Source organism: Alkalihalobacillus trypoxylicola (assembly GCF_001590785.1).
In the GTDB taxonomy this organism is placed as follows: Bacteria; Bacillota; Bacilli; order Bacillales; family Bacillaceae_D; genus Alkalihalobacillus; species Alkalihalobacillus trypoxylicola.
The window spans coordinates 1-57,671 of record NZ_LTAO01000005.1 but is presented as its reverse complement, the minus strand read 5'-3'; the positions used below and the strand labels follow the sequence as shown (position 1 = coordinate 57,671).

The window sequence follows — 57,671 nt, the reverse complement described above, 5'->3', positions numbered from 1 at the left end:
AGCCCTTCTCTTAACAAGTTAATACCTATTAATACATCAAATGTACCTAATCTCAACTGTCTAATAATTTCGATTCTCTCTAACGTCTTTACCTCAGAGTGCAAATACCTAACTTTAATCCCTATTTCTTTCAGATAATCCGTTAAATCCTCCGACATTTTTTTCGTCAATGTAGTAACGAGAACTCGTTCATTTTTTTCTACTCTTTGATGAATTTCAGCAATTAGGTCATCTATTTGACCTTGAATAGGTCGTACTTCGATTTTTGGATCTAAAAGTCCTGTAGGACGAATAATTTGTTCAACCATCGTTGGTGTATGCTCCAGCTCATAAGGACCTGGCGTTGCTGATACATAAACTACCTGTCTCATCTTCTTCTCAAACTCTTCAAATTTTAGTGGACGGTTATCTAATGCTGATGGCAATCGAAATCCATGATTAACAAGGACCTCTTTTCGTGCACGGTCACCATTATACATTCCACGTACTTGCGGGACAGATACATGCGATTCATCCATGATTAATAGAAAGTCTTCAGGGAAGAAATCTAGAAGAGTATATGGAGTGACCCCCGCCTCTCTTAATGTTAAATGTCTAGAGTAATTTTCTATTCCTGAGCAGAATCCCATTTCTGCCATCATTTCTAAATCATATCTTGTTCTTTGCTCAAGTCGTTGAGCTTCTAATAATTTTCCATTCTCATGAAGCTCTTTGAGCTGCTGTTCTAATTCTACTTCTATATTTTTAATGGCCAGTTTCATTTTTTCTTCTCTCGTCACAAAGTGAGAGGCAGGGAAAATGGCTACATGATTTCGCTCGCCTTTAATCTCTCCTGTTAGAGCGTCTACCTCGGTAATTCGGTCAATTTCATCACCAAAAAATTCTATCCTTATACATTGTTCATCCCTTGAGGCCGGAAAAATCTCAACAACATCGCCTCTTACACGGAAGGTACCACGCACAAAATTCATATCGTTTCGATTATATTGAATATCAACTAAATCTCGCAGCAGTTGATTTCTTTCCAGCTCCTGTCCTGTTCTTAATGAAACCATCATCTCTCGATACTCTTCCGGTGAACCTAAACCATATATACAAGAAACACTCGCAATAATGATTACGTCTTTTCTCTCTAACAAAGCACTTGTTGCAGCATGTCGAAGCTTATCTATTTCATCATTAATGCTAGCATCCTTCTCAATATAAGTGTCAGATGACGGTACATATGCCTCTGGCTGGTAGTAATCATAATAGCTAACGAAATATTCAACAGCGTTATTTGGAAAAAAGTCTTTAAATTCACTATATAATTGTCCAGCTAACGTTTTATTATGAGCCATAACTAATGTAGGCTTATTAATTTGTTGAATAACATTCGACATAGTAAAGGTTTTCCCTGTACCAGTTGCACCTAATAAGGTTAAATGTTTTTCTCCATTTTCAATTCCGTTTACAAGCTGTTTTATCGCCTCTGGTTGATCACCACTTGGCTGATATTGAGAAACTAGCTCAAACTTTTTATCCAAGGGAACTCCTCCTTTTACGAACAAACGATCTATTCCTATAGTATAGCATATATTATAAAAAATAAAACTAATTATCGAACGTATGTTTTATAATTATTTATTAATATACTTCCTTTTTTCATCATTCCCCTTTTCACTAACCACAAACAAAATAAATAGAAATTGAGAGTTCTAAAAAAGAGAAAAAAGAGTCGATATCGACTCTTTTACATACCCGGCTTTTTTTTCAAGATCTTGCTTGAAAAAAATAATCCTATCATATACGAAATAATTGATAATACTATTAAATACCATGCCATTTCTAATACATTTACAGCAAAAATTAAAATCATCCATGTTACTATCGAGCTTCCAATTATACTAAAGGTTACTCTCGTTACTATTAACATGGCTAAAAATGGGATGATGCTTACAAGAAAAAACTCCATAAAATGCCCCTTTTAATAATAGGAAAATCTATAAATAATTAAATAACTGAATCCTGTAAATCTTGTTCCGTCTTTACTAATAATACACCAAGTTGATGATGCTCTCCAACATAAAGTGCTCCTTGAGCAAATCGGACTTCATGAGCATAATCTTTCACTTCTAGCTTACAAAATGCAGAATTTAATTGAAGTGCTTCATAAAATTCATGCTCATTATGAACAGCTTGTCCATTAACCTTGGTTATCGTTTCTCCTATTTTTATGCTCATTTTCTCTGCTGGACTTCCAGGAAGAATACCTAATACCGTACAGCCTTGATCTTTTGCTGTAAAAAATGGTGCAGACTGCTTTTCTTTTGATCGAGTAATGAAGCTAATTGCTTCACGAGCAAGAATCGCTAATATAGCAATGCCTAATGAAATAATAGGAAAGAAATAAGCAGTAACAGTTAAACCAACCATTAATACCGAAAATAGTAGTAGCGAGCGGTTCAATCTTTTTATAGCCTTTGCAGGTATATTTGATTTAAATAAATGGTGAAAGCCTATTAAAAAAGGTACCAGTACTGGCTGTAATTGCGTTTCACCAAGTGATATAACTGGCCAAAAATCAAATGTAGGAATGATTCCATTTGGAATAAATAATACAACAGGAATAACCCAAAGACGCTTGACTTCATGCTGTCCAACCCATTTACCTCTTTTACTTCTCTGTAGGTTAGGAGATGTAAATTTGTGACCACTTCTCATAACCAGAATGGTTTCCACTAATAATAAAGTGGCTAAAAGAATAACCATTGTTATAAGGGGTATATCAGAAACATAGTTATATAAATCCGTTAAGCTGCTATATCCTCCTACCAGTGGTTCTAGTGATAGAATAATTATCATAATCCCTAAAGCATATACGGGAGAGATCCATCTAATTTGTGTCGTAATGGCTAATATAAAATATACAGCAAATAACAATATTAGAAATGGTAAAGAAACAACTATTCCAAGAGCTGCCGTAATAATTGAGAATACTAAACCAATAATTAAAGATTGCCAAAAAGGAACAATAATGTCAGCTCTTCGCGCAAAAACTCTTGTATTAAAAGCATTTCTTTCTTTATTAACTCTTTGATTAGCTAAAATAAAGATAATCAATAACCCCAAATAAAATAAAGGATTCATAAAAAAGCTTCCAATTGTTATTCCAACTGTTATGAGTATATCAATTAACATGTTCTCTACCCTCCAAGTCTCTTCTATCATTAAACATACCACAAAGCAGAGATGAATACAGCAGGAAATGAGACTTAATTATAAACTCGAGTTTATTCGATTTATTTCTACACTTCGTTTACTTTTATTTCCCGAAAAATAATGAAATCAATCGCAATAACTACTACTATATAAAAACAAACGTTTTTGCTCGACACCATTTTGACTAATCACCTACGTACAAACATTTAATGACCAGCTATGAAAAAGATTATTTTAAAAACGAGTGGTACAATACTTATAAATGAATGACTTCACTCATCATAAGCGCTTGGCTGTTCGCTCCTCCAAGACACTCAGCGGTCATGGCTCCGAACGAACTTTTTTATAAGAGGATTTCGGCATAGCCACTTCCTGCCATAGAAGTGTCCGTTTCTTGTGTTCGCTAGATTTCATAGAGTATCTACAAATTCAACAGGACCCTCCTTCTTTTAATAAGAAGGAGGGTCCTGTTTGCTATCCAATACAAAACATTTCAAGTTTCGCTTCATGAGCTTTATTTGATTATTTTTGCTCTACGACTAATTCAATCGCTTTTTTAAGTTGCTCATCATTTTCTCGGTCACGGACTTTTTCAATAATTTCTGTTTGTAAAACTCCCGCTGTATCTTCATCAATTTCTCCAGTTACCGATAAGCTTTGATCAGACTGGAATTGCTCGACAGCAGCTTTTGTTTCTTCATCGAAATAGCCGTCCTCTCTTTCTAAATCATACCCTAATCCTATTAACATGACTTGAGCACTTCTAATTTGTTCGTTCATCATTTCTAATTTAAGAGGCTCTTCAGCTAAGACTGGTGTGACATAAAAGTATTCAGGCTGTTTAACTTCAACTGTCGGGTCTACACCTTCAGTGTGAATGTTATTACCTGCTGATGTTAACCAACGATATAAGGAAAGCTTTAACTGACTTCCATCACCCATTGGAATGGTTTGTTGAACCGTCCCTTTCCCAAAGGTTGTTAAACCGACCACATCATAGCCACCTGCCTCAATTAAAGCGGCAGATAAAATTTCTGAAGCCGAAGCACTCGCTCCATCCGTAATTCCTACTATCGGATAAGACTTCGTTTCATTTAATGAAGAAATATGACGTTCCTTTTCGCCGTCTCTATTTTCAATTTGGACAATTGGTTCGCCACCTGGAATAATCATGCTACCAATATCCTCAACAGATTTTAAATAACCACCTGGATTTCCACGTACATCAATGACTAAACCGTCCATCTCTTTAGCTTCTAATTCTTTTAATGCTTCTTCAAATCGCTCAGCTGTATCAACAGAGAATGAAGAAATTACAATGTAGCCAATTTTGGAACCATCTTGTTCAATTAATTCACTCGTTAATGTCTCAATTGGAATTTCATCACGAACGACATCAAAATCAATTAAATCACTTACACCTGGTCTTTCAATCGTAAGTCGAACTGTAGTTCCTTTTTCACCGCGAATTTGCAGAACAGCTTCATTTAACGTTAAATCTTCAATTTCTTCTCCATCGATCTTGATAATTTGATCATTTGGCTGAAGCCCTACTTTTTCGGCAGGAGAATCTCTAATTGGAGCAACAATAGTCACTCTTCCATTTTGCATGCTTACTTCAGCACCTATTCCCTCAAAATGAGAGTCTAAAGATTCTTCAAATTGATGAGCCATTTCTTGATCCATATAATCTGAGTATGGGTCCTCTAATGTTTCTAGCATCCCTTTTATGGCGCCTTCAATTAATTCATCCTGCTCTACTTCATCAATATATTGATCTTCTATAATCTTTAGTGCCATTGTAAATTTTTCAACTAATTCTTGTTCAGATAAATTTTCCTGACTTTCTGTGATTATGCTATTTCCATTATTGGCTGTACTCGCCACTTCTTCTGCTGGATTTAAATCAAATGTGTTGATTGCAAAGAAACCAACAAAACCTAAAGTAACAATCACACCTAAAAGAATGTATAACGAACGCTTGTTGCTCACATGACCACTCCTAGTTTAATTTAAACATTCTTTACTTCCATAAAGTAAATATTTTAACTTGTCCACATAGTAAACTGTATTTGACTCCATTTTATCATATGTCAACTCTAACGATAATATGTTCTTTGTATTTTCCACCATTTTAGACATTACAAAAGCAGAAGTCAAAGTGATAGGAAATCATTTTAAAAGTTTGTAATATAAAAAGGCATTTCATCAAAATATCTTTCATATTCAACTTATTTTCTATATATTGAAAATCCCCACGTCGATTGCCGTGAGGATTCATTTTTTATCATATATCACTAATTTTATGGAATATAATTAATAGGGTTAACAGAGTTGGTTTTATTGTTATTCCATCCACCCACATGAACTTCAAAATGTAGATGAGGTCCTGTCGATCTTCCCGTATTACCCATTAATCCAATCGTTTGTCCACGAGAAACCTTATCTCCAACACTTACATCCATTCTATCTAAATGAGCATACAAGGTCGAGATTTGTTGTCCATCGACAATGTGACTAATAATAATATAGTTTCCATAGCTATCAGACCATGTTGCGGTAATAACCTGTCCCGCATCTGCTGCAAAAATTGGGTCATAGCCTGTACCACTTCGTCTAAAGTCAATACCATGGTGCATACTTCCACCAAACTCATTATTCGGTCCAAAAGAACCACGATAGCCATAATGAGAAGAGATAGCTCCTTGAGCTGGTCTTACAAAAATAGCATTAGAGGCTGGAGCTTGCACTGACGTTGACTGACTAGGGGTGTTATTACTTCCACCTGATTGACTAGCAGAGCTGTTATTAGATGATGAACCAGAAGTTTGGACTTTCGTTTCACTTTCCTTTGCTTTTTGAGCTGCTTCTGCTTTTCTTGCTTCTTCAGCTTTACGAGCTTCCTCTGCTTTTCGGGCTTCTTCTGCTAATCGCGCCTGTTCTGCTTCATATTCAGCTAGCTGCTGTTTAAGTGCAGCTTCTTGAGCTTTTAATATTTGTTCCTCTTCTTCTTTTTCTAGAATATAATTATGTACATGGTCATGTTCTTCTTCTACTTGTGCTAATAATTCGTCTTTTACTGCTCTTTGACTATCAAGCTCTGCCTTCAAACTCTCAAATTCTTCTAAATGCCCTTGCAAGGTTACTAGATTTTCTTCTACCTTTGCCTTAGAATCTTCAAGAGCTAGTTGGTCAGCCATATGAGCTTCTAAGATATTGTGGTCTTGCTGAGCTATAACTGTAAAAGCCGTTAATCGATCTAATAAGTCACCAAAATCTCTAGCTTCCAAAATAACTTCTAAGTAATTAACGTCTCCAGATTGATACATGGAAACCGCTCTACTTTTTAGTAATTCATCTCGCTCTGCAATACGCTCTTCTAAAATTTTTATTTCTTCTCTTAATGTATTAATCTCATCTTCAACTTCAGCAATTTCAGCTTCTTTCGTTTTTATTTTCTCACTTGTTTCACTGAGGCTCTCATCGATTTGATTAATTTCCACATTAAGTCCAACCATTTCAATTTCTAAATGCTCTAATTCTTCTTCTTTACCTTTTACATCATCCTGCATGTCCGTTCTTTGCGACTCAACATCTGAAATCTTTTGCTTTAATTCTTCATTAGCATAAGCTGTCGTTTGCGACGCCGCTAATGCGGAGACAGCTACTACCGTAGCAGCCGTCATATACATAAGCTTTCTTTTCATTCAACCGTTCCTCCCTTTGGATTTGCCTGTTTTGGTTGTTTTACCGAGTCCGCTCGACTTAAACTCTTAAAAATTTTCTAACTGACATTACACTTCCCCATACACCTACTAACGCGCCAATTCCTAAAAGTAACAAACCTATTTGCCATACAAATGGGAATACCGGTAATAGGGAGAAGAAATTGTTCTCAAAACGATCCCCGTAATTCGAAATAAAATAGTGATAACCGAACCCTATCGCTGTAACAGGTATTAAAGAACCAATAATCCCTAGGAAAAGTCCTTCAACAAAGAATGGCCATCTTATAAATCCATTTGTTGCTCCAACTAATTTCATTATTTTAATTTCTCGTTTTCTAGCTACTATTGTTAGTTTAATTGTATTTGAAATTAAGAACATAGCCGTAAACATCATTCCAATTACCAAGACGACTCCCACTACTCTTGCCAAATTGGTAACAGCAAAAAGTCTTTCTACAAAATCCTGACCATATCTTATCTGGTCAATATAATTAAATTCGCTAATTTCATTGGCAACTTGCTCTGTTAATTGAGGATTTGAGGCTTGTACAACAAAAACGTCATTTAAAGGGTTTTCCTCTCTTATAGATTCAAACACCTCTCCTCTATCTTCTAAGCTATCAATTAACTGATTTAATCCTTGATCTTTGTCAACAAAAGTAACAGAATTCACATTTGGCAGACCTTCGATTTCCTCTCTCAGCACTTCCTGCTGATCATCATCGGCCGTCAAATCAATATAAACTCTAATTTCTACATCATCTTCAACTGCAGTAGCCAAATGATTAATGTTAAGAATGAGTAATAGGAATACTCCTACTACAAACAACATAATCGTAACGGCACTAATAGAAGCAAACGTCATCCAGCCATTACGACCAAGGTTTTTCGTTCCTTCTTTAAAATGCCGACCTAGGGTTCTAAGTTTCATATCCGTAATTCCCCCTGACTTCATCACGAACAATTCGGCCAGATTCAATCGCAATTACACGCTTTTTAATAGTGTTTACAATATCTTTATTATGTGTGGCCATTAAGATTGTCGTTCCTCTATGATTAATTTCATCAAGTACGTCCATTATTTCCCAAGCTGTCTCTGGGTCTAGATTCCCTGTAGGCTCATCGGCAATAAGCACTTCAGGCTGGTTAACAATCGCTCTTGCAATCGCGACCCTTTGTTGCTCTCCACCTGATAGCTCTGATGGAAAAGCTCTCGCCTTGTTCTTTAATTGCACAATATCTAAAACATCCATAACTTTTCTTTTAATAACATCTCGTTCTTCTTCAATAACTTCTAGTGCATAAGCAATGTTTTCATAAACATTTAATTGCTGCAAAAGTCTGAAGTCTTGGAAAACTACACCAATTCTTCTTCTTAAAAACGGGACATGTCTCTCCTTGATTTTTGCAATATTTGTGTTATCGACAAAAATCTCACCTTTTGAAGGCTTTTCTTCTCTATATATTAATTTTATAAAAGTCGATTTCCCAGCTCCACTAGGCCCAACTATATATACAAATTCACCTTTATCCACTTGGAAATTAATCCCATTAATTGCTTTTACATTATTTGGATATGCTTTCCATACATCTTTCATTTCAATCATGGTCATTTTATCACTTCCTTGCGCTCTCTTTTTTGCAAGACAATCTCAAACGACTGTGAACGCCTTGTTGTAGTTGGATTTATTCTATGTATAAACATGAAAAAATTGTAGAAATCACAACCTTTTTGAGTTCATTTGTCACATTGCTTTTTCATTATAACATTAAATAAAAACTCATGAGTTAGGATTTTTATTACAATTTCATTTCAAACTAGACATTGCAAACGCGTTCATCGTTATTATTGTAAATAGTGACCGTTTACAAAAAATGTAGAATCTTGTCGAATTAACTGTCCTCTATAAGCAAAGCAAATCCTCAAAGGTTATACAAAAATTCAGTCTATTCATATAGGATGTCTTTAAAATGTAATAATCAGGAGAAAATACTCATATGTAGGTATTTACACCTATTAAAGAGAGGTTTTTATTGTCACCCAAGAACGGGAAGCAACTATTGAGGATTTCTCTGCTTGGAGTTATTTTATTGACTATTCGAAGCTTTCCTATTTGACCGTTTTCGTGGTGAATAGATTGCTCCCTTTTGACCGTTCTTCTGATGCTGCTGCTTTTCCTTCCAATAGAGCTCACCTTTTTGACCGTTCTTCTGATGCGGCTCTCTTTTCGGGTGAATAGATTGCTTCCTTTTGACCGTTCTTCTGATACGGCTCTCTTTTCGGGTGAATAGCGCTTCTCCTTTTGACCGTTCTTCTGACGCAGCTCTCTTTTTGGGTGAATAGATTGCTTCCTTTTGACCGTTCTTCTGACGCGGCTCTCCTTTCGGGTGAATAGCGCTTCTCCTTTTGACCGTTCTTCTGATGAGGCTTACTTTTCGGGTGAATAGCGCTTCTCCTTTTGACCGTTTTCTTGGTACGGTTCTCTTTTCCTTCCAATAGAGTTCTTCCTTTTGACCGTTCTTCTGATGCTGCTGCTTTTCCTTCCAATAGAGCTCACCTTTTTGACCCTTCTTCTGACTTTGCTTACTTTTCCTTCCAATTGACCTTCTCCTTTTGACCTTTCTGATGGATTTGCGCTCTTTCCCTTCCAATAGAACTCTTCCTTTTAGACTCCGGTTAACGCACCTCCTGCATTTCAGCCAAACTGATTTTAATGAGCAAAGAGGCTTTCCTTTCTTCTATCTAAAATTAAAAAAAGGCTGTCATCCTCAAGTCATTTTTATGACTAGTTGGGACAGCCTTTTCATATTTATTGCTCAGAAATCCATAATGCTAAGTTTTCAGCCTCATCATCTGGAATATTAGGAAAAGCGGGCATTCCTCCTTTACCCTCTTTAATAATGGTATAAATTTCATCACTAGATAAACCATTATTTGTAAGGGCTGGACCTGCTCCACCTGCTAAATCACCACCATGACAGCCAATACAGCTTTGCTCATAAGAAGCTTCTGCTGCCGTTACATCAACTGTTCCTGATGCTTCTTCACCAGCATCATTTTCTTCTTCAGCTGGTGTTTCGTCTACAGGAGCTTCATCTACTGGATCTTCCCCAGGACCTGAATCTCCACCACCACAGGCTGTAAGAGAAACTAATAAGCCTAATGCTAATAAGTATTTTTTCATCTGTTTTCCCTCCTTTCCTGTTAAAAATCTTACATCATTAGTATAGCCTAAATTACTCAAGAGTTACTTCCTTTAAAACCTTCACCAAGAACTTCTGTTGCATTAGTAACCACAACAAAAGCCTTTGGATCAATGGATTTCACTATTTGTTTCAATTTTGTGACTTCACCCTGATTCACGACGCACATAAGGACATCTCTCTTCTCATTCGTATATCCTCCGTAGCCGTTTAGCTTTGTCACACCTCTATCGACTTCAAGTAAAATTCCATCTTTCACTTGGTCTTGATGCTCTGAGATAATTAAAGCTACCTTTGCATATCCTACCCCCATTTGGACAATATCAATCGTTTTTCCTGTAACAAATAAAGATATTAATGCATAAAGGGCTAATTCTAGTCCAAAAGTAAAAGCAGAAGCGATGACAATTAAGCCATCCATTATAAAAACAGCCGCTCCAATACTAATTCCGGTATATTTCTGAACGATTTGTGCGGCTAAATCAGTTCCTCCAGTACTAGCATTTGCTCTAAATACTATTCCTAAACCTAGCCCAACACCAATACCACCAAAAATTGCTCCTAATAGTGGATCTGCTACTCCCGAAGACCATCCACTTGTGATTAGAACGACAAATGGTAAAAATAAGGTACCAACTAATGTTTTAATTCCGTATTTTAATCCACCTAACAATAAAATCCCCATAATAAATAGTGGGATATTTAACGACCATTGTGTAAAAGCTGGCTCAAACCCAAAAACATGCTTTATTATAGTACTAAAACCACTTACTCCGCCTGACGCTATTTTGTTCGGAAGCAAAAATAAATTAAATGATATGGCTACAATTGCTGAACCGGTTAAAATATGAGCATATGTATATATAAAATCCCATTTTTTCCCTCTAATACGATGATTTCTATGTTTATTTCTCACTTATTATACCCCCTTGTCCAATTGTTGCTACTTTCTAGTATGCTTAAATCTATACAATCCTTGCGTAGTATAGCACTCGAATATAAATGCTGTAAATAAGAGCCCATTAACGTAGTAAAGGGACTAAGTATGGATGAATGAATGTTGAGACAGCTTATTTGGAGCATGACCATTTTCCATAACAAAAAACTCCTCTTTTCTGCGAGATGCAGGAAAAAGGAGTTTTAAATGAGTTCTTATACTTTAATCGTTGAACGAAGATAGGCATCAATAAAGCCATCTAAATCTCCATCCATCACACCATTTGTATTACCTATTTCAAAATTAGTGCGGTGATCTTTTACTAAGCTATACGGATGAAATACATAGGAACGGATTTGGCTTCCCCAACCAATTTCCTTCTGTTCCCCTCTTATTTCATCAAGTTGTTTTTGCTGTTCCTCTAATTTTAGTTGATAAAGTTTGGCTTTCATCATTTTCATCGCTTGTTCACGGTTTTTAATTTGAGATCTTTCGCTTTGACATGTAACAACTGTATTAGTTGGCAAATGTGTAATCCTTACAGCTGAATCTGTTGTATTAATATGCTGACCTCCAGCACCACTTGCTCGGTACGTATCAATTTTTAAATCCTCAGGTGAGATATCAATTTCAACATTGTCATCTAATTCGGGCATAATTTCACAGGATACAAAGGAAGTATGACGACGTCCAGAAGAATCAAAAGGAGAAATTCTTACCAGTCGATGAACTCCTTTTTCCGCTTTTAAATAACCATAAGCATTATGTCCTTTTATGAGAAGCGTTACACTTTTCACCCCAGCCTCATCACCAGGTAAATAATCCATCGTTTCAACCTTAAACCCTTTTGCTTCAGCCCAGCGGGTATACATTCTTAACAACATGGAAGCCCAATCTTGTGACTCAGTTCCTCCTGCTCCAGGATGTAGCTCTAAAATTGCATTATTTTTATCATATGGTTCGCTTAAAAGGAGCTGTAATTCAAATTCGTTCATGGCTTCTACTAGCTCTTTCACTCCTGAAAATAACTCTTCTGCTAATTCTTGATCATCTTCCTCTTTAACAAGCTCATAGGAAACCTCTAAATCCTCAAAGCTATCCTTTAACTTCAAAAACGTGTTAACTTGATCCTTTAGCGCATTAGATTCGTTAATAACTGTTTGAGCTTTTTCTTGATCATTCCAAAAATCAGGGTCTGTCATAAGTTCGTCTAGCTCAGCCATTCTCTCTTGCTTAACTTCTAAGTCAAAGAGACCCCCTAAAATCATTTAATCTTTTTGAAATCATTCCTAATTCTTGTTTTACCTCTACTAATTCCATTCCTTCACCTCATTAAATAATGTTCCCCTCAACAAATAGGTGAGGGGAATCTTAAATCGTTGTTTTTAACTTTTATGATTTATTCGTTTCCGCCATGACAGTTTTTGTATTTTTTTCCACTACCACAAGGACAGGGGTCATTACGACCAACCGTTACACTTTTTCGAACTGGTCGACGTTTTTTTTGTTCTTTTCCGTCTGTTTGCTGTACAGCTTTACCTTCTGCAACTTTTTGTCGCTCTAGATTTTGCTGAACTTGAGCTTTCATAATATACATGGCTACTTCTTCCTCTATAGAAGCAATCATTTGCTCAAACATTTCGAAGCCCTCAAAGCGATATTCTCTTAGCGGATCATTTTGCCCATATGCTCGCAAATGAATTCCTTGACGTAATTGATCCATTTGATCAATATGATTCATCCACTTTCGGTCAACAGTACGAAGCATAATCACTTTTTCAAATTCACGCATGTGCTCTGGCGTAAATTGTTCTTCTTTTTCATTATAATTTTCAATGACTTTATCGTAAATAAGCTCGGCAATTTCCTCAGAGTCTAAGCCCTTAATTTCCTTCTCCGTTAAGTCATCTTCTTTTAATAAGTTAGCTGTCATATAATTAACAATCGCTTGTAAGTCCCAATCCTCTGGCACTTCACTTTCAGGAGTTTGCAGCCTTACATTCGTCTCGACGACCGATTTAATCATGCTTTCTACAATTTTCCTTAAGTTTTCAGATTCAAGAACCTCATCACGTTGTTTATAAATAATCTCACGCTGCTCACGCATAACATCATCATATTGCAATATTTGCTTACGAGCATCAAAGTTATTTCCTTCTACTCTTTTTTGAGCCGTTTCCACTGCTTTCGAAACCATCTTACTTTCTATCGGTTGGTCTTCATCCATACCAAGTCTTTCCATCATAGAGCGCATATTATCCGATCCGAAACGACGCATGAGTTCATCTTCCATGGATAAATAAAATTGAGATGAACCTGGATCTCCTTGTCGACCAGAACGACCTCTTAGCTGGTTGTCTATTCGTCTACTTTCATGTCTTTCTGTACCAAGTACATGTAAGCCACCTAAGTCTAGGATACCGTCCCCTAATTTAATATCCGTTCCACGGCCCGCCATATTAGTAGCGATCGTTACGGAGCCTTTATGGCCTGCTTTCTCAATAATCTCTGCCTCGCGTTCATGATTTTTTGCATTTAATACATGGTGAGGTATTTTTCGTTTATTCAAAAGCTTTGATACTAATTCTGAGGTTTCTACACTTACGGTACCGACTAAAACGGGTTGACCCTTTTTATAAAGCTCGTCAATCTCATTAACAACAGCTTTAAATTTAGATTCCATTGTTTTGTAAATTAAATCAGCCTTATCGTCTCTTGCGATTGGTTTATTTGTTGGAATGACCATAACATCCATTCCATAAATATTGCGAAATTCTTCTTCTTCTGTTTTAGCTGTCCCAGTCATACCAGCTAGTTTTCCATACATTCTAAAATAGTTTTGGAAGGTAATCGAAGCAAGGGTCATGCTTTCTCTTTGAATTTCCATTCCTTCTTTCGCTTCAATGGCTTGATGTAATCCATCACTATAACGACGACCTTTCATCAAACGACCAGTAAATTGGTCAACGATGACAACTTCTCCCTCTTCGACAACATAGTCGGCATCACGATGCATGACCACATGAGCTTTTAATGCTTGTGAAAGGTGATGATTTAATTGAACATGCTTTTGATCATAAAGGTTTTCAATTCCGAAAGCACGCTCCGCTTTGTTTACCCCTTCTTCTGTCAATTGAACATTTTTTGTTTTCTCATCATACGTATAATCTTCTTCATTTTTTAAAACTCTTACAAAGGAATTGGCTTGTTGATAGAGCTGTGTCGAGCGTTCAACGGAGCCTGAAATGATAAGAGGTGTACGTGCTTCATCAATCAGAATAGAATCCACTTCATCAATTAAAGCAAAATATAGTGGTCTTTGGACTTTTTGCTCTTTATAAAGAACCATGTTATCTCGTAAATAATCAAATCCTAGCTCATTGTTCGTGCTATAAGTAATATCTGCTTGATAAGCCTTTTGTTTTTCTTCTTTTGATAGTCCATTCTCATTAAGACCTACCGTTAAGCCTAAAAAATCAAAGACTCTTCCGTAATTCTCCATATCACGGCTAGCTAAGTAATTATTAACCGTTACAATGTGTACTCCCTTACCTGCAAGAGCATTTAAGTAGACAGCAAGTGTACCCACTAAAGTTTTACCTTCACCCGTTTTCATTTCGGCTATATTTCCTTGATGAAGAGCTATGGCACCTAGTACTTGAACACGGTAAGGATACTCTCCTACTACTCTTCCCGCCGCTTCACGAGCAACCGCAAAAGCCTCAGGCAATAGCTTGTCTAGCTTTTCACCTTGCTGATATCGATTTTTAAAGCTCTCTGTTTGGGCTTTTAACTGTTCATCGCTTAGTTTTTTTATATCTTCTGCGAGCGCATCGATTTCATCTGCTATTTTTTCATTCTTTTTTAATTGACGCTGACTCGGATCACCAATCACTTTTTTTAACAAACCTATCATGAAATTCTTCCTCTCTTCTATTCAGCTTGTTCACACATATTCATTTTTCATTTATACACAGAATCTTAACTGATAAATATCGAATCCTCATTTTTTGAAAGTAATGAAGTGACTTACATGCATGATTTTATTAATTCTTCTGTTGCTTAATTTTAACAGGTTAAGCGCGTGCTTACAAGCAGACTCATACCAAGGAGGGTTATCGTTTATTTAAGTTCATGAAAGATTCATTCTTGTTCATTCCATTATAAAAAAACTATCTAGAAATGCTCCAATTGAATACCTTCATTATTCAAAAGAGGGTGAGATCATATGAATGAATGAGGAACTCCACACATGTTAGATGTTCGTCTGTTCGCTCTTCAATACACCGCATCAGGTGTGGTGCTGCCGAATGAACTTTTTTAAAAGCGGCTTTTGACATAACCACTTCCTCACAATGAATTCCCTGTGCCTTCCGTTCGCTAGATTTCGCCCTTTCTAAAAATAATTCAACAGAATCCACTTTCTTTACAAGAAGGAGGGTTCATTGTTAGTTAATGTGTTTTTCATCCTTACACATCATTTCAAGTTTCGCTATATGAGATGATTTAAAAACAGGGTATGTGCCAGCCTTATTCCAAAAAAAGTGATGGAGCTGCAATCAGCTCTCATCACTTTCGGCTTTTAATCATCTAAAAAACAATCTATTTATTAAGCCTCTGGCTCAATTAAACCATAGCGGCCATCTTTTCTCTTATAGACAACGTTTGTTCCACCACTAACGGCGTTTGAGAAAACAAAGAAGTTATGACCTAGCATATCCATCTGTAAAATCGCTTCCTCTGCGTCCATTGGCTTTAGATTAAAACGTTTTGTACGAACAACCTCTAACTCATCTTCCTGTGTTAAATCCTCTTCTTCTAAAGGTTCTAGCTCATTTTTAAACATATATTTCAAACTGCCTTCTTGGCGAAACTTACGATTTACTTTTGTTTTATGCTTGCGAATTTGACGCTCTAATTTTTCAATCACTACATCAATCGCTGCATACATATCGGTATGAACTTCTTCTCCTCTTAATAATAACTGTGGGAGAGGAATAGTAATTTCAATAATATGCTGACTGTTAAGAACTGTCATTTTCACATTCACATCTGCCACTGGAGTTGTATCAAAATACCGCTCTAACTTTCCTACTTTTTTCTCAACATATTCTCTTAAAGCTGGAGTTACTTCGATGTTTTCACCACGAATATTATATTGCATTTAAGAACTCCTCCTTTTCTAATTACCTTACTTCTACATACCCTAACAAAAAACCTTTTAAAACGTAAAATTTTCACTACGTTTTAAGCAACCACCTTATTTTATCCTTAAAAAGGTTATTAAGTTGGTATACTTTTATTATAATAGATTTTGTTGAAATAATCCAAAAATTAGATGCAAGAGACGAAGAAATGTCATAGAAAACTGAATTTTTTGTTACAACATAACTGACTACGTTTATTTTTTGGCTTTTAACATGTTCAATTGTTTTATACTACCTCTAAAAAAACGGAGCCAAAGCTGATAGTTTCTGTACAGCTGCTGTGCTTCTGTTATTGAAACCTCTTTAAACCGAAGAGTATCATTTGAGCGTGCCTGAGCTAGCTTAAATAAATCAACGGTAATAGCAGTAGCTAATCTAGGGTATCCACCAGTTGTTTGTCTATCAGCCATTAATACAATAGGATCCCCAGAAGCTGGAACTTGAATGGTTCCAAACATGATGGCATCAGATAAAATATCCTCCTTCCCTTTTTTTAACTCAATAGAATTTCCAATGAGGCGAAGCCCCATTCTATTAGACTGATTAGAAACTTTATAAACGGAGTTAAAAAAAGTTCGATAACTTTCTTTCTTAAAGCACCCAAAGTCAGGACCAACTATTACCCTAATTTCATATTGATCTTTATATTGAGGAATAATGCTTTTGGAGAATGCCGTTAAATGGCTTTTATTGGAGCTAAAATCTTCCCTACTTTGAAGAATATCACCCTCTTTAATCGCTCTGCCTTGAATACCACCTATTGCTGCTGCTAAGTATGTAGAATAACTTCCTAATATAAACTCAGCTTCAAAGCCTCCCTGAATGGCTAAGTATGCTCTCATACCTGATGAAGCTGCTCTAAAAGTTAACCGTTGTCCTTTTTTTATGTGGATACTTTTCCATAACTCAACCGCTTTTCCATCCAGCCGAGCATCTAAATCAGCTCCGGTTATACTAATAACCCCATCTACTAATGCCACGAGTGTTGGGCCGACTATACTTATTTCTAACACTGCTTCGTTCTCATCATTATTTACTAATATATTAGCGATTTCTGCTGCATAAGGATCCATCACTCCAGATACACTAATACCAGATTTCATATAATGATATCTACCTTTGTCTTGTATCGTTGTTAGTAATCCAGCTCTTTCTACATAAAAAGTGTCAAGTACCATGATGCTCGCCTACTTTTCTCACGTCGATTCCTTGCGATACTAACTGACTCCTGAGTTTTTTCAAAAATATAAATGCCTTATCTTCATCTCCATGTACACAAATCGTATCAACCTTTAAAGGTATTTTCTTTCCTGATACAGTAGGCATTTCTCCATTGGAGATGAGCTCCTTAATTCTTTTAGAAGCCATTTCAACATCGGTAATGACTGCATTTTTCTGCTCTCTTGGAGTCAACATTCCATTATTTTGATAGGTACGATCAGCAAACACCTCATGCGCTACACATAACCCGTGCTCTTCACCTATTTTGCTTAAAACACTTCCTGATAAACCAAATAATATTAAAGAATGATCTACTGCTTTGATGGCCTGGACAATCGCTTCTGCGACGGATGGATTAACGGATGCTAGGTTGTAGAGCGCTCCATGAGGCTTCACATGCTCTAATGATGTACCATATGCTTTACACATGCTAGATATCGCACCAATCTGGTATACGAGCATATCGAAAATTTCCTCAGATTTCATTGGAATAAACCTTCTCCCAAAGCCTTGTAAATCGGGATATCCTGGATGTGCTCCTATTGATACTTGATGCTTTTTAGCCATTTTTATTGTTTTTGCCATGACAGAATGGTCACCAGCATGGTATCCACAAGCTATGTTTACAGAGGACACGAGCGGAATGATTTCTTCATCTCTTCCGATTTTATAAGGGCCATATCCTTCACCTAAGTCACAATTTAAATCAATAAACATCAGCATCTCCTACCCATCTTATACAATAATCAGACCAGTTTCTTCTATATAATATACAATCAAGTTTTTTTGAACTTTTTTATGATTTATACATGATATAAACCATTAATCAATTATAATGGTTTTGCTTTCAATTTCTTCCAAGCTAATACTTTGAATATTCAACTGATATTCATCTTGTTCTACTAAAGCCTTTAACTTCTTATATTCTTCTAGGTCAATAGGTTGAAATTTTAAAAACATCCCAGCTTGTAGAATAACTGGTGGTTCCTTTTCTTTATTAAAAAGAGAAACAGGAGTTCGACCAATGATTCTCCAGCCTCCAGGAGATGAAACCGGATAAATGCCGGTTTGCTTCCCTCCTATTCCTACAGAACCTGCCTCTACATGAGTTCTCGGATTTGATAACCTAGGAGTGTAAAGCTCAGGTATTAAGCCACCTAAATAAGGAAACCCTGGAGCAAAGCCAATCATAAAAATCGGATAAATTTGTTTACTATGCCAATCTATTACTTCCTTCTGTGTAATAGCATGATAATCTGCGACATCTTGTAAATCTGGACCAAAATTTTCACCATAGCATACAGGTATTTCTACATAAGGTGGTCTTTCTAATTGAGATATTTCAATTTCTTTTAATGTTTCATTCAATGCTTTTTTAACTTCACTATAACACCTTTTAATTGGATTATATACGATGGTTAGTGCGGTATAACTAGGTAAAGAATGTTCAATAAAATCAAAATTCGCCTCCTCTAACATTTTACTGGCGACTTGAATTTTTTGCTGAGTACGTAAGGAAACCTCTTCACCAAAACCAATTCGAATTGCTCTTTCTCCAAGAGGTTCAATATCGAGTAGACCCATTTACTTTCCACCTCATCTATTCAATTTTAATCTTTTATCTTTTTATTACCCTATTCTTTGCTAAATAGAACCCATTTCACCTTTTCGATCTTTTAATAAAAACCGAGCTATTAGGTTTTTGATTTTTCACTTTAGGTAGATGCTTTCCCACAAGGGGTTGTCTTCAGCTCACTCTGACTACGCAGAGCTTCGTCAGAGTGGATCTTCAAACGGTGCTCATCCTTTAGGAGTCACTACCTACCGTTTCAATCAACCTGTTGATTCAATTACACTCAGGACATTTTTATAATCATTGTTCGGTTTCAATCATTTATAAAGCAATCATTAAATTGACTCAATATTCAAATTAATTTAATTATAGTATGAGTAAGAACGAACGTACACCCATCTTTTAGACTCGTTTTTCATGTCTGATTTATTCTTTTTTTACTATAAAATGTAAAAACCCGCCTCTGTTAAGAGACGGGTTGAATGGTTAATAGCTATGATTCATTTCCTACCCAGGAATGTGAATTAAAGCTTAACTACGTTTGCAGCTTGAGGTCCGCGAGCACCTTCAACGATTTCAAATTCTACGTCTTGACCTTCATCTAAAGATTTGAAACCTTCTGAGTTGATTGCTGAGAAGTGTACGAATACGTCATCTCCATCTTCACGCTCGATGAAACCAAAACCTTTTTCTGCATTAAACCATTTTACTTTTCCTTGCATGCTTTCACATTCCCTTCGTAAAAAAAATTGCTGTGGATAATTTCCACAGTTTTACTATATCAGCGCCTGTAGTGATTGTCAAACGCTATTACAGCAGATTATTTGTCTTTGTATGTAGGTTTTTAGCGAATTTAATCAAAAATTGACAACGCTTTCTTTATTTTCGAAAAAACAGTTCTAAAGTTCTAATTTTTTCAATAAAACGAAAATAAGTTTTCTTATCTGAATGATTAGATTTAAATCGTATTTTTTTCTAAATGATAACCTTATCAATTAATAAATCCACTTCATTACAAGTATATATCATTTTTATGTAAAATCCATTTTCCCTTTTTTTGAAAATTAAAGAAAACCCTTCAGTTCTTTATCATAAATGTAAACTCATTCTTTTGGCTTATTTTTGTAAAATTCTACTTTTTCGAATAATATGATTCAAGGTTTTACACTGTTCAATCCTTCCAACTTCTAGTAAAATAGTCAACGGTTCATAAAATTATATATAACTAGGGAGAAGGAGTGGAATTTAATGACTAAACATAAATGGTTAGGCTTGTTTATGGCTGGAGCACTTATTTTAAGTGCGTGTAATGAAGGAACGGATGCTGAACCTGCTGATGATGCGGTTGGTGGAAACGATAACGAATCTGAAGAAGTAGAAGAGGTTTCTGCAGAAGAAGGAACGAATGAATTAGATGTTACAGAGATTTTAACTCGTTCAACAGAAGCGATGAATGAAGTGAATAGCTTCTCATCTGAAATGACGATTGATCAAGTGATGGATTTAGGTCAAGATATTCCTGACCTTGAGACTAGTGAAATCACTACTAGTATTGAAATGAAAATGGATGTTATCCTAGAACCATTTGGTATGTATCAGTTAATTGATATGGATATGGGCATTCCTGAACTAGGCGGACCTATGCAAATGGAATCTTACTTCACAGAGGATGGTATGTACGTCTATGAGCCAACAATGGATATGTGGGCTAAATATCCAGCATCGATGACAGAAGAGATTTTAGCTCTTTCTGAAATGGATGTATCTCCAGAGGAGCAAGTAGAATTATTACAAAGCTTTAGTGATGATGTTTCTGTAGAAGAAGATGGAGATGTTTATGTATTAACGGTTAGTGGTAGTGACGATAACTTAATGGAGCTTATTGAGTCTATGATGTCGATGACCGATGCAGGTGAGATGGCTGACATGCAAATGATGATGGAAATGATGGATATTTCAGAAATCGATTATGTTTTAACGATTAATAAAGAAACTTACTACCAAGAGTCTATCGATATGAATATGACGATGACGATGGAAGCTGAGGGAGAAACAGCAACGATCACTCAGAAAATGGTCGGTACATTCTATGGTTATAACGAATTAGATTCAATTGAAATTCCTGAAGATGTAATAGAAAATGCACACGAGCTTACAGAAGAAGATTTAGGAATGCCCGTGGAATAATGATTTAGAAATAGAGAAATGGTGCCCTTTATTAATAAAGAGCACCATTTTCTTATGAATATCGGGAAAATCTTCTATCATCTTAATCACTAAATTTTTGCTGTTATTCTCTCTTATCAAAGAAAATGCCATCAGGTGTTCTCGCGCTATATGGATTTTCATATTTACGTGCGTTTTTCTTTTTATGAACAACCTGCCCAATATCAAGCTGAATCGTCGATTTAATCTCTTGCATACGCGATTCTATTTTTTTATTAAGAACGACTAATTGCTCTGCCTCATTTCTTTCCTCTTCCTTTAGCTGATAGCCTTCAAGGGAAAGAAGGAGATTTTGTCGTTCATTTAATTTTTGCTCGATCATTAATAAATAAGCAGCTCTTTGCTCATCTTCTTTAGGTAAAGGATTTTCTAAATCTTTATAAAAGCTTTGTGCTTGCTTCAATAATGTATGAACAATCGACATTAAGCTTGACCACCTACACCGTGACGTTGCTTTCGATCAAGTAAAATGACTTCCTTCCATGTGTTACGAAATTCTGTCATAATCTCTTCTGCTTCTTTTAATGCCGTTAATTCATTTTTCACATTAGCATCGATTAATCGATTTAGAGCAAAATCATACATTCTCATCATATTAGTGCCAACCTCTGAATCTGTTTTCAAAGTGACCATTAATTCTCGAATAATATTTTGAGCTTTTGTAATATATACATTTCTTTCTTCCACTTGCTCAGCACTCATTGCTTGCTCTGCCTGCTTGATAAACTTTAAGCAACCATTATACAACATCAATGTTAGCTCACCAGGGCTAGCCGTCTTTAATGCGTTTTGTTTATACGTTGCTTGCATTTGTGCTGTTGACATACGCCACATCCTCTTCTAACAGTTTGTCCTTCTATTATAACGCGTTTTCATATGAAAAGGGGACTATTTACCCAAAAAATTGAAGATATTTCTTTACTGACTAAACAATTGAGCATAGATAAAATCAGCTTGAGAATTCATTTGTTGGATGGCCTTTTCCATTGCATTAAATTGTGCCCAATAACGAGATTCTCTCTGTTCTAATCTTCTCTCAAAAGTAGAAATTCTATCATTAATGTCATTAAGACTACGCCCTAGTGTAAATTGGTGGTTACTATTTTTACCTTTCATTCCACCTGCTCGCTCTGCAACCTGAGTAATCGCTACATCTAATGAATCACGAAGCCTTCTCGCTATTCCCTGCTCAGCATGAGTATCACCATCTGCATTAAACATTTCATATACGCCCTCAGGGTCCTCCTCAAGTGCAGCACGTAATTGCTCTTCGTTTACAACTAATTTACCTCTCTCCATGTAATCAGGGGATGTTGTAATTCCTATTTGAGACAATTGACTAAAGGCACCACCTAATCCTCCAATCGGAGAATACATATCATTTCGCATTCGATCCATTTGAGTTCTTAAAGTGGCGTCGTTTTTCAACAATCCTGAACGAGCAAGCTCTTCCCATTTCTCCAATTCTCGATCAGATAAGGCCTCTTTTTCTTCATCTGTTAGTGGATGATAATCACGATGTCGATCCTCTTTAAGTAGACCATTCACATGCTCGAGTAATTCATTATACTCATTCACAAAAGCCATAATCGTATCAAAGGCTTCATCTGTATTAGCAGAGGATGATAAAGTCACTTCATCTGTAAAAGTTTCTTTTAATGTAACCGTCATTCCAGAAAGTGTAAAGGAGTTACTCGTTCTTTCTGTCTGTAAACCATTTACAGTAAATTGAGCATTTACTCCACCTTTTTCTTTACTATTGTCCATTTTTAGCACATTAGTAAAAAAACCACCTTCAAAGCTCATTTCTCTACTGTTATTCTCTTCATCTTGAGGAAAGTCTGTATTAAAACGACCCGTTTCAGATCTGGTAAAACTCACTTGACTAGTATGCTCATCAAAGAAGGCATTAACTCCAAGATTTGAACTATTAATCGTATTCAATACCTGATTCATCGATTGATTAGATGTAAAAATAAAACTACCTGATTTTACGCCACTTTCAGTATGTGTACTCATATTTGAAGTCAAATATTGTTGCTGATAGTTAACAGATACATTTTTTTGTTCAGAGTTAAAACGAATTAAACCCGTTTCTGCGTTCACATAAACGTTGTTATCATTTAACTCACTAAGGTCCGTAACAATATTAAATGCCTGTCCGTCCACTTCTATCGATAAACTCGATAAATCCAAACCACCTTTTCTTAATTGGAAGGCTGTTCTAGCTTCGTCATCTTCACCGGTTAAAAAGGTATCCGTTTCATTTTCAGTTATATAAGTCACTTGTGCCGTTCTTGCACTTTCAACTCCTGGTTTAAAATGGATTACTCCATCTTTTACCAACACTTCATTATCAGCTAGGGTTTGGTTTTCATCTGTAACAACACGATAATTTTTATTGCCAACCTTCACAACCATATCTTCAGGATTCTTTATATTATCTTTATTTATTTCGATTTTGTTATCTGATATCGTAAAATTTTGAGTATGAACGACACCTTTTTCCCATTGTTCTTCCATTCCAAGCGATTGGGAAGACATCGATTTAGTTAAATCAATTTTCTCATTAGAAATTCGTCCTTGACTATGATTCGTTGCTGCTGACGCAAGCTGAGTTACCATTGATAGCCTTAATGCCGTATTACCAGCACTTGAATTGGCAGTTGCAGTAACAGCGCTATTATTAGAACTTGTAACAGATTTGGCAAGCATTTTGGAGGAACGCATGACATTGTCAAAAATATTATTACGAAACGTATTAAATTTTGTATTAACTCCTCGATAGGTTTCCATCTTCCAGTTAATCGTTTGCTGATGGCGCAAAATCTTATTTAAAGGCATACGCTCTGCTGTCATTAGGCTATTAACCATCGATTCAATGTCCATGCCAGAGGCAAGACCGGTCATTCTCATACCCATATATTCATTCTCCTTTTAATCACTTTTTATAGATAGCTTCAATGAAAAGCCGTGTTTTTAATTCATTTGTCTATCGCTTTTTTGCCTACTTATTTTTTTAAATTCTTTCATCTACAATTAAACCAACATTTTTTAGCATCGTTGCGACCATATCTAAAAATTCTTCGGGTGGGATTTCCTTAATTACCTCATCTGAATCTTGATTAATTAGCTGAACATAAATTCTCTCTAAATCTTCATGCACATTGAATCGAACCGTTGTTAAATTAGACTTCAATAATTCATTCATGCTATCAACTTTTTTCATAAGCACTTCAGCTGGAATGGCACCTTGGTAATTCTTTTTATATTTGATTTCTCCCTCTGTAACAATCGAAGTAGGAGTCTCAAAATTAAACTTAAAATCTTGATCTTCATTAGCAGCCTTTGCTTTAAAAGTTGAATAAGCATCTGAAGTTGGCTTTATTTCCATAATAAGTCCTCCAAATGTGTTTATTTCTTTTATCGGTTATCATCGTTAACCCTATAAGGGTATAAAGTCCTATAACTATAGTATTTAATGATTTCCTAATAAAAAAGCCTACTAATGTAGGCTTCTTTTAAAACTATAAGCGAATATCAATTGATTGCCCTAAATGAGGTTCAGCTATAGATTGTATCATTCGTACATCTGCAGTACTCATTAATTTCTTTATAGCCTCTCCTTGTTGTTCTACTTCCCCAAGAGTTTTTTTCATTAGAGATAGGCTCGCTTGTGACTGTACTTGATTTTGATTTAAAGCGATAGATAGCATAGCTATATCCATAGAATTTCCCCCTTGCATCCTTTTATTGAAGGTATTCTTTTAAGACTTTATTTACAGCTTTGATTACATCCTTTACATCTTGTTTGTTCATATCAGGATATAAGGGTAAAGTAATCATTTCATTATATAAATGTTCAGCATGAATGCAGGAAGAATTTAATCCCATTTGTTGATAATAAGGATGCTTATACACTGGTATATAATGAACATGAACTCCAATGTTTTCAGCTCTTAAGCTATCAAAAATAACCTTCCTATTTACTTTAAATTTTGACAGGTCTAATCGTATAACATATAAGTGCCATCCAGATGTAGTGTTTCGTAACTGTGACGGAATAATTAAACCTTCCATTTCCTTAAATGCTTCGTTATACAGTGATGCAATTTGCTGTCTTTTTTTTATAAAACTCTCGATTTTCTTTAGCTGTGATAATCCAAGTGCCGCTTGAATATCCGTCATTCTATAATTCATTCCTAATTCATGCATCTCATAAAACCAGTCACCTTGATCTGGTTTTATATTACCTTTTGAAATCCCATGTGAACGGAATAACCTTAGTCGATCACGAAATAATGGATGATTTGTCACAATGACTCCGCCTTCTCCAGCAGTGATAGGTTTTACTGGGTGAAAGCTAAACATCGTCATATCAGCTTGGATACCGACCTTTTTTCCTTTATAGGTAGCACCTAAAGAATGGGCTCCATCACTGATATAAACTAATTGATGTTTCTTTGCCAAATCACTAAATGGATCGTAGTCTACCGGCTGTCCCGTATAATCAACAGATACAATGGCTTTCGTTTTTTTAGTCAATTTCTCTTTCACTTTACTTACAGATAAATTGTAGGTACTTTCATCAATATCTGCAAATACAGGTGTCGCACCTTGATAAAGAGCTGCATTAGAGGTTGCAACAAAGGTAATCGGAGTGGTAATCACTTCGTCTCCCTCTTGGATACCAGCTGCAAAATAAGCAGCATGTAGAGCTGCCGTTCCATTGCTAAAACAGACGGCATATGAAGACCCTACATAATTGGCTATTGCCTCTTCAAAATCTTCTATTACTGGACCTTGTGTTAAGAAAGGAGATTTTAATACCTGAACTACCGACTCAATATCGTCATCATCGATCGACTGTTTTCCATAAGATAAAAACGTGTCTCGTACTGGTTTTCCACCGTTTATTGCTAGCATAACCTTCACCTTGTCTCTTAATCTAGATTTCCTTCTCTAATCCATTCTCTCGTTTTTTCTATCCCTTGATCAAGGTCAAATTTCGGTTTCCAATTTAATCGTTCAAAAGCTTTTGAAGAGTTACATAATAGCTTCTCAATTTCACTTTGAGGATGAATATGTTCAACGTGCTTAATTTTACTTTTATCACCGACAATTTTTTCGGCTAAATCATTAATTGTAATGTCAGACCCTAAGCCAGCATTAATAATTTGACCATTCACACTATCCTGATAACCAGCCTCCACTACAAAGTTCGCACAATCTTCTACATATAATAAATCACGTGTTTGTGTACCATTTCCGTAGATTTGAACATCTTTTCCTTCTAAAGCTTTTTTTATGAAAATAGCGACTACGCCACCTTCACCACCTGTTTTTTGAAATGGTCCATACGTATTAAAGGGCCTAACAACAACAACGGGTAGTTTATAGCTATAGAAATAAGACAACACCATATTCTCGGCAGCAATTTTTGAACCCGCATAAGGTGAAGCAGGTTTTACTGGATGCTCTTCAGAAATCCCTGTTTGATCATAACATCGGTCATACACCATACATGTGCTCATAAATACAACCTTTACTTGATGCTTCAAACACTGCTCCATCATATTAAAGGTTCCAATTGTATCATTTTCAAACGTTGTACGCGGATCATCGATGGAGTCTTGAACATTAATCGAAGCTGCTAAATGAAAGCATATCGAAAAATTCCCTTTATCAAATATCGCTTCTAATTCCTTAGTGTTTTTAATGTCTCCTATCATGACTTTTTTTAAAAAAGGAGAATCCTTGAATTCCTCTAGGTTTTTTTCTTGACCGTTCGATAAATCATCAAACACGGTAACATAATGGCCATCATTAATTAACTGTTTAACCACCCATCTACCAATAAATCCAGCTCCACCTGTTACAAGTACATTCATGTCTTTTCCTCTTTTCACTGTTCATTCTCCATTAATAGATCTAGCGTCAATGGTTCTCCTTTTTTCACCTGCTTGGTCACGATTTTCCCTAACACTAAATCTAAATATTTAGTTGGTAGACCAAGTCCTGGGCGGATTGCTTTTATATTTTCAAGTGAAATGGCATCACCCTGATTTAAATCCTTTGTTACATAAAGAGACCTTCTATGCTTTAAAGATGCTTTTTCTGCCTCTGTGGTTCCATAAAAAACAGAACCAAGACTTTCCCAGGCTTGCACCACTTCAAAAACTAAAGCTTTCATTTCAAATGGCTCTAGAGAAAAGGCAGAATCAACTCCACCATCTGCACGTGCTAATGTAAAATGCTTTTCAATAACGGTTGCACCAAGAGCGACGCTAGCAACCGCTACTCCAAGCCCCATCGTATGGTCAGATAAACCCACCTGACAATCAAAAAGCTCTTTCATATGAGGCATTGTTCTAAGGTTCGTATTTTTTGGGCTAGCTGGATATGTGCTTGTACACGTTAATAAAATTAAATCTTTACAACCTGCTTCCCTCGCAGCACGCACCGCATCATCTATCTCAGCAGCTGTTGCCATACCCGTTGAAATAATGACTGGCTTTCCCGTCTTAGCGACTTTACGAATTAAAGGTAAATCAACGTTTTCAAATGAAGCAATTTTATAAGCTGGAACATCTAGTTTCTCTAAAAAATCAACAGCTGTTTCATCAAATGGAGAGCTAAAGGCAATTAATCCTAACTCTTTACAGCGATCAAATATAGCTTGATGCCATTCCCATGGTGTATAAGCTTCTTTATATAAGTTATATAGTGAATTTCCTTGCCATAAGCTCTTATCATCATCAATCCAAAAAGCACCTTCGTTTATATCAATGGTCATAGTATCAGCTGTATAAGTTTGTAGCTTAACTGCATCCACTCCAGCTTCAGCCGCTGCTTCTACAATTTGAAGAGCTCTCTCTAAGGACTGATTATGATTACCAGACATTTCAGCAATAATAAAAGGCTTATGATGTAAACCTACTTTTCTATTTCCTATTTGTATTTCGTTCATTTGTAGGGTGCACCTCATTTGTTATTAAACGTGTATATTATATGTATCGGTAAAAGTATATCATTTAACATCTTTCATTGAACATTAGGTTGATTAAAGGATGTTGCTCAAATTTCTTATTCTCATTTCTCATTATGAGTTCATAACCTTTAAGTTGCATGCTTTTAAATGCGTTCTCATTATGTATTAGTTCATTGAGTTTTTTCATATATGTGCTTTTTGTTACCGTCTCATGCCAACCAGTTAATTTGATTGCTCCAAATTCAGCTGCAGCTTCAGTTGAGGCACACTGGTTTTCTGCTACCATTGTTACTAATGATGGTAGCCCCACAAAAGAACGTTCCCACATCGTCGATCCACCTGCCCCAAGCGATAAATCTGCTTCTTCCATTAATTTAGCCATGTAAGGTATCTGACAATAATAATTAGCTCCTATTTTTTCGCATATCCCTTTAATATCATCTTTATTTGGATTTGCATTTCCAACAACTACGTTAATGCTTACATTTTTTAATTTTAACTCCGCTAATGCAAGTAGTGCTTTTGATGTTTCATTTGTTGGATCACTACCACCAAAAAATACTAGCAGATTTTTAAATTCCCCTCTTTTCCGATGTAGAACATTATAAAACTCTCGACGTAGGAGTAAATATTTAGGACCTAGGAGTAACTGGCAATCACTTGGAACTAACTGTTTATATTTCTGTTTCATAGAAGGATAGAAGTTTTGGTCAAGGAGAATATCACAATCATGATGGCGATTTGCTAAATCATCTATTACTATTATTTTTTTTGTAAATGCCCTTAAAAGATTTTCCCACTTTTGATCAATTTCATAATGATCAATAATGATAAAATCTAGATTGATATTTTCAACTTTTTCTATTACTTCCTCAGCATCTTTTTCTTGTTTAAAAGGTTCTGAGGTTAACGAAATAGTTAAAAACTCTTTTTTTTCTATATGCTCCATTAAGTGACCCGGGAGATTTTTACAAATAAAAACGATTTTACTAGCATGTGATTTAAGTGATTCCGCTAAGGTGATACACCTCATTACATGACCAGTTCCAATATGAACAGACGCATCAACTCGAAAAGCTATATTCATAAAAACACCTCAAATAACTGGTTTCTGTTCAACATGTGCATTTAATTTTGCGATATCAGGATTATTACTAAGATAATGAATGATTTCTTCAGAAGACACATATTTATCACTATTAAAATAATTGGCAACCGCCTGTAAAAGTTCATAGTCTTCTTCTGTATCCAAAGTAATTCTAAATTGTGGTTTTTGAATAGATACAGGTGCTAAATATGTTGTGATTTTAAATAGATTGGCATGTTCATATCCATAATAGGTAACATGCTCTCTGTGCCTCGGCTGATTTCCCTTTAAGTTCATGAATTCAAGTGTCTTATACGAGAATAATTCCACAACCAGTCCTCGAGGCAAGTCCCCTACAACTTTCACATAATCGGCTGGATTACTTTTCATTTCAGCAATGATTTCGTTCGCCATTTCATAATCAACAAATGGACAATCAGACGTTACTCTAATTACATAGTCAGGGGAATATTGCTTTGCACATTCATAATAGCGTGATAAAACATCCTCTTCTGAACCACGAAAACATGTTACTTTATTATCCCTGCACCATTCTTCAATATAGTCATCACTCTTTAAATTCGATGTCGCTATTATAACTTCATCTGCAGCGATTCTATTACATCGAGATACTACATAATCTAATACTATTGATTGACCTAGAGGTTTCAACACTTTACCTGGCAATCTAGTTGATCCCATACGTGCTTGAATAATTATTATTATTTTCATTCCGATTACCCCTTTTTCTTAAATTCACTATAAGGCAATACGTAAATTCCTTTATAATTCTCAATAATTTCATCTAAACTCGACCTTTTAAATTCCTCAATCGAGTTAATCGTTTTCGTTATATAAAAGTGTTTGTCTACTTTTGATCCCCAATTCTCTTTATATTTAAAAATAGGTGAATCTACCCTATCACATGACTGCCAATTATAATATTCATAGCCCTGTGATTGTGCATATTGTATACTCCAATAATCTAACATAACACCAGCTTGAGTATGCATATAGTCATTTCCGACTACTCTCATAAAATTATCAAGTGACTTGTTTTGTTTAAGTAAAATACTAGCACCTACTATCGTATCATCCAACATTGCGTATTGGACAACCACTCTATCTCCTCCAAAAAAGTGCCTTAAATGATTAAATACCTCAAACGGATAAATAGCTCCACCTGTCGTTTCTAACCTTGGTTTATATATAGTTTCATACCATACTTTTAACATTTCCTCAGAGTTATCTTGGTTCAAATATATTCCTGTGGATTCAGCATGTTTAAGATTTCTTTTTAAGTTATTCCTATTCTTGCTATTCATCAATGTTAAAAAGTCACTCCGTAAAGGAATGTACTGGTAAAAATTATCTTTAATATAATCTGGTTGAAGTGTTTCTGTATAGACATTCAATTGTTTACTGAACGGTGGAGTACATATCGTAAGTAGAAGTATTTGTTTTTGTTGACAATATTCCATTAGAGTCAGTAACATGGATGAGAGTATCTCATTATCATCATCAATCGTACAGCCACCTCCATATCCTAAATATGGAAGAGAATGAACAACATCACCTAAATCATTTTTATAATGTATAAATGGTAAAATCCCAACTACTTCTTGACCATTGTAACAGGCCACGTATTTATAAAGGTAACTATTAAACCCCTCAAATATAGTTTTTAATTTAGGCGAATGCTGAACTAAGCCATATTTTGATACAAATTCATTTAGCGCATCATCTTCTAATTCCTCAGCAATTTTATTTTTTATCATTACATTCATCCTTTTAAATCAAAGAAATTTACTTAAAATATGAAGATCTTGGAATTCACCTGCTCTAAATATCTCCTTTTTCAATACTCCTTCTTCTATGTAGCCATTTCGTTTAAACAAGGCTAACGACGGCTTATTTCCTTCTAGAATCTGAACAGAGCATTTACGAATATTGTATTCATTTTTTAAATAAATACCGAATAGAGAAAGTGCTTGAGAAGCTAAACCTTTCCCTCTATATTCCTCTTCGCCAAGAACGATAGATAATAGCACTTTTTGATTACGGTAATCTAAGTTTGAAAACGACATAAATCCAAACGTTTTAAGGTCGACTTTATGTTCAATCATAAAAAAGCGACTGGTAGTATCTGTGATTTTCCGTTTGTACCAATTTATTTCTTCTTCAGTATTTCTTGGTGTAAACGCAGTTAATGTCGTATGTTTTGAAATTTCAAAGTCATTATGCCATTTTTTTATATATTTTATATCCTCTTCTTCTATTACTCGAAGTTTTATCTCATCATTTTCTAACATAAAAATCCCTCTTATACATTTTTTATTTTTACTTTATAGTAATATTTTGTTTTTACACATTCCCATACTCTATAAAGCCAGTCTATATTTTTCCCAATAATTATTACATAGATAAATAGATCTAACCTTCCTAAAAAACCAAACACGGATAATAAAAAATAGATTAAAAATATATCAAATGCGGGAATAATACCATGATTTAAACACCATTGCTTCCATTTCGCTCTCACAAGTTCATATTTTTTCATAAAAGGTAAGACAAAATAATGTACAATCGCTAAATCAAAGAATAAAGTTGCCACAAACAATATTTTTATTATAATTGGTACATCCGTTATATATAAAACCGAACTTAATAATACAAGTCTTACTACCCTATCTAAATACTTATCTAGCATCGCTCCAAAATTTGAACACCTGTTTGTCAGCCGTGCCAAATTCCCATCAGCCCCATCAAATAAATGGTGTAATTGAACTAGAAATGCACCGATTATAAAATACTCAAAAGCAAAAAACACCCCAGCAAAAATCCCCATACTTGCTGAAATTAGTGTAACCATGTTAGGAGAGAATCTGAGGTCATAAACTAACTTAGTAAAGAAGGGGTCCACTAGATGTGCGTAATATCGATTTATAAAGTATTCATGCTTTCTTCTTTCTTGCACAACGTACTTTAATTTAAATGATTTATACCACTCAATAAATTTATTTAACAATGATATCTACCCTTTTCAAGTAATCACTTTTTAAATTTCTATAATAATGCTTTGAAATACCAAACTTATATTAGAATTGATTATTTCAATACCTATTCATCTCACCGTATTAAATAAAGGAATTGCATTTCCAGTAAACTAATCATTTCCTAGCTCATTCTCAAAACCTTTAACAACAAAATGAATATTTCGTTTAAAACCCATACTCTCTAGCTGGCTCGATATCTCCGTGTAGTACATGCTAGCTATAATAATAAAAATAGATTCTTTCTGCTCATTAATTAAAGTTTCCGGTTTTTGTATAGTAGTTTTTCCTAAATCCTGCCCCCATTTTTGGGGATTATTATCAAGAAAATAAGCAATGCGATAATTTTTAGACTCCAATAAGGATGCCGTCTCCTCGCTACTCTTCCCTGTACCGAAAATAATTACTTTTTTGCTTGTAAAGTACTCTTCTATTTCGTGTTGCTTTGGATAAGCATAATCTGACCATGGTGTTTTACTTAAGTAATAGAGATAATCACCCTTATAAGGATGATTGTTTAAATAGTGCCAAGGTTTTGATGCATCCGTAAAATGAATAATGGAAGGATATTTAATGGCCTCATGAATTTCTAAAATAGAATCCTTAGAAGTTTCAGCTGTAATGCTTTTATAAGATTCTCTATAATTCCATTTTGGATGTAAAGCTTCCCATTTCCCCATCAATACTACATTTAATGCATCCTGATCATGAAATTTCAATCCTTCTTTATGATAGCTTATAAAATCCAAAACATTAGAGACAATATGATTTTCTCTCCATTTTTGAACATTGATAATCATGACACCTGCATTGAAATAATTAGCAGTAGCTGGCATATTTAAGTCTGCATTCCGTTGTAAATTTGAATTATCTACCGCACAAAGGAACGTGGATGAAACGTTTGTTTCCCACAACTTATAAAGATCGTCCTTTATAATGATATCGCTATCTAGATAGATCACTTTGTTTATATCTTTTTCTAACAATAATGGGATTAAAGCTTTATAATATGTGGCAACACTTAAATGCTTATCGATGAAAAAATCATTTAATATTTCTTTGTTCACCTTTACGTATTTAACGTCTACTTTAAATCTCCCTAATAATGATTTAAGTTTTGAAGAATTATTATCTTGGATTCCCCCATCAATAATATATAGCTGCACAGAAGTATCCTTTTTTAAATTCTCAAATAATGAAGTTAGCATGACTCCCAGATGCTGTGCATAATGATCGTCTACAGCAGTAATGATGTGCATTTTAGAACTTTCCATCATAAAATTACCCTTCCTACATCACATTAAATGGTTATCAATCATTCATAGATATTGATTTAAATCGATAACCACCATATCCATACCTTTTAACTCTGTTAAAATCCCCTTGGAGACCTCTACCTTATCAACAGAAATGACTAATACATCGATTACTAAAGACAAAATCTTTGAAGGAGGAAACACCTTAATACCTTGAAATCTCATTCCTTGCTTTTCAGGAGAGCTATCAATTAATGCCACTATTTGTTCTATATTTTCCTGTTCCAATTCCAATTCCTCAAGAATGGATTGGGTTGTTAATCCGGCACCATATATAGCCACTTTTTTATCTTTCATTAATTCCTTAAGTTTGGTTTTCTTTTTCAAATTAGTTTCATGTAAAGTCTTTCTCGGAATGACCGTTTTTTCTAAAAATGCATCATATGCTCTTTCTGATATTTCTCCTTTATAAGAATTAATCCATTTTAATGAAAATTTATAGTCGTTTTTCTTTGAAACTCTTTCCAACCATTGTTCATCATACCAAACAGCTAAGGGCTCGTTTAGAAATAGAAAATCTACATTTTCTCGCGACAAACGTAAACATAAATCCCAATCTTGGTGACGAATCAATTGTTCATCAAACCTTATTTTCTTTATAAGCGAGTGGTGTAAAATAAGAGTACTAGTCTGAATTAAACCATTATTTAAAAATAAATATTCCTCTACTAATTCTGAAGTTTCAATCCCTCTTTTTGGTGAGGTCCTTTTTATTGCCCCTGTCTGTTTTATGAGTTGTGAATAGCAAAGAACATTCTCTTTGTTGTCACATTTTAATAAGATCGATAATTGCTTTTCTAACTTCCTTGGTAACCACTCGTCATCAGAGTCTAAAAATGCAATAAATTCACCACGAGATGCGTCAATTCCAGTATTTCTAGCAATAGCCCCATTTAGATTTTTATGGTGCTTAATGTATCTAACCCTTGAGTCAATTATCTGCTTCACTACATATTCTGTATTATCGCTAGAGCCATCATCGATAATAATCATTTCAAAATCTTTGTACGTTTGATTCAACACACTATTTATTGCTCTCATAATGACTTCAGCTCTGTTATATGTTGGTATTATAACTGATACAAATGGTGATTTATGGCTCATAGATTCCTCCACAATAATACTAGTATTATATCTTTTAAAACTAACAGTGCTAAGTTGTAAACTCGATTACTCCCTTAATATTAATAATATTAATAGATCACTCTTTTATAATGCTCTCCTGCCTTAAGCCCTAACCCTTGAAGTTGTATACTTATATCAAAGCTCCATTGTGATGCAATCAATATATAATAGTCTTCAGTTAACATGGTTGGTGAAATTACTTTAACACCATCAATATTTTCATTCCATATCTGTTTGTTGTTATCACAAAAATAGCTAATTTTTATATTTTGATTTAATAGCATTTTATTTATATTTCTTCCAAATAAACCGCAACCGAAAATAACAAGATTTTTACTTTTTAAACTATTCAATAGTGTTCTGTTTCTTTCAATGTCATCGATAAAAATTATCCCACTCATATAAGACGAAATTTTATTATTATTTCGTTTTAACACATGACTCATTAGTGCATCAAATTTTTTCTCTAATTCTATTTCTCTTGATTTAAGAACGACTGTTCCTTGTTTTCTAACATAAGGAGCCCATTCATTTTTAAACTCTGCCCAATTTCGGTGCTTTTTTTCTAATCTTGCAAATGATTGCTTCTGTCTTAATAACTTTCTTTCTAAATGATTTTCATCCGCTACGTAATCATGATAAATAATACTATAAGGACTATAAATTTGCTTTGAATAAATGGGGTACTTTTGGAATAGTCTAATAGCAAGCTCTTTTCCTCCACCACCAAATTTTATAGCATCATCCCATCCTCCTACTTCAAAAAAACTTTTACTTAAATAGGATGTATTCCCTTCTAAATTAGAAAATTTAGGGAAAATCATATCACCGCTATAGTAGTGAGTCTGTATCTCATTTAAAACATTATCTGTTTTATAAAGGTATATTCCTGCAACTGATATTACATCGTAGCGTTTATGTGCTAGTAGATGAGAATCAATCAATTGTTCATCAGGAATCCCATCATCTTCTAAAAAAAATAAAATAGGAGAATTTGTAAAAACTGCCCCTATATTTCTTGCTAAATAAGCACCTGTATTTTCCTTGAGCTTTATATAAGTATTTATATATGGTTCTAATACACTAAACTCTTCGACACTGGCACCATTGTTCACAAAAATTAATTCGAAGTTTTGTGCTTTCCTTTGCTCATGTAATTTTTTAAAATTTACTAACGTATCCTTATGTAGCCTCCATGATATTACCACTACTGATAGTTCTGGTGTACTTACTTCCTTTATATTGTTTACATAATCAAAACAATCCATATATAAATCTAGTTTATATTCCCAGTTAAATTTCTTTAATTGAGATTGTAATTCCATCCTATTCACCGCTTTATTTTTTTATCAAAACTAAATCAGTATGTAAATGTTTTTTCATTTTTGTTAAATTCAACAAGCCTTCTTTTGAGATACTTGTTCTTACCCTATCTTGATAAATTTCAACTAGAAACCACTTGAATAGAAAGTTAAGGTACTCTTGAATATTAATACCTTGCTTGTCTAAAAATTTTGAATCGAATTCAACAAATCCGATAGCCTCTTTAGAACTTGAAATCGTTTTACTCATACCTTCTAAAACATAGGGTTCATGCCCTTCAACATCAATTTTAAAAAGTAATCTATCAATACTTCCTTTTTTTAATAAAATATCGTCTAATTTTATTGATTGAACGTATATGATCTCTTTTATTCCTTGATTTTGTGCCACTAATCCAGATAAGCCCGATTGTTCATTAACAAAAAATTCCAACTTTTCATTATAACCATTTGATGCAATTGCTTCTACAACGTTTATATTATTCTTATTAGGATGTAGCTCTATAGAATTTCTAATAAAATCGATTAAATAAGGGTTCGGTTCTATTCCAATTATATCAACTGGTTCTTTATAGATTGTTGAAAATAAGCCTTCTCCATAATTAAGTCCGACATCCACCACGACTGTAGGTATAAATTCTTCAACTGTTTTTACCCAAAATTGATTTAAATTTGCTTGTACTCTACTGAATTTAGTCATTTCAGAATTAAAATACTTATTAATAAATAATTTGAACCCTCTTTTTTCTGCTAAATTGACAACTAATTGCTTATCCTGTGAAAAAGTTAATGTTACAGGAAAACTACTTCCATCTGTTCTCCCAGCAAAAAATTGTTGATTTTCAATAAAATTCATATTTCGTAATTGTTCTGCAATCTCTTCTTGATACATGCTAGAAATAAAAATTAGTAAATCTTTTCGATTAATTAAATGTAATTCACTTGGTTTTTTTATTTCATAACCGCGTATTTTCTGTCCCCATTTTTCTTGATCGTTATCTACAAAGAATAAAAATTGATAGTTTTCATCCACATTTTTTAATAATACATCTAACATTTCTTTCCCTTTTAAAGAGGCTCCAAAGAAAACAATATTTCTAGTCATATACTCTCCAGCTCCTTTATATGGTTAAAACTACTCTTATTCCACCTGTTTTATAAATCTTATCCTTTGACAATTTAGATAAGGAGCCATAATTGACTGTTGATTTCCCTCTCCCGATAATATCTTTGTAATCACTCGTTAAACAAACAGTCCCCACATCTTCCCAATTCCACAATTCATTATCCCCTGGAATGGTATAATTTGAATATGTAGAATTCACAATATATTTATCCCACTCACTATTTTTAATATCCTCATTATGATTACTTGTTATTGGCCTTACGTCAGCTTTAATATGATCCCTTAATTCTAAAAATGGTTTGACAGAGTTTATTTCAAAACCAGATTTTATTTTTCCGAATGCAATTTCTTTTTGTATATTCCGGTCTGAAATTAATAGTTTCTGTCCTTCCAATTCATCGACCATAATAAAATAAAACGAGCCATTCGGTTCGATTGCTGACCAAGGTGGAATGAAATGAGCTTTTGACTTATCTGAGGGATTGAAAATCCCGGCTTCATTATAAGAAGCAGAATAATCCCAACGAATTCTTTTACCAATCTTTAAATCTTCATAGTTTTGCACTTCGTCAATATGGTAAAGAGCTCCATCTGTTTTTACACCCTTAAACGCAAAAGAGCCTTTACTACGTTTTTGAATTCGTAAATTGTGCTTACCGTAGTCAAGATTATTAATGCTCAAACTAAGTTCATTTTTATTAAGGTTAAAATTTGTATATTTTTTTGTGTAATGCTTTTTATTATGGTCAATATATACATTTATTTCTATTGGATTATGTTTATCTTCTAAAAATAAAAGCTCTAACTTGTCACCTTCAAAAACAAAGAATATTTCATCATTTATCCCTTCTGAAATTTGAAAGCCTAAACTATCTCTAGCACTTAAACTAATAGGAGATATCATTCTTTCCCAGTTACCTTGATAAAAAAAGACTCCATCATAACTTCTATATAATTTTGTTTCCTTAGTATTCTTAGATATTATTTGCTGATGAACTAGCTCAATACTATGATGTATACCCTCTATCTTTTTTTCACATTTCCTTAGAAATATGATGATTTCCTCAAGTATTTCATCTAAAGGCCCTTCACCTTTTTCAAATCTTTGAACTTTTTTTATTAAGTTATCAAAAAGCACTCTTTCTAATGGTCGTAAGTAAACATATAGAAAGTCGAGTTGAAAAAGGGCATGTAATGACTTAGTTAGTTTATGTAATACCGTATTATCTAGTAACGAGTCACCATTTTTATGTTCCATTATCCAATTTTCAATTTTTCTTGAAAGTTTATAATACTCACTAATTGAGGCTTCCATGTTTCTAACCTTGTTAATAACTTGTTGCTCAACTTTGTTTTCTATTGATAAATCAATATCCTCAAAAAAGTTTTTCTTCTTACTATTAGTAAATACAGTGTCCATTAAATTAGATAAGGGGACGTAATCAGCACCTTCTATTTTTGCACCACCAATAGTCGTATTAATAACCTTTCTATCAGAATAGGTCGATATATAATACTCTAAGCTCTGCTTCATAGTTAAAAAGGAAAGGGATGTTTTCATTTCTTTACCAACAACATTTAATGTAACATTCTCTCCTTTTTCTAGCTTCATGTTTTCTTCTAATCGTTTTGTTTGCTCTTCCGTTTTAATTCCTTTGGCATAAATTTCCTCATCAAGATACCCAAGATTTTGCCCTACTAACACAATTGGATTTGCTCTGAGTTTCGCTGCTAATTGAAGCGTTATACTTGCTATTGTAGGAGCATCTTCAATTACATCAATAGAAGCGTTTTTCGGATACAAATAATATGGTGTAATCGAATCTTGATTCGTAATTACATGAAGCTTAGGACCTTTGTATCTTTCAACCGTTTCGAATCCTACGCTCGTCCCATAAATTAAGGGAATGTTTAACTCAGTCTGTCTATTAAGCTCATCAAATGCATATTGATTAACTTCTTGAGGATCATACGTACATATAGCATCCGGTACAATTCCCTCTTTCAATAACGCTTTATTAGCTGAACCTACAGCAAATATGTATGCCATTCCTTTTTCTTTTATTTTCTTAAGGTTTTCATACTCATATTTTAAGGAAGGTCCTGCTGAAACAATTAGCATTGGTACACCATCAAAAAATCTTTTATAGCTAGCGTCTAATATATTTGGAGTTTTTAATGTCTCTGGTAAATTCATTAAACTATTCATTACCCAACGACTACTATACTTGTTCGTTGTATACAAATTTAACGAATAATTCTGTAAAGATTTTTTACTAATTTCTAAAAATTGCTCGTATTTCTTTGCCCATATTCTTTGATAGGCTGGATGGGCTATGATAAGTGTTTTTTTAGTTAGTACTTGATTATTTGCAAGAAACTGCTCTAATTCTTGCTCTTGATTTGCTTGATTTGAAATGAAGAGATTACGACTTTTCTTTATGACATTTCTAAAAAGATTTTGTTCAATAAATAATTGGAACACAGTTACATCTGGTTCAATAATCGTATAAGTCAAGTGTGGGTATTCTTTTTGAAAAGCTTCAATATGATAACCAAATCCACATCCATAAAAAAGCACATGCTCATACTTTTCTATTACTCCAAGTTCCTTTTTGTAGCTTTCAATTAACTGTTTTGCTTCTCTCTCTGGATGATAAGCACTATGTATATATTGTTTTTGATTACTATCTACATATTGAATCGTTGGTAGGCCAGATTTAGAATTCACTACTTCAAAATGATTAAATGTACTTATTTTTTCTTGTTCAAGTAGTGAATTGAACTGGGGGAAATTCCTACTTAGAAACTTTACATTCTGTTCTTTTATCATAACAACCGCCTCTACAGTATGTTTTCTTCTTGAAACCACTTGCTTATCTTATTCTTTGATATAGCATCCTCTTCTTTTGGATATGGTTTCTCTACTTTCTGTGCTTGCTTCCATTGCTTTTGATAAGCCCCTTGCTCATGGTGAGGTAATATCGTGTACATATCTTCTGACTCAATCGCAATTAAAACCTCATCATCTGTCATCAATTCCTCGTAATTTTTTTCACCCGGTCGTATTCCAATTTCTTTTATATTAATTTCTTCTCGAATTGAATATTGTTTTCTTACTTCTTCAATGATCACTTCTGCTAAATCACCAATTTTGAGAACAGGCATTTTAAGAACAAATACCTCTCCACCTTTCGCTCTCTTATTTGCTTTTAAGATTAATTGGATCGCTTGGCTAGGTGTCATCATATAACGTAGCATTTTACCATCCGTCACGGTAATTTCACGGTGATTTAGTATTTGTTTTTTGAAAAGAGGAATAACAGATCCACGCGAGCCCATTACATTACCAAAGCGAACAGAGGAAAATATCGTCTTTTTTGAGCCCTTCTGATAATCTGCTGCTGCGATTAAACGTTCTGCTGTTAACTTAGTCGATCCATATACATTTGTTGGCGAAATAGCTTTATCTGAGCTAGTAAAAAGCACTCTTTTCACATTGTTCTCAAGGGCTGCCTGTATAACATTTTGAGTCCCAATAATATTCGTTTTAACCGCTTCAAGTGGATTATATTCACATGCAGGAACATGCTTCATAGCGGCTAAATGAAAGACATAGTCAATATCCTCCATAGCACGAATTAACCTTTTTTCATCACGAATATCTCCAATTAAATAACGAATATTTTTAAATTCACGATACTTTTGACTTAATTCAAACTGTTTATATTCATCTCGGCTAAATATTCGTATGACCTCTGGAGAATGCAATAATAACTCTTCTAATAGGTATTGTCCGATCGTTCCAGTTCCACCAATAATTAATATTTTTTTATTTTGATAATCACTCATTTTATTTCACAACCTTTTATTAGCTAATTCCTTTACGTTCGAATTGCTCATCAATGGTTTCTGTCGTTAACTTCTTCAGTAAATCAAAAATAGGGATGATTTCGTATTGTAGAATATCTGCCAAAAGAACAGAATCTTTATTTTCAAGGGCTTCCATCAGCTGCTGTAATTCAACCTGTAATTGAGCAATCCCCTTTAAATATTCATCCCAGGATTTAATATCGTTCTCATGCTTATCAATCGTTGTTACAACCTCGGCAATCCATTGAATTCCTTCCAAAAGCCTTTCGAATTGCAGCCATGACTCAGCTGTTGGATTTTGATAAAAATCCTGAACTAATTGATTGACCTCAGGAGAAGCATTGGCTAAATACTGTTCAAAAGAAAGTAAAAGTCCATTAAGCATTTCCTTTGTGGATAATAGAATTACTTCTACCGAATGAATGGTCTGAATATGTTGAATAAAATAATCCTCATAGCCTTCGTATACGAGCTCACCATCTATTAAAAAATGACTAAAAAATAAGCCACTATCTTCTATTTCTTGATTAATTTTTGCTGACATATCATTTAATACTTGTATATCATTATCATATTGATAGTTTTTTGCATTTACGGTTAATTTCATAAACTTCCTCCAAATTTTAATCTTTTCTTACCTATATATCGTCATAAAGCGACATCTTCTTTAGTTAAAAAAGTCGCATAAAAAAGAAACCACCAACCCCATAAAATGGAATTGATGGTTTCAATAATAAAGGTAAAATTAACCAAGAAGTTGAAGAACTGCTTGTGGTTGTTGGTTAGCTTGTGCAAGCATTGCTTGAGAAGCTTGACCAAGGATATTCGCACGAGTCATTTCCATAACTTCTTTCGCCATATCTACGTCACGAATACGAGATTCTGCAGCTTGTAGATTTTCAGCAGAGTTATCAAGGTTAGAAATTGTGTGCTCTAAACGGTTTTGGAAAGAACCTAATGTAGAACGTTGAGCAGATACCGTTTCGATTGCATTGTTGATTACTTCAATCGCAGCTGTCGCATCAGCATGGCTTCCAACACTTAAACCAGCAGCAATCTCAGTATTATCAGTACCATTTGTTACACCGTTAGCAGCAGCATAATTAGCACCAGTTACAGCAGCACCACTAATTAGTGTAGTTACTGAAGAACCTACCGTAGTAGCTGCACCAGCAGTACCAGTTAAGCCTAAAGCTTCAGCACTCATGTTTTCAATTTCAATTGTCATGCTTTGACCGTTGTTAGCACCAATTTGGAAAGTAGCAGTAGCACCTGCTCCACCACTAAGTAAGTTCTTAGTATTGAACTCAGTTGTGTTAGAAATACGGTTGATTTCTGAAGTTAAATCGTTGATTTCCTTTTGGATTTCAGCTCTATCACGATCTGTGTAAGTATCGTTCGATGCTTGTGTTGCAAGCTCACGCATACGTTGTAAAATCTCATGAGTTTCTTGTAAAGCACCTTCAGCTGTTTGAATCATAGAGATACCGTCTTGAGCGTTACGAGAAGCTTGGTCTAAACCACGAACTTGCGCACGCATTTTTTCAGAGATTGCAAGACCTGCTGCATCGTCTCCTGCACGGTTGATACGAAGACCTGAAGATAATTTTTCCATTGCTGATTGTCCAGCATTTTGGTTAATACCCATTTGACGGTACGTATTCATAGCTGGAATGTTGTTATTAATAATCATATTCTTATTTCCTCCTTGAGTTTGCTCCGCTCACATCCTTGTGATTGGATTCTATAATTTATTAATAGTTCCGTTTAGAAACGCCGGCCTCGTCTCTAGCCTTCACTACACTATTTATATCGACCGACTTTTTTACATGTTTAGTCTTTTTTAAAATTTTTTTATTATTTTTAGGACTATTAGCACTCTATATAACTAAAATCAACTTTTAACAGGATATTTCCGTTCATTTCTGGCTCTACTATTACTTAATGACTATCTCATTATGATGAAATGTTTCATAATTCTCTAAAAGGGTATGGTTAGTAAGTCTTAGTTTTTGTAAACTAAATAACACCCTCAAAATTAGAGGGTGCTTTATCTTAACCACGATTTACATATCCGTGTTTAAACATTCTATTAATTAATTGTAATTTACTCGATACTTTCAGTTTTCTTTTGATTGCTTCCACATAACCAGTGACGGTATAAGGTGATAAGTAAATTTTCTCAGCAATCTCTTTAATGGATAATCCTTCAATCATTAATTTAATCACTTGACTCTCTGTCTCTGTAAAAATCTCTCTCGCTTTTGGCGTTAAACTAAAAAGCTCGACCTCTGGCTCCAGATTCGAATGTTTTTGGACAATTTTCAGCACATCATGCTGATAGGCTTGATCAATGAATTGTTGATACGATTTTGCAGCGTGCATTTTTTGTATAAGCTTCGAAAAACATTCAGTATACTCAAACAGATGAACATTCGTAAACTTTAAAAGTAATTTTTGCACAATCGGCTTTTGCTCCTCATACAAAATTACGTATAATTGTTCATTTGGCTCCAATCTAATTTGTTCAATGACTTGCGACAAATTCTGGTGACATACTAGTTGAATTGACTCGATGGATTCATGAATAAACTCTGAATATAGCTTTGTTTTTAATGTTCTATCGCTACAAATTATGGTAATATGACGTTCGCGTAAGGACTGTACCGAATCCATTAGCCATCTCTCCTTATTATTCTAAAATAAAGTTTATATGTACTTATTTTTTCACCATATGACAAAGAAAGTATTTCGGAATACGAATAGAATGCTAACTTATTAATATGAATGTACTACTAACAAGTTTTAGTGTGAATAGGTCTTTTTCATAGATAGATAGACCTAATAAATTCTTAATATCGAACATTTTTTCAATTTACCAAGTGGAGTTTATTATTTTTTTACATTTTATGTAAATTTTAAACTCAATTCGTATGAATTCATTAATTTAATAATATTTTTATTTAGAATATTTTTACAGAATTTTCAATCTTTTTATAAAAAACAGCGTTGTTACAGGGTTCACCTAAAATTATTAATAATCTAATATTTTAGGTACAAATAACTATAAATCTGTTAAAACGAACATTTCCATATCGAAAAAACATGAATTTTGTCGCTGTTTGCTGTTAGTAATTAGGGTTTTATAAGTAATGAAAGTAGTTGAGATCCATTAATAGTTGGATGATAATAAGGAAAAAATTGATTATTTTCTTACTTTGGACTTGTATCATCAGAAAATGAAAGAATTATATATATGGCTAAACCTATCATTAATTATTATCATATAAAACTATTTTTTATATGTAAATTGGTAGAAATACCGATATTCATATAAATGGGTTAATATCAGAGGTGTCATTTTAACTAACTATTTCTTTTCTAATCAAATATATAGGACTTAGTAACCTTAATATGATAGAATTTAAATTTAATCAAATTTTCTAATAAAAAAACTACACCTTTAAAGTTCAAGGAACTCCAAAAGTGTAGCTTTATTTAAGATTTACGAATAAAGTTTTTTAAACTATCTAAAGATACCGTTTTGACGGCTTCATGATTTTCTTCTTTAATGGCTATAAAAACCTCTTTACGATGAATGTCTATTTTCTTTGGAGCATTAATTCCAATTTTCACTTGATCACCATGAATACTTAGAATCGTTATTTCAATGTCCTCTCCAATTGTGATTGCCTCATTCGTTTTTCTCGTTAATACTAGCATCCTATTCTCCCCCTTTAACAGCCATTTCCTTGAAAATAGCTTGTTTGGTTTGATAGGCTGATTCATTTATAACAAATTGTTTCCCGAGCTTATTTTGTGCATTAAGTACGATAGGAGCTTGAAGATTAGCTGTTGAATCTTGAAAAGGCTCCTTTATAGTCAATAATACTAGAATCGCTACTTCTTCTTGACTATTAATGCAAAGTGACTTTAAAAGACTGTCGGGCAATTCAACTTTATACTCGGCTACATAGTTAAAGGGTTCTACACATATAAAAGCAACCTCTTTTGACTTAATTGATTGAAGAACAAAAAAAGGTGCTCCTTCTTCTAATGGTAATAGAACAAAGACATGTTCATCTTCAAAAGCAGGAAGACCACTCTCAAAATGAAAGAATTGCTCTTCTTCAACTGAGATCATACCATTATATTTAGTTGAAATGTCCATTGTGAACTCAACTCGCTTTCATTCATAATCTCTAAAATAATTCTGATTCGTATAACCTTTAAGTACTAGATATACCCTCATTCTAACATATATACTAGATTCCTGATTGGACTATAGCCCTTTATTTATATTTGCTCCGATTACTTCAAACGCAATTTGATTTTTTTGCTTTACATATACATCAGATTTCCATTTAGGAAAAAATATTTCCGGGTCTCTTCTCTGCACATAGACATCGATTTCCCCACTCGGCACATTAAAGTGAACGGTCCCTGGGACAAAGTCAAATTTTACTCGATCCATTGATTTTGGCATATAGGTGATATTACTTTTTTTCATAGGTGGCTGATTAGCCGCCTTAGCTATATCCGAAAAGGCATTTCTTCCATTTTCAATAGCAGCAAGTTGTTTCCCTTCATTAATTTTTTTTGATATAAAGGAAAATACAGAGCTCGTCATTTTCTGATAATATTCCGAAGCCATATTTAAAGGAGATTTTAAGTGAGCATCTGCAAAGGCTAAGGATTGATCAATGAATAATTGACTTGAAGTAGAGTGCATTCTAACATAATCTCCACGCCTTTGGTCAATTTGCATATTTGCGGAATGTTGTTTAATTTGGACAGGAGGTTCATATTTATTTATAGCAATACTAGCATTTTGTTGATTTATATGAAGACGTGGAAAATTCATATAAGCCACTCCTTATTTATTACTTTTTTTAATAATCAGAAACTCCGTAGATGTAAAGTGCATCAGTGATTGACAATCCACTGCCAGTGGGGAGCTGCCAAAATAACTTTTTAAAAAAGTGGATTTAGCTATAGCCATTATATCCCACTGGACTCTTCGTGACTTGTGTTCACCAGTTTAAGTATTCATAGAGTTTCTTCGAATGTTGCAAAACCTTCCTTCTAATCAAAAGAAGAAAGGTCCCGTTTGTTGATTGTGTATTTTTTAGTACATTAGATTATTTAAAAACAGCTTTGGCATAGCCTTATCTATTATCTTAGAAAGTCTAACAATGAAGGCTGCATAATTCTTGCTCCAGCAGCAAGGGCCGCGGTATGAATACTCTCCTGTGTCACAAGGTCGATAATAACCTTCTCCATATCAACGTCCTCATTATCAGACATGATTTTTTTTGCCGTAACTTCCTGTTGCATAATACGATTTTCCATCATCTCGACACGATTTGTCCTTGCTCCAATTTCTGCTCTTTGCGTGACAAAATGGTCAATATGATTATAAATTTCATCAATATATTTTTTGAGCTCTTCACCTGTTACCGCTCCATCTTCTAGAGCTTGCTCTAAACGGATAATATCACCGAATAAAGCATTATTAAAGATATCTTGAGGATCTAAATTAACTTGAATTTTGACACCATTCAAAAGCTCTATCTCTATCGGTTGTGAATTAGCTGAAATCGCATTCTTATCTGCAATCACGATATCATTTTCTCTTACATCGATCGTTCTTCTGGAACCGTCCTCTTCAAATCCTGAATAAGTGATATTTTCACCATCAGATGATAACGTTAAAGTAATGGCACGTTCGGCGAAATCATCCTCATCGTCTACGGATGGATTTCCAATCTGTCTAACATCTTGAAAAATTAAATCACCAGTCGCCGCATCCTCAGAAACGAGCTCAAATACACGACCTCCATGGACAATTTGTACATTCGAAGCCTCAACTTCTCCTGAGATTAGCTCTGAGATAGGTCGGTTAATAGAAGATGAATCAATCAGAGGAGGTGCGGTCGTATTTGTCCCATTAAATATATATTTATTTCCAACTTGAGTATTAGCGATGGATTCAAGGTGCTCTCTTAATTGTTTTACTTCTTTAGCTATATTAGCACGTTCACTAGCATCATAAGAATCATTAGCGGCTTGTGTAGCAATTTCTCTTATTCTTTTTAATGCTTCTGTCGCTTCATCGAGGGCAGAATCTGTAGAATCCATCCAATTGTAAACTTCACTTAAATTTCTTTTAAATTGTTCAACCTCATGAACTTGAGTACGATATAGCATCCCTTTCATAGCAACAACAGGATCTTGGGAGGCACGAGTAATTTTCTTTTGCGTCGACATTTGTTCAAAAAGTCTTGATAATTGACTATAGCTTTGATTAATACTCCTCAAAGAATTTTGCGAAATCATTGTCTGTGTTACGCGCATCTCATTTCCTCCTCTTATCTACCAACAAGACCCATTCTATTCACTATAATATCTAACATTTCATCAACCACTGTGATATTTCTTGCTGCTGCATTATAAGCATGCTGAAATTGAATGAGCATGGTCATTTCTTCATCTAAAGATACATTACTAACCGATTGTCGATTATAATCGACATTCAATTTTAATCGTGTGGAATTATCAAGCATATTCTGAGACTCTTTTGTATCCACTGCCATTTTACCGATTAAGCTTTGATAAAAGCTTTCTACTGTCGCAGATTTCCCAGTAAAATTAAGCATCATTTTTTTGACATCAGCTAAAAGACCGGCATTTTTGGCGTCACCTGGAAAAGCCTTAGGAGCTCCGACAATGAATTGATTATCATCCCCAAGAAATTCAATTAATTCATCAAAATTCCCGGTCTCTAAAGCTTCATTATAAAGCCGTTCATACTCTTCTTTATCGACTAATGCATCCTTATTAACACCAGCTGCGGCAATTTTATCAAGATTTTCTATAATCTCATTAGAAACCTTTAATGTAGCAGCGGGATTCGATGGGTCAAATTCAAAAAAGAGTCCTCCTTGTTCAACATCTCCATTTACATCTGGGAGTGTAAACCCTAATTGATGAATCTCATTTAATCTCGTAGCGAACTGAGTGACCATTTCATCTAAAGATGCGAGCATCTCCGGATAGATACCTTCTCCATCACGAAAACCAAAGGCTTCAGCTAGTCCCTTTATCGCTCCACTTGGCATATCTCCGTACTCAACAAATGTATCACCAATATTGATGCCAGAAACAAAACCATCATCATTAAATTCATAGGAAATTTCCTGACGTGAATCTGAATTAGCGCCATCAATGACCTGCATTTTTTCACCATTTGCTCCGACTATATATACGGTAACGGCTCCCTCTGCTACAGCATTCGGCTGTCCACTACTTTCTACTCGTTCCGTTGATATTTTTACATGTTGAGAAATTTGATCTAATAATCGGTCCTGCTCATCATACAAGTCATTTGTGACATAGCCGTGAGGTTCAGCTTCTCGAATTTGTTTATTCACATTATTTAATTGTGAAAATAAAGAGTTTAAGTCTTTCATTGAAACTTCCATTTGATTTTCATAATCATCACGGATTTGCGTTAATGAGCTATAAATATAATTAAAAGTATCTGCAAGAGCCTGACCTTGTTCACGAACAACCGTACGTTCTCCTGCTTCAGCAGGATTTGCCATTAAATCTTGAAAAGAGCTCCAAAAATTATCTAATTGCTTATTTAAATTATGTTCAGATGGCTCATTCATAATAGACTCCATCTTTTCAAAAGCTAAATAACGCTCATTCCAGTAACCTGATTTATTATTTTCATTACGAAATTGAACATCTAAAAACGAATCTCGCACTCTTTGGATGGAACCAGCCTTTACACCTGTACCAATATAACCTGGAATATAAGGACTATTCATCCCTGCACTTGGGAACGCTTCCGTTGTAGCGAAATTAACACGCTGTCTTGTATAACCTGCTGTATTCGCATTTGCTAAGTTATGCCCAGTCGTATATAGAGCTTGCTGCTGTGTCATAAGAGCACGCCTAGCTGTTTCTAAACCCTGAAAAGTTGATAACATACCTTTCCTCCTCGTTATGCTTTCGAATCAAAAACCGATGAAGTCCTACTATTTTGCTCCTGATCCACATCATGATCAGGATGATAATGATGGTCAGACAGTTGTGGAGATAAAAGTTCTAAAGAAAAATGGACAAAATTAATGGACTCTTCTAGTAGCTCCTGATTATGTTGATTTTTCTTCCTTAAGAGTGTCATTTTCTCCAAAAGCTCTTCTTGAAGGTTCAATAAGCTCTCTTTCTCTTCTTCACTCACAACTTTTAATAATTCCGCTAATATAGGCTCGTTCCCTTTGTAACCCTTATTGTTTAAAAGGGCCGTTACTTCTCTTTCTCTAATAGAGTCAATCATACGAAGCTTTTGAACACTCTTAGTTTCTTCACGAAGTAACCATTCTAGCTCAGGCATTTGATTTTTTGTAATCATGATACTTTTTTTCTTAGCCAATTGATACAATGTTTCATGTACATCAATTAACTGCTGTAAGACGAGTTTCACTTTTTCAAAAGTCATAACACTAAACCTCGCTTAATCATTTTCATTCCAATAATCATAAAAGGCCTGAGCCACTTTTTCAGGATGTACTTTATATTCTCCACTCTCTACTTGTTTTCTTAATTCTTCCACCTTTTTTTGTCGAGCTTCCACTAATGGATTCGCTTTTTGCATTTCTAATGCCTCGGAAGAAATTTCAAGCTGATCCCTTTTCTTATGCTTACTTTGTAAATGTTCTATTTTTAATTGCTTTTGCTGATAAGGATGATTACTCATTCTATGATATGGATTAATTTCCACTTACTTCACCTCCACATACGACTGCTATTACCTTATATATCGGACATTACTTTCTTTTCATTTAACTATCTTACAAAAATGATTCTTAATCCCTATCAAAACTGATCGAGCGATAGGTGCGATTTTGTTCTGACTCATTTTTTTTGAGTTGATTTTTGAATTCTTTTTCTCTATCTATTTTTTCTAAACCGCCAGTAATTTGCGTTTTACAACTGCCACAAATTCGCCCTTGTTGAATAAGCTGACCGCACGATTCACATGGATAGGCGAGATTTGGGAACTGACTGACTAATATTCTTCCCTCACGCACAAATTGTTGGATTAATTCTAGCGATACTTCTGTTTTTTCATGTACTTCCTGAATCGTAGCCATTCTATTATGCTTTTTTCTCATAAAACGGCTTACACGATCATAACAGTCTTCTTGCTCTTTATAACACGCGTTACATAATGATCTTAATGCTTTTACAAATAACGCTCCACACTTAGGACAATTATTTACTTGATTTAGTCTACTCATATTGTTTGCACCCCTAAAAAGGATCTATTTTGTCGCCATTATCTTGCAATGGTTATCGAAAATATTTGGTTTGCTCCTGCTTGTTTTAAAACGATAGCTGCTTGTCTAATCGTTGTACCTGTAGTATAAATATCGTCCACTAATACAATATTGTTTAACGATAAGTCTATATTTTGCTTTTCAATAAAGAAGGGATTATCTTGAAAGGACTGCAATCTCAACCTTCTTGATTTTTTACTTTGTTTACTTCGCTCATTTTTCATTAATAAATGAACGTACTCTTTATTAGGCCAGCCTTCAACTAGCAGTTCAGCCTGATTAAAACCTCTTTCATGTAATCTTTCTTTACTTAAAGGGATACAAATCACATAAGCATTTGAAAAAAACGCTTGATAAGTATCGAATAATTTCTGCGAAAAGTAGCTTGCTATAATTGTATCACCTCTATATTTAAAAGTAGCTAATATCTCTTTTAGAAAGGAATTGTATCGATACAGTGAATAATTACGCACAATTAATGATTGGGTAAGTTGATTTTTCTCCCATCTGTTACAGTCATAGCATATTGGAACATCACTGTATTCCTTAAGTAAGATTCTCGAGCACTTGGTGCAACGATTCCCCTCTAATTTTTTCAGATTGGATAAGCAGTGCTGACAAATGGATTCGCTTTTATTATTAGAAAAAATTTTACTCCAACTCGGTTTTTCGATGTAATGATGATGACAGAATAAACAAATACTCATATCTTCTCTTGATTCATTTCTTGTATTTGCTTAACCGAACGAACCATGGCTCTTGTTTTACCATAATGAAAATAGCATATATCTCCATTAGGATATTGAGGGTCTCGTCCTACTCTTCCTGATATTTGAACGAGGGCCGCTTCATTAAACACTTCATTTTCTGCTCCTAAAATAGCTACTGCCACATTAGAAATCGTAATCCCTCTCTCTAAAATCGTTGTCGTTACTAATACTGAACATAATCCTTTTCTAAAATCATCAACGGCATGGTGGCGATTTTTGGAAGAAGCATGTACGGCTTGATGTTTAATATCATTTCGATTTAATGCATTTGAAACCTTTTCTAAATAATAAATAGTCGGTACAAATAATAATATAGGCTGTTCATGAATTGTTAACCATTCATGAAGCTTTTTGGGGAGCTTTTGCCTTCGAATTTGTTTTTTCCAATCTCCGACCCAATTCATGGTTGGCACTGGTAAAGCGTGGCCGTGAAATCTTCTGGGAATTTTTGTCAAGTAATTTCCATATTGATTAACTAATCTTCGCTCCGGAGTTGCACTTAGAAGGATAAGTGCTGCTCTTTCTTTTTTTGCCCTCTCTACTGCATATTTCAAGCTTTGGTCATAGTTATAAGGAAAAGCATCCACTTCATCTACAATGACTACATCAAATGCCTCTTTATATCGCAAAACTTGATGTGTTGTTGCTAATACAAAGCTTGCATTCCTATCTTTATCCTTACTGCCACCATATAAAGCCGCTATTTCAATCGAAGGAAACACTTGTCTAAATCTTGGCTCGAGCTCCTTCACAACATCCGTTCGTGGAGTAGCAAGCAGCACTCTAAGTCCATTTTCAAAGGCTTTTTCTATACCATGGAAAATCATCTCTGTTTTACCCGCTCCGCAAACGGCCCAAATCAAATGCTTTTGAAAGCCTTTAATGGTTTCAACAATGGCATTAGATGCTACTTGTTGACCTCGAGATAACTGTCCTGACCAATTTAATGTATGATTTTGTTTTACTCTCTGTTGTGTGGGTCCATTCCAAAAATATAAAAAATCACAGCTTTTTACTTTACCTAATGATAAGCAATGACGACAATACTCACAATGCTTACGACAAGTTATGCAATAATGAGAAGAAAATAAATGAGCTTTTTGATTATGACATCGAGTACATGTGAGTCTTTTTTTTATTTTTTGGATAGCAGCAACCCTCGAAATACATTCATTAGTAAGCAACTCTGCAATCTCTTCCTCGTTTAATGGTAATTCCCTTCGTAGTAGAAATTTCCCCATTAAATAGGAAATATCATTTTTCATTTCATACGCTCCTTTATTATTTTTTAGATAAGTTTTTAGTTGGACTTTTTAGTTTTAAGAAGAAATGCAAGCGAAGAAATTGAAACATTACAATCCGTAGCTTTGTGAGGTCATGAAAACGATTGAAAATTAGGTGCAATATTAATAAGGCGTGGTATAGGCCTGAATATTCACGTTGACTTAAAGAAAATAAAATTTATGGGGGTATAAAAAAATCAATGAGGGTTAGATTTTTACAAATAGAATTTACATAAATGAAAATAAATAAAAGATCGTTTTCCCCTCTCCTAGAATGGTTTAAACGATCTTCAGTAATAGTATAAATTAAGTAAAAATGCCGTAAACGTTTATTTATTCAACTGCTCTGTGCCAAGTGACACCAATACTTCCTTGTCCAAGGTGAGTTCCAATGACTGGTCCAAAATAGCTTAATTCAAAGGCTACATCTGGAAAGCTAGCTTTAAAATCATCGATTAACCTCTTTGCTTCGTTTTCACAGTTCGCATGAATGATCGTTACATGAAACTTACCGCCTTGAGAAACTTCACTTTCAAGCATAGTCTTAATACGCGCAAAGGCCTTTTTTTCCGTTCTTACTTTTTCAAGTGGAACAATTTTCCCATCAACTAAATGAAGTATCGGCTTGATTTTTAGTAAGTTTCCAACGAAAAGCTGAGCCGTATTTAGACGACCTCCACGATGAAGATGGTTTAAATCATCCACGACAAAATAAGCTCTAAGCGTTTCTCTGATTTTATCTAAATGCTCAATAATTTCCTTTGCTTCTTTTCCTTCATCAGCTAAACGAACTGCCTCTAATACAACCTGAGCTTGGGGCGAACAGCTAATCGCTGTATCGTAGCCAAACACTTCAATACTTTCCACCATTTCGCCTGCTGCTACAGCTGACTGATAGGTTCCACTAATTTTACTAGACAAATGAATAGAAATCACTTGCTCATAGCCTTCTTTAGAAAGCGCTTCAAATAATTCGACGAATTGACCAATCGCTGGCTGCGATGTTGTAGGTAAATCACGAATTTGCTTCATCTTTTCGTAAAATTCATCAGTTGTTAAATCTGTTTCCTCTTGATAAGAGTCTTGTCCAAAAACAACGTTTAACGGAACCATATGAATACCAAGTTGATCGCGTAGTTCTTTCGGAAGATAAGCCGTACTATCTGTCACTATCGCTACTTTTCTCATCTTATTATGTTCCTCACTTTTCTATTACATATTTTATTACAGATGCTAAATCAATATCCGTTAGCTATAAAAGTCTCTCACTTTAATTTACCTTGAATTGCAGAGAGTTTCAAGACTAAATAACCAGTTCTTTTAATTAATAAGCTTGTTCTTATAGGTTAGATAAAGGAAGACGAGCTTTGCTATTTGACTTTGTCATCTTGCCGGTCCGATTTGCCGATTAATAGAGGACTTTTTTTGACCAGTTTGTTGCTCGCGTTCTTTGTAGGTGAATAGAGCTTCCCCTTTTGACCTTTTCAATAATGAGGCTGTTATTTCAGGCTTAATGACAGCTTCCTTTAGACTGCTTCTTGTCGAATTTATTTTATTCGGGTGAATTGAGCTCTTCTTTTCGCCCACTTTCCTTATGCGACTTCCTTTTCGGGCGAATAGGGCTCTTCTTTTCGACCACTTTCCTGGTCCGGCTCCTTTTTCGGATGAATAACACTCTTCTTTTCGGCCGTTTTCCTAGTGTGGCTTCCTTTTCATGTGAATAGAACTTCTCCTTTTGACCACTTTCCTGATATGGCGCCTTTTCCCGTTCAATAGAACTTCCTCTTTCAATTCTTCTTTCCCATATCTCTGCTTTACCGGTCAATAGAACTTTTCCTTTTGAATTAAAAAAACCTAACTTATAAAATGGCTGTGATTAGCTATTTTATAGATAGGCTTTTTTTATTTATTAACGAACGACTACGTATCCGCTTTTAATAGCTTCAACGACAGCTTGAGTACGGTCATTAACATTCATTTTTTGAAGGATATTACTCACGTGGTTTTTAACTGTTTTTTCACTAATGAATAACGTTTCACCGATGGCTCTGTTGCTTTGGCCATCTGTCATTAACTGTAAGACTTCACATTCACGTCTTGTAAGGATATGAAGTGGTTTGCGGTATTCAACCTCGCGATAGCCGATAGACTCTTCATGCTCATCATCTTCTGTAGCAAGACGACGATATTCTTTAATTAAGTTATGTGTTACCTTCGGATGAATGTAAGCACCACCTGAAGCTACAACCTTCACAGCCTCAATTAAGGCATCTGCATCCATCTCTTTTAATAAGTATCCAGCAGCTCCGGTTTTTAAAACATGAGTGACATAAGATTCATCATCATGAATCGATAAAATTAATACTTTAACATCTGGAAATTTTTCAACTAAATCCTTTGTTGCCTCCACGCCATTCACATTAGGCATATTAATATCCATAAGAATGACATCTGGATTATATTCTTCTACTAAATCAATTGCTTGAGAGCCATCCTCACCATCTGCTACAATTTCAAAGTCACTCTCCATCGCTAATATTCTTTTTACACCTTCACGAAATAGCTGGTGGTCATCAATTAATACAATTCTTATATTATTTCTTTCAGTTTCAGTCATTACAGTCACCTCTCCGTATATACGGTATTCATTAAATTTTATTGTTAAAATTTGGATTATAATTAGTTAAAATAGTTCTTTAATCATTTATCTGAAGATTATGCTATACCCTCTGGTACAAAAGGAATTTGCACGAGTAGTGTGGTTCCTACATTAAGCTGAGATTGGATATTTAAATCTCCTTTTAACATACTAACTCTTTCTTTCATTCCCATTAAACCGAAGGAACCCTCTTTTTTGGAATCAGGATCAAATCCTTTTCCATTATCTTTTACAACTAAGATAATTTTCGCCTGCTGAAATTCAATTTTCACTTGAATTTGTGTCGGTTCAGCATGCTTACATGCATTTTGAACTCCTTCTTGAATTAACCGAAACATGGCGACTTCAAATTCTTTGGGTAGCTTCTGTTCTTTGCCAATCGCCTTAAAACTTACAATGACTTGATAATGCTCCTCGAAGCTCTTTAAATATTTTGTTAAAGTTGGCATTAAACCTAAATCATCGAGAGCCATTGGTCTAAGGTCATAAATAATTCTTCTTACTTCAGCTAATGATGAACGAACCATTTCCTTTAGAGATCGTATTTCTTTTAGCGCTTCATCCATTCCCTCTTCTTTATAAATTCGCTCGATTAATTCAGAGCGAAGCATGACATTTGCCATCATTTGTGCAGGACCATCATGTATTTCACGAGAAAGCCTCTTTCTCTCCGCTTCCTGTGCTTCAATAATTTTCAATCCAAACGCTTGTTTTTCCTTAGCACTTTGGATCACTTCACCTACATGTTTTAAATCCTGTGATAAAAAATTAAACACGACTGACATTTGACTTGCTAGCTGTTCGGCTCTTTCAACAGTATCATCTAAATCAACCAGTCTTCGTTCAATGCTGTCTCTTCTTTCTCTTAGCTGCACCTCTTCTTGTCTCAGTATGGCTAATTCCACTTGATAGTTATTCGCTTGCTCATAAACAGCCTGAACTTCTTTTGTATTATATTGCTCAAAATTTTTGCTCACTTCTGCTAAACGATTTCTAGCATATCTTGCATATAATTCTGTTTTATCCGTTTTTTCAATTACACGAGTCACCTTCAAACGAATTTCTAGAAGCTGTTTCTGCAGAGATACATATTCTTGTCTAGACTTTTCGCTAATTTCAAAAATTTGCTCGCGACTCTGCCCTACAGTATGTATCGTCTTTTCAATAATATCTTCAAGTACCGTTTGTCCACTCAAGTCTTTTCACCCACTTTTCCATTCAAAAACCAGTCAAAGGTCACGGATGAATCCCTTTTAACTATCTTCCCCTTTAAAGACATTTTACTATACCTTATATTACAACAAAAAATAAGAAAATCCTATCTCGTTTAAAGGTTTATTTCATATAAATTTGCTAATAACTCATTTTCCTCATACTTAATGAGTGTGATAAAGGAACGATTGTCATTTTGATCCAAGTCACGGTACTTGTCAAAAGTAAAATACCTTGTTTTAATGAAATGTATACTTCTTATCATTTAAAAATAAACTTCTCAAAAAATATCTACTACTATAATCCTAAACATAAAAAGCTCTATTGGTCTGTTTTGTGTTTTGACATTACCATTTCTAATAACCAACAAGCTTATCCTACCAAACATTTGTTACATGTTGATTTCGGATTCTTGTAAAACTATGAAAAAGCAGGTGATTCAATGCTCGAAGAATATAAAACAGTCAAAGGTTATGGTGAACATGAACTAGTTATACAGAAATCGAGGTTTATTGCTCATTTTTCTCGTGCAACTACCGAAGAGGAAGCTCAAACTTTTATAGAGAAAATAAAAAAGAAGCATTGGAATGCCAATCACAATTGCTCCTGCTATTTAATCGGAGAGCAGGATTTAATTCAGAAAGCAAATGATGATGGAGAACCTAGTGGAACTGCAGGAGTTCCTATGTTAGAGGTTCTAAAAAAACAGCAATTAAAAGATACAGTTGTGGTCGTAACTCGATATTTTGGCGGTATAAAGCTTGGGGCAGGTGGACTTATCCGTGCTTATGGGGGGGCAGTAAGTAATGGGCTCTCACAAGTAGGTGTAGTCAAAAGAACCTTAATGCAGGTTGTTTCTTGTTCGATAGATTACCATTGGTTAGGGAAAGTCGAAAATGAATTACGAAATTCCAGCTTTCCTTTAAAAGAGATTGATTATTTAGATGAAGTCATTGTAAGAGTCTACGTCCCAAATTTAGATGTGGATTCCTTTAATAACTGGATGACCGAATTGACAAATGGTCAAGCTAAAATAAACGTTTCAGAATCGGTTTATTTAGAATCAGATTTTATCAATTAAAAAAGCCAAGGCAGGTGAAAAGGGAGTGACCCCCGTTTTTGAGACAGGGTAAAACACCTTTTTAAATAATCAGTTGTCGATAATCTATTGGCGACTGGTTATTTAGTTTCGTTTGGATACGAT

55 protein-coding genes (1 of these 55 running past the window's edge) are annotated in these 57,671 nt (G+C 34.6%); 2 read left to right on the top strand and 53 right to left on the bottom strand.

Translation table 11 applies throughout. The features are described 5' to 3' along the window. The 17 genes from uvrB to AZF04_RS04795 all read right to left on the bottom strand — a co-directional run. Nucleotides 1–1,526 carry the 5' portion of an excinuclease ABC subunit UvrB gene (gene uvrB, locus AZF04_RS04875; protein WP_061947792.1) on the bottom strand. Its footprint begins 454 nt before the window's first position, so only the first 1,526 of its 1,980 coding nucleotides appear in the window; it begins with the start codon at nucleotides 1,524–1,526; its stop codon lies beyond the left edge, outside the window. 206 nt (nucleotides 1,527–1,732) lie between these two features. Continuing rightward, nucleotides 1,733–1,954, bottom strand: coding sequence for a DUF2198 family protein (locus tag AZF04_RS04870; protein WP_061947791.1), 222 nt, complete (start codon nucleotides 1,952–1,954; stop codon nucleotides 1,733–1,735). Between the two features lie 38 nt (nucleotides 1,955–1,992). Further along, nucleotides 1,993–3,180, bottom strand: a complete 1,188-nt coding sequence (locus AZF04_RS04865; protein WP_061947790.1) for a PDZ domain-containing protein — start codon at nucleotides 3,178–3,180, stop codon at nucleotides 1,993–1,995. A 543-nt stretch (nucleotides 3,181–3,723) separates the two neighbouring features. After that, nucleotides 3,724–5,193 (bottom strand): S41 family peptidase, encoded by a 1,470-nt coding sequence (locus AZF04_RS04860; protein WP_061947789.1) that lies wholly within the window; start codon nucleotides 5,191–5,193, stop codon nucleotides 3,724–3,726. A 311-nt stretch (nucleotides 5,194–5,504) separates the two neighbouring features. Next, nucleotides 5,505–6,908 (bottom strand): murein hydrolase activator EnvC family protein, encoded by a 1,404-nt coding sequence (locus AZF04_RS21870; RefSeq protein ID WP_061947788.1) that lies wholly within the window; start codon nucleotides 6,906–6,908, stop codon nucleotides 5,505–5,507. Between the two features lie 58 nt (nucleotides 6,909–6,966). Next, nucleotides 6,967–7,860 carry a permease-like cell division protein FtsX gene (gene ftsX / locus AZF04_RS04850; RefSeq protein WP_061947787.1) on the bottom strand — a complete coding sequence of 298 codons (894 nt, stop codon included), beginning with the start codon at nucleotides 7,858–7,860 and terminating at the stop codon, nucleotides 6,967–6,969. Further along, nucleotides 7,850–8,536 carry a cell division ATP-binding protein FtsE gene (gene ftsE, locus AZF04_RS04845; protein WP_045485252.1) on the bottom strand — a complete coding sequence of 229 codons (687 nt, stop codon included), beginning with the start codon at nucleotides 8,534–8,536 and terminating at the stop codon, nucleotides 7,850–7,852. Before ftsE ends, ftsX begins: the two co-directional genes overlap by 11 nt. 481 nt (nucleotides 8,537–9,017) lie before the next feature. Further along, nucleotides 9,018–9,581: a hypothetical protein gene (locus tag AZF04_RS04840; RefSeq protein WP_061947786.1), complete on the bottom strand. Its 564-nt coding sequence runs from the start codon at nucleotides 9,579–9,581 to the stop codon at nucleotides 9,018–9,020. Between the two features lie 158 nt (nucleotides 9,582–9,739). Next, nucleotides 9,740–10,114 (bottom strand): c-type cytochrome, encoded by a 375-nt coding sequence (locus AZF04_RS04835; protein ID WP_045485255.1) that lies wholly within the window; start codon nucleotides 10,112–10,114, stop codon nucleotides 9,740–9,742. A gap of 56 nt (nucleotides 10,115–10,170) precedes the next feature. After that, on the bottom strand, nucleotides 10,171–11,049 hold the full coding sequence (locus AZF04_RS04830) for a YitT family protein (protein WP_061947785.1): 879 nt from the start codon (nucleotides 11,047–11,049) through the stop codon (nucleotides 10,171–10,173). 236 nt (nucleotides 11,050–11,285) lie between these two features. Then, a protein-coding gene (gene prfB / locus AZF04_RS04825) for a peptide chain release factor 2 (RefSeq protein ID WP_144203034.1) occupies nucleotides 11,286–12,390 on the bottom strand; the annotation gives its coding sequence in 2 pieces (ribosomal slippage) (nucleotides 11,286–12,317 and nucleotides 12,319–12,390; 1,104 coding nt in all). A 79-nt stretch (nucleotides 12,391–12,469) separates the two neighbouring features. Further along, a complete protein-coding gene (secA, locus tag AZF04_RS04820) occupies nucleotides 12,470–14,986 on the bottom strand; it encodes a preprotein translocase subunit SecA (RefSeq protein WP_061947784.1) in 2,517 nt (838 codons plus the stop codon). A gap of 693 nt (nucleotides 14,987–15,679) precedes the next feature. Continuing rightward, nucleotides 15,680–16,234, bottom strand: a complete 555-nt coding sequence (hpf, locus tag AZF04_RS04815) for a ribosome hibernation-promoting factor, HPF/YfiA family (protein WP_061947783.1) — start codon at nucleotides 16,232–16,234, stop codon at nucleotides 15,680–15,682. A gap of 237 nt (nucleotides 16,235–16,471) precedes the next feature. Next, nucleotides 16,472–17,455: a 5-oxoprolinase subunit C family protein gene (locus tag AZF04_RS04810; RefSeq protein ID WP_061947782.1), complete on the bottom strand. Its 984-nt coding sequence runs from the start codon at nucleotides 17,453–17,455 to the stop codon at nucleotides 16,472–16,474. After that, nucleotides 17,445–18,215: a LamB/YcsF family protein gene (locus tag AZF04_RS04805; RefSeq protein WP_153017212.1), complete on the bottom strand. Its 771-nt coding sequence runs from the start codon at nucleotides 18,213–18,215 to the stop codon at nucleotides 17,445–17,447. Before AZF04_RS04805 ends, AZF04_RS04810 begins: the two co-directional genes overlap by 11 nt. A 105-nt stretch (nucleotides 18,216–18,320) precedes the next feature. Then, nucleotides 18,321–19,082 (bottom strand): 5-oxoprolinase subunit PxpB, encoded by a 762-nt coding sequence (gene pxpB, locus AZF04_RS04800; protein WP_061947781.1) that lies wholly within the window; start codon nucleotides 19,080–19,082, stop codon nucleotides 18,321–18,323. Nucleotides 19,083–19,595: 513 nt separating this feature from the next. Beyond that, entirely contained in the window at nucleotides 19,596–19,793 is a 198-nt protein-coding gene (locus tag AZF04_RS04795; RefSeq protein ID WP_012960443.1) for a cold shock domain-containing protein, read from the bottom strand. Nucleotides 19,794–20,319: 526 nt separating this feature from the next. Here AZF04_RS04795 and AZF04_RS04790 point away from each other — a divergent pair. Next, nucleotides 20,320–21,258 carry a DUF6612 family protein gene (locus AZF04_RS04790; protein ID WP_061947780.1) on the top strand — a complete coding sequence of 313 codons (939 nt, stop codon included), beginning with the start codon at nucleotides 20,320–20,322 and terminating at the stop codon, nucleotides 21,256–21,258. A gap of 103 nt (nucleotides 21,259–21,361) precedes the next feature. On the opposite strand, the gene AZF04_RS04785 is transcribed toward AZF04_RS04790, so the two are convergent. The 36 genes from AZF04_RS04785 to AZF04_RS04610 form a co-directional block, all read right to left on the bottom strand. Continuing rightward, complete coding sequence (locus tag AZF04_RS04785; protein ID WP_061947779.1) at nucleotides 21,362–21,721, bottom strand: hypothetical protein; 360 nt, start codon at nucleotides 21,719–21,721, stop codon at nucleotides 21,362–21,364. Continuing rightward, nucleotides 21,721–22,122 (bottom strand): flagellar export chaperone FliS, encoded by a 402-nt coding sequence (gene fliS, locus AZF04_RS04780; protein ID WP_061947778.1) that lies wholly within the window; start codon nucleotides 22,120–22,122, stop codon nucleotides 21,721–21,723. The genes AZF04_RS04785 and fliS overlap by 1 nt, the downstream gene beginning before the upstream one ends. Before the next feature lie 93 nt (nucleotides 22,123–22,215). Then, on the bottom strand, nucleotides 22,216–24,219 hold the full coding sequence (gene fliD / locus AZF04_RS04775) for a flagellar filament capping protein FliD (RefSeq protein ID WP_061947777.1): 2,004 nt from the start codon (nucleotides 24,217–24,219) through the stop codon (nucleotides 22,216–22,218). 97 nt (nucleotides 24,220–24,316) lie between these two features. Continuing rightward, nucleotides 24,317–24,691, bottom strand: a complete 375-nt coding sequence (locus AZF04_RS04770; protein WP_045485208.1) for a flagellar protein FlaG — start codon at nucleotides 24,689–24,691, stop codon at nucleotides 24,317–24,319. A gap of 133 nt (nucleotides 24,692–24,824) precedes the next feature. Next, entirely contained in the window at nucleotides 24,825–25,025 is a 201-nt protein-coding gene (locus AZF04_RS04765) for a YjfB family protein (RefSeq protein ID WP_045485210.1), read from the bottom strand. Between the two features lie 22 nt (nucleotides 25,026–25,047). Beyond that, on the bottom strand, nucleotides 25,048–26,223 hold the full coding sequence (pseC, locus tag AZF04_RS04760; RefSeq protein WP_061947776.1) for a UDP-4-amino-4,6-dideoxy-N-acetyl-beta-L-altrosamine transaminase: 1,176 nt from the start codon (nucleotides 26,221–26,223) through the stop codon (nucleotides 25,048–25,050). Between the two features lie 17 nt (nucleotides 26,224–26,240). After that, nucleotides 26,241–27,188, bottom strand: coding sequence for a dTDP-glucose 4,6-dehydratase (locus AZF04_RS04755; RefSeq protein ID WP_061947815.1), 948 nt, complete (start codon nucleotides 27,186–27,188; stop codon nucleotides 26,241–26,243). A 14-nt stretch (nucleotides 27,189–27,202) separates the two neighbouring features. After that, nucleotides 27,203–28,267: a pseudaminic acid synthase gene (gene pseI / locus AZF04_RS04750; RefSeq protein WP_061947775.1), complete on the bottom strand. Its 1,065-nt coding sequence runs from the start codon at nucleotides 28,265–28,267 to the stop codon at nucleotides 27,203–27,205. A gap of 64 nt (nucleotides 28,268–28,331) precedes the next feature. Further along, nucleotides 28,332–29,375, bottom strand: a complete 1,044-nt coding sequence (gene pseG, locus AZF04_RS04745) for a UDP-2,4-diacetamido-2,4,6-trideoxy-beta-L-altropyranose hydrolase (protein ID WP_061947774.1) — start codon at nucleotides 29,373–29,375, stop codon at nucleotides 28,332–28,334. Nucleotides 29,376–29,384: 9 nt separating this feature from the next. Then, nucleotides 29,385–30,107 carry a cytidylyltransferase domain-containing protein gene (locus AZF04_RS04740; protein WP_061947773.1) on the bottom strand — a complete coding sequence of 241 codons (723 nt, stop codon included), beginning with the start codon at nucleotides 30,105–30,107 and terminating at the stop codon, nucleotides 29,385–29,387. Nucleotides 30,108–30,112: 5 nt separating this feature from the next. Next, a complete protein-coding gene (locus AZF04_RS04735) occupies nucleotides 30,113–31,153 on the bottom strand; it encodes a GNAT family N-acetyltransferase (RefSeq protein WP_061947772.1) in 1,041 nt (346 codons plus the stop codon). Between the two features lie 18 nt (nucleotides 31,154–31,171). Next, nucleotides 31,172–31,687: a GNAT family N-acetyltransferase gene (locus tag AZF04_RS04730; RefSeq protein ID WP_061947771.1), complete on the bottom strand. Its 516-nt coding sequence runs from the start codon at nucleotides 31,685–31,687 to the stop codon at nucleotides 31,172–31,174. A gap of 11 nt (nucleotides 31,688–31,698) precedes the next feature. Further along, entirely contained in the window at nucleotides 31,699–32,403 is a 705-nt protein-coding gene (locus AZF04_RS04725; protein ID WP_235599924.1) for a CDP-alcohol phosphatidyltransferase family protein, read from the bottom strand. 138 nt (nucleotides 32,404–32,541) lie between these two features. Continuing rightward, on the bottom strand, nucleotides 32,542–33,705 hold the full coding sequence (locus AZF04_RS04720) for a glycosyltransferase (protein ID WP_061947769.1): 1,164 nt from the start codon (nucleotides 33,703–33,705) through the stop codon (nucleotides 32,542–32,544). 42 nt (nucleotides 33,706–33,747) lie between these two features. Then, nucleotides 33,748–34,848 carry a glycosyltransferase family 2 protein gene (locus tag AZF04_RS04715; protein WP_061947768.1) on the bottom strand — a complete coding sequence of 367 codons (1,101 nt, stop codon included), beginning with the start codon at nucleotides 34,846–34,848 and terminating at the stop codon, nucleotides 33,748–33,750. Nucleotides 34,849–34,937: 89 nt separating this feature from the next. Then, the gene (locus tag AZF04_RS04710) at nucleotides 34,938–36,194 is read right to left on the bottom strand and encodes a glycosyltransferase (protein WP_061947767.1); all 1,257 of its coding nucleotides are present in this window, start codon (nucleotides 36,192–36,194) and stop codon (nucleotides 34,938–34,940) included. 13 nt (nucleotides 36,195–36,207) lie between these two features. Next, complete coding sequence (locus AZF04_RS04705; RefSeq protein ID WP_061947766.1) at nucleotides 36,208–37,296, bottom strand: FkbM family methyltransferase; 1,089 nt, start codon at nucleotides 37,294–37,296, stop codon at nucleotides 36,208–36,210. Nucleotides 37,297–37,312: 16 nt separating this feature from the next. Next, the gene (locus tag AZF04_RS04700; protein WP_153017211.1) at nucleotides 37,313–40,150 is read right to left on the bottom strand and encodes a 6-hydroxymethylpterin diphosphokinase MptE-like protein; all 2,838 of its coding nucleotides are present in this window, start codon (nucleotides 40,148–40,150) and stop codon (nucleotides 37,313–37,315) included. A gap of 11 nt (nucleotides 40,151–40,161) precedes the next feature. Next, nucleotides 40,162–41,169, bottom strand: coding sequence for a UDP-N-acetylglucosamine 4,6-dehydratase family protein (locus AZF04_RS04695; protein WP_061947764.1), 1,008 nt, complete (start codon nucleotides 41,167–41,169; stop codon nucleotides 40,162–40,164). A 19-nt stretch (nucleotides 41,170–41,188) separates the two neighbouring features. Next, on the bottom strand, nucleotides 41,189–41,797 hold the full coding sequence (locus AZF04_RS04690) for a hypothetical protein (RefSeq protein ID WP_061947763.1): 609 nt from the start codon (nucleotides 41,795–41,797) through the stop codon (nucleotides 41,189–41,191). 138 nt (nucleotides 41,798–41,935) lie between these two features. Next, nucleotides 41,936–42,883, bottom strand: coding sequence for a flagellin N-terminal helical domain-containing protein (locus AZF04_RS04685; RefSeq protein ID WP_061947762.1), 948 nt, complete (start codon nucleotides 42,881–42,883; stop codon nucleotides 41,936–41,938). Nucleotides 42,884–43,245: 362 nt separating this feature from the next. Then, nucleotides 43,246–43,866 carry a response regulator transcription factor gene (locus AZF04_RS04680; RefSeq protein WP_061947761.1) on the bottom strand — a complete coding sequence of 207 codons (621 nt, stop codon included), beginning with the start codon at nucleotides 43,864–43,866 and terminating at the stop codon, nucleotides 43,246–43,248. Between the two features lie 822 nt (nucleotides 43,867–44,688). Then, on the bottom strand, nucleotides 44,689–44,913 hold the full coding sequence (gene csrA, locus AZF04_RS04675; RefSeq protein ID WP_045489497.1) for a carbon storage regulator CsrA: 225 nt from the start codon (nucleotides 44,911–44,913) through the stop codon (nucleotides 44,689–44,691). A 1-nt stretch (nucleotide 44,914) separates the two neighbouring features. Next, entirely contained in the window at nucleotides 44,915–45,361 is a 447-nt protein-coding gene (fliW, locus tag AZF04_RS04670) for a flagellar assembly protein FliW (protein ID WP_061947760.1), read from the bottom strand. Between the two features lie 111 nt (nucleotides 45,362–45,472). Next, nucleotides 45,473–46,054, bottom strand: a complete 582-nt coding sequence (locus AZF04_RS04665) for a DUF6470 family protein (RefSeq protein ID WP_061947759.1) — start codon at nucleotides 46,052–46,054, stop codon at nucleotides 45,473–45,475. 311 nt (nucleotides 46,055–46,365) lie between these two features. Continuing rightward, nucleotides 46,366–47,547: a flagellar hook-associated protein FlgL gene (gene flgL / locus AZF04_RS04660; protein WP_061947758.1), complete on the bottom strand. Its 1,182-nt coding sequence runs from the start codon at nucleotides 47,545–47,547 to the stop codon at nucleotides 46,366–46,368. 14 nt (nucleotides 47,548–47,561) lie between these two features. Then, nucleotides 47,562–49,190 (bottom strand): flagellar hook-associated protein FlgK, encoded by a 1,629-nt coding sequence (gene flgK / locus AZF04_RS04655; RefSeq protein WP_061947757.1) that lies wholly within the window; start codon nucleotides 49,188–49,190, stop codon nucleotides 47,562–47,564. Between the two features lie 14 nt (nucleotides 49,191–49,204). Continuing rightward, complete coding sequence (locus AZF04_RS04650) at nucleotides 49,205–49,702, bottom strand: flagellar protein FlgN (RefSeq protein ID WP_061947756.1); 498 nt, start codon at nucleotides 49,700–49,702, stop codon at nucleotides 49,205–49,207. A 15-nt stretch (nucleotides 49,703–49,717) separates the two neighbouring features. Then, nucleotides 49,718–49,984, bottom strand: coding sequence for a flagellar biosynthesis anti-sigma factor FlgM (gene flgM / locus AZF04_RS04645; protein WP_061947755.1), 267 nt, complete (start codon nucleotides 49,982–49,984; stop codon nucleotides 49,718–49,720). Between the two features lie 85 nt (nucleotides 49,985–50,069). Beyond that, nucleotides 50,070–50,504 (bottom strand): TIGR03826 family flagellar region protein, encoded by a 435-nt coding sequence (locus AZF04_RS04640; protein WP_061947754.1) that lies wholly within the window; start codon nucleotides 50,502–50,504, stop codon nucleotides 50,070–50,072. A 38-nt stretch (nucleotides 50,505–50,542) separates the two neighbouring features. Continuing rightward, nucleotides 50,543–51,250, bottom strand: coding sequence for a ComF family protein (locus AZF04_RS04635; RefSeq protein WP_153017210.1), 708 nt, complete (start codon nucleotides 51,248–51,250; stop codon nucleotides 50,543–50,545). Next, a complete protein-coding gene (locus AZF04_RS04630) occupies nucleotides 51,247–52,578 on the bottom strand; it encodes a DEAD/DEAH box helicase (protein WP_061947752.1) in 1,332 nt (443 codons plus the stop codon). The genes AZF04_RS04635 and AZF04_RS04630 overlap by 4 nt, the downstream gene beginning before the upstream one ends. Before the next feature lie 351 nt (nucleotides 52,579–52,929). Then, a complete protein-coding gene (locus tag AZF04_RS04625; protein WP_061947751.1) occupies nucleotides 52,930–53,784 on the bottom strand; it encodes a DegV family protein in 855 nt (284 codons plus the stop codon). Nucleotides 53,785–53,979: 195 nt separating this feature from the next. After that, nucleotides 53,980–54,183 (bottom strand): hypothetical protein, encoded by a 204-nt coding sequence (locus AZF04_RS20925; protein ID WP_153017209.1) that lies wholly within the window; start codon nucleotides 54,181–54,183, stop codon nucleotides 53,980–53,982. A 322-nt stretch (nucleotides 54,184–54,505) separates the two neighbouring features. Continuing rightward, nucleotides 54,506–55,213: a response regulator gene (locus AZF04_RS04615; RefSeq protein ID WP_061947749.1), complete on the bottom strand. Its 708-nt coding sequence runs from the start codon at nucleotides 55,211–55,213 to the stop codon at nucleotides 54,506–54,508. A gap of 98 nt (nucleotides 55,214–55,311) precedes the next feature. After that, nucleotides 55,312–56,451, bottom strand: a complete 1,140-nt coding sequence (locus AZF04_RS04610) for a sensor histidine kinase (protein ID WP_061947748.1) — start codon at nucleotides 56,449–56,451, stop codon at nucleotides 55,312–55,314. A gap of 458 nt (nucleotides 56,452–56,909) precedes the next feature. On the opposite strand from AZF04_RS04610, the gene AZF04_RS04605 reads away from it, so the two are divergent. Then, nucleotides 56,910–57,548, top strand: coding sequence for a YigZ family protein (locus AZF04_RS04605; RefSeq protein WP_061947747.1), 639 nt, complete (start codon nucleotides 56,910–56,912; stop codon nucleotides 57,546–57,548). Nucleotides 57,549–57,671 lie beyond the last annotated feature (123 nt).

Excerpts from the sequence above, each read along its gene's own strand:
- AZF04_RS04870 (WP_061947791.1), bottom strand. The coding sequence starts at position 1,954 with ATGGAGTTTTTTCTTGTAAGCATCATCCCATTTTTAGCCATGTTAATA.
- AZF04_RS04865 (WP_061947790.1), bottom strand. The coding sequence starts at position 3,180 with ATGTTAATTGATATACTCATAACAGTTGGAATAACAATTGGAAGCTTT.
- AZF04_RS21870 (WP_061947788.1), bottom strand. The coding sequence starts at position 6,908 with ATGAAAAGAAAGCTTATGTATATGACGGCTGCTACGGTAGTAGCTGTC.
- ftsX (WP_061947787.1), bottom strand. The coding sequence starts at position 7,860 with ATGAAACTTAGAACCCTAGGTCGGCATTTTAAAGAAGGAACGAAAAAC.
- ftsE (WP_045485252.1), bottom strand. The coding sequence starts at position 8,536 with ATGATTGAAATGAAAGATGTATGGAAAGCATATCCAAATAATGTAAAA.
- AZF04_RS04835 (WP_045485255.1), bottom strand. The coding sequence starts at position 10,114 with ATGAAAAAATACTTATTAGCATTAGGCTTATTAGTTTCTCTTACAGCC.
- secA (WP_061947784.1), bottom strand. The coding sequence starts at position 14,986 with ATGATAGGTTTGTTAAAAAAAGTGATTGGTGATCCGAGTCAGCGTCAA.
- hpf (WP_061947783.1), bottom strand. The coding sequence starts at position 16,234 with ATGCAATATAATATTCGTGGTGAAAACATCGAAGTAACTCCAGCTTTA.
- AZF04_RS04810 (WP_061947782.1), bottom strand. The coding sequence starts at position 17,455 with ATGGTACTTGACACTTTTTATGTAGAAAGAGCTGGATTACTAACAACG.
- AZF04_RS04805 (WP_153017212.1), bottom strand. The coding sequence starts at position 18,215 with ATGTTTATTGATTTAAATTGTGACTTAGGTGAAGGATATGGCCCTTAT.
- pxpB (WP_061947781.1), bottom strand. The coding sequence starts at position 19,082 with ATGGGTCTACTCGATATTGAACCTCTTGGAGAAAGAGCAATTCGAATT.
- AZF04_RS04795 (WP_012960443.1), bottom strand. The coding sequence starts at position 19,793 with ATGCAAGGAAAAGTAAAATGGTTTAATGCAGAAAAAGGTTTTGGTTTC.
- AZF04_RS04790 (WP_061947780.1), top strand. The coding sequence starts at position 20,320 with ATGACTAAACATAAATGGTTAGGCTTGTTTATGGCTGGAGCACTTATT.
- AZF04_RS04785 (WP_061947779.1), bottom strand. The coding sequence starts at position 21,721 with ATGTCGATTGTTCATACATTATTGAAGCAAGCACAAAGCTTTTATAAA.
- fliS (WP_061947778.1), bottom strand. The coding sequence starts at position 22,122 with ATGTCAACAGCACAAATGCAAGCAACGTATAAACAAAACGCATTAAAG.
- fliD (WP_061947777.1), bottom strand. The coding sequence starts at position 24,219 with ATGGGTATGAGAATGACCGGTCTTGCCTCTGGCATGGACATTGAATCG.
- AZF04_RS04770 (WP_045485208.1), bottom strand. The coding sequence starts at position 24,691 with ATGGAAATAAAGCCAACTTCAGATGCTTATTCAACTTTTAAAGCAAAG.
- AZF04_RS04765 (WP_045485210.1), bottom strand. The coding sequence starts at position 25,025 with ATGGATATAGCTATGCTATCTATCGCTTTAAATCAAAATCAAGTACAG.
- pseC (WP_061947776.1), bottom strand. The coding sequence starts at position 26,223 with ATGCTAGCAATAAACGGTGGAAAACCAGTACGAGACACGTTTTTATCT.
- AZF04_RS04755 (WP_061947815.1), bottom strand. The coding sequence starts at position 27,188 with ATGAATGTACTTGTAACAGGTGGAGCTGGATTTATTGGTAGATGGGTG.
- pseI (WP_061947775.1), bottom strand. The coding sequence starts at position 28,267 with ATGAACGAAATACAAATAGGAAATAGAAAAGTAGGTTTACATCATAAG.
- pseG (WP_061947774.1), bottom strand. The coding sequence starts at position 29,375 with ATGAATATAGCTTTTCGAGTTGATGCGTCTGTTCATATTGGAACTGGT.
- AZF04_RS04740 (WP_061947773.1), bottom strand. The coding sequence starts at position 30,107 with ATGAAAATAATAATAATTATTCAAGCACGTATGGGATCAACTAGATTG.
- AZF04_RS04735 (WP_061947772.1), bottom strand. The coding sequence starts at position 31,153 with ATGATAAAAAATAAAATTGCTGAGGAATTAGAAGATGATGCGCTAAAT.
- AZF04_RS04730 (WP_061947771.1), bottom strand. The coding sequence starts at position 31,687 with ATGTTAGAAAATGATGAGATAAAACTTCGAGTAATAGAAGAAGAGGAT.
- AZF04_RS04720 (WP_061947769.1), bottom strand. The coding sequence starts at position 33,705 with ATGATGGAAAGTTCTAAAATGCACATCATTACTGCTGTAGACGATCAT.
- AZF04_RS04715 (WP_061947768.1), bottom strand. The coding sequence starts at position 34,848 with ATGAGCCATAAATCACCATTTGTATCAGTTATAATACCAACATATAAC.
- AZF04_RS04710 (WP_061947767.1), bottom strand. The coding sequence starts at position 36,194 with ATGGAATTACAATCTCAATTAAAGAAATTTAACTGGGAATATAAACTA.
- AZF04_RS04705 (WP_061947766.1), bottom strand. The coding sequence starts at position 37,296 with ATGACTAGAAATATTGTTTTCTTTGGAGCCTCTTTAAAAGGGAAAGAA.
- AZF04_RS04700 (WP_153017211.1), bottom strand. The coding sequence starts at position 40,150 with ATGATAAAAGAACAGAATGTAAAGTTTCTAAGTAGGAATTTCCCCCAG.
- AZF04_RS04695 (WP_061947764.1), bottom strand. The coding sequence starts at position 41,169 with ATGAGTGATTATCAAAATAAAAAAATATTAATTATTGGTGGAACTGGA.
- AZF04_RS04690 (WP_061947763.1), bottom strand. The coding sequence starts at position 41,797 with ATGAAATTAACCGTAAATGCAAAAAACTATCAATATGATAATGATATA.
- AZF04_RS04685 (WP_061947762.1), bottom strand. The coding sequence starts at position 42,883 with ATGATTATTAATAACAACATTCCAGCTATGAATACGTACCGTCAAATG.
- AZF04_RS04680 (WP_061947761.1), bottom strand. The coding sequence starts at position 43,866 with ATGGATTCGGTACAGTCCTTACGCGAACGTCATATTACCATAATTTGT.
- csrA (WP_045489497.1), bottom strand. The coding sequence starts at position 44,913 with ATGCTAGTATTAACGAGAAAAACGAATGAGGCAATCACAATTGGAGAG.
- fliW (WP_061947760.1), bottom strand. The coding sequence starts at position 45,361 with ATGGACATTTCAACTAAATATAATGGTATGATCTCAGTTGAAGAAGAG.
- AZF04_RS04665 (WP_061947759.1), bottom strand. The coding sequence starts at position 46,054 with ATGAATTTTCCACGTCTTCATATAAATCAACAAAATGCTAGTATTGCT.
- flgL (WP_061947758.1), bottom strand. The coding sequence starts at position 47,547 with ATGCGCGTAACACAGACAATGATTTCGCAAAATTCTTTGAGGAGTATT.
- flgK (WP_061947757.1), bottom strand. The coding sequence starts at position 49,190 with ATGTTATCAACTTTTCAGGGTTTAGAAACAGCTAGGCGTGCTCTTATG.
- AZF04_RS04650 (WP_061947756.1), bottom strand. The coding sequence starts at position 49,702 with ATGACTTTTGAAAAAGTGAAACTCGTCTTACAGCAGTTAATTGATGTA.
- AZF04_RS04640 (WP_061947754.1), bottom strand. The coding sequence starts at position 50,504 with ATGAGTAGACTAAATCAAGTAAATAATTGTCCTAAGTGTGGAGCGTTA.
- AZF04_RS04635 (WP_153017210.1), bottom strand. The coding sequence starts at position 51,250 with ATGAGTATTTGTTTATTCTGTCATCATCATTACATCGAAAAACCGAGT.
- AZF04_RS04630 (WP_061947752.1), bottom strand. The coding sequence starts at position 52,578 with ATGAAAAATGATATTTCCTATTTAATGGGGAAATTTCTACTACGAAGG.
- AZF04_RS04625 (WP_061947751.1), bottom strand. The coding sequence starts at position 53,784 with ATGAGAAAAGTAGCGATAGTGACAGATAGTACGGCTTATCTTCCGAAA.
- AZF04_RS04615 (WP_061947749.1), bottom strand. The coding sequence starts at position 55,213 with ATGACTGAAACTGAAAGAAATAATATAAGAATTGTATTAATTGATGAC.
- AZF04_RS04605 (WP_061947747.1), top strand. The coding sequence starts at position 56,910 with ATGCTCGAAGAATATAAAACAGTCAAAGGTTATGGTGAACATGAACTA.